Source organism: Photobacterium pectinilyticum (genome assembly GCF_024357955.1).
Taxonomy (GTDB): Bacteria; Pseudomonadota; Gammaproteobacteria; order Enterobacterales; family Vibrionaceae; genus Photobacterium; species Photobacterium pectinilyticum.
In genome coordinates, this window is sequence record NZ_JANEYT010000040.1 from 1 (window position 1) to 45,215 (window position 45,215).

The 45,215-nt window shown below is 46.1% G+C and carries 36 protein-coding genes, 1 tRNA gene and 1 other RNA gene; 15 read left to right on the forward strand and 23 right to left on the reverse strand.

Going from position 1 to position 45,215, the window contains the following annotated elements; translation table 11 throughout:
• The first annotated feature begins 194 nt into the window (after positions 1 to 194).
• A complete protein-coding gene (locus NHN17_RS16105; protein ID WP_255043630.1) occupies positions 195 to 2,540 on the forward strand; it encodes a TOTE conflict system archaeo-eukaryotic primase domain-containing protein in 2,346 nt (781 codons plus the stop codon).
• Positions 2,541 to 2,709: 169 nt separating this feature from the next.
• On the opposite strand, the gene NHN17_RS16110 is transcribed toward NHN17_RS16105, so the two are convergent.
• The 12 genes from NHN17_RS16110 to NHN17_RS16165 form a co-directional block, all read right to left on the reverse strand.
• On the reverse strand, positions 2,710 to 3,240 hold the full coding sequence (locus NHN17_RS16110) for a 3'-5' exonuclease (RefSeq protein WP_255043631.1): 531 nt from the start codon (positions 3,238 to 3,240) through the stop codon (positions 2,710 to 2,712).
• Positions 3,241 to 3,384: 144 nt separating this feature from the next.
• Complete coding sequence (locus NHN17_RS16115; protein ID WP_255043632.1) at positions 3,385 to 3,891, reverse strand: type I-F CRISPR-associated protein Cas7f/Csy3; 507 nt, start codon at positions 3,889 to 3,891, stop codon at positions 3,385 to 3,387.
• A gap of 10 nt (positions 3,892 to 3,901) precedes the next feature.
• Positions 3,902 to 5,968: a type I-F CRISPR-associated protein Csy2 gene (locus NHN17_RS16120; protein ID WP_255043633.1), complete on the reverse strand. Its 2,067-nt coding sequence runs from the start codon at positions 5,966 to 5,968 to the stop codon at positions 3,902 to 3,904.
• Positions 5,969 to 5,972: 4 nt separating this feature from the next.
• Positions 5,973 to 7,190 (reverse strand): TniQ family protein, encoded by a 1,218-nt coding sequence (locus NHN17_RS16125; RefSeq protein WP_255043634.1) that lies wholly within the window; start codon positions 7,188 to 7,190, stop codon positions 5,973 to 5,975.
• A gap of 925 nt (positions 7,191 to 8,115) precedes the next feature.
• On the reverse strand, positions 8,116 to 10,071 hold the full coding sequence (locus NHN17_RS16130; protein WP_255043636.1) for an LTA synthase family protein: 1,956 nt from the start codon (positions 10,069 to 10,071) through the stop codon (positions 8,116 to 8,118).
• Positions 10,072 to 10,102: 31 nt separating this feature from the next.
• Positions 10,103 to 10,474, reverse strand: coding sequence for a diacylglycerol kinase (locus NHN17_RS16135; protein WP_064602824.1), 372 nt, complete (start codon positions 10,472 to 10,474; stop codon positions 10,103 to 10,105).
• Positions 10,475 to 10,921: 447 nt separating this feature from the next.
• Positions 10,922 to 11,233, reverse strand: coding sequence for a helix-turn-helix domain-containing protein (locus tag NHN17_RS16140; protein WP_255043638.1), 312 nt, complete (start codon positions 11,231 to 11,233; stop codon positions 10,922 to 10,924).
• Positions 11,234 to 11,303: 70 nt separating this feature from the next.
• A complete protein-coding gene (locus tag NHN17_RS16145; RefSeq protein WP_255043639.1) occupies positions 11,304 to 12,320 on the reverse strand; it encodes a TniB family NTP-binding protein in 1,017 nt (338 codons plus the stop codon).
• The gene (locus NHN17_RS16150; RefSeq protein ID WP_255043640.1) at positions 12,320 to 14,197 is read right to left on the reverse strand and encodes a TnsB C-terminal domain-containing protein; all 1,878 of its coding nucleotides are present in this window, start codon (positions 14,195 to 14,197) and stop codon (positions 12,320 to 12,322) included. The genes NHN17_RS16145 and NHN17_RS16150 overlap by 1 nt, the downstream gene beginning before the upstream one ends.
• 1 nt (position 14,198) lies before the next feature.
• On the reverse strand, positions 14,199 to 14,756 hold the full coding sequence (locus NHN17_RS16155; protein WP_255043642.1) for a TnsA endonuclease N-terminal domain-containing protein: 558 nt from the start codon (positions 14,754 to 14,756) through the stop codon (positions 14,199 to 14,201).
• Between the two features lie 198 nt (positions 14,757 to 14,954).
• Positions 14,955 to 15,051, reverse strand: an RNA gene (ffs, locus tag NHN17_RS16160) — signal recognition particle sRNA small type.
• A 147-nt stretch (positions 15,052 to 15,198) separates the two neighbouring features.
• Positions 15,199 to 15,933: a VP0952 family biofilm-associated protein gene (locus NHN17_RS16165; protein WP_255043644.1), complete on the reverse strand. Its 735-nt coding sequence runs from the start codon at positions 15,931 to 15,933 to the stop codon at positions 15,199 to 15,201.
• 76 nt (positions 15,934 to 16,009) lie between these two features.
• Between NHN17_RS16165 and NHN17_RS16170 the strand changes: the two genes are divergently transcribed.
• Positions 16,010 to 16,315: an MGMT family protein gene (locus NHN17_RS16170; RefSeq protein ID WP_255043646.1), complete on the forward strand. Its 306-nt coding sequence runs from the start codon at positions 16,010 to 16,012 to the stop codon at positions 16,313 to 16,315.
• A gap of 33 nt (positions 16,316 to 16,348) precedes the next feature.
• On the opposite strand, the gene NHN17_RS16175 is transcribed toward NHN17_RS16170, so the two are convergent.
• Positions 16,349 to 16,768 (reverse strand): YbaY family lipoprotein, encoded by a 420-nt coding sequence (locus NHN17_RS16175; RefSeq protein WP_255043647.1) that lies wholly within the window; start codon positions 16,766 to 16,768, stop codon positions 16,349 to 16,351.
• A gap of 141 nt (positions 16,769 to 16,909) precedes the next feature.
• Between NHN17_RS16175 and tesB the strand changes: the two genes are divergently transcribed.
• The gene (gene tesB / locus NHN17_RS16180) at positions 16,910 to 17,776 is read left to right on the forward strand and encodes an acyl-CoA thioesterase II (RefSeq protein ID WP_255043648.1); all 867 of its coding nucleotides are present in this window, start codon (positions 16,910 to 16,912) and stop codon (positions 17,774 to 17,776) included.
• 157 nt (positions 17,777 to 17,933) lie between these two features.
• Here the strand turns inward: tesB and NHN17_RS16185 are convergent, their stop codons facing one another.
• Positions 17,934 to 18,395 (reverse strand): Lrp/AsnC family transcriptional regulator, encoded by a 462-nt coding sequence (locus NHN17_RS16185; RefSeq protein WP_255043649.1) that lies wholly within the window; start codon positions 18,393 to 18,395, stop codon positions 17,934 to 17,936.
• A gap of 144 nt (positions 18,396 to 18,539) precedes the next feature.
• On the opposite strand from NHN17_RS16185, the gene NHN17_RS16190 reads away from it, so the two are divergent.
• From NHN17_RS16190 to NHN17_RS16200, 3 genes are all read left to right on the forward strand, one after another.
• Positions 18,540 to 19,607, forward strand: a complete 1,068-nt coding sequence (locus NHN17_RS16190) for a PLP-dependent cysteine synthase family protein (protein WP_255043651.1) — start codon at positions 18,540 to 18,542, stop codon at positions 19,605 to 19,607.
• 198 nt (positions 19,608 to 19,805) lie between these two features.
• Positions 19,806 to 20,504 carry a 7-cyano-7-deazaguanine synthase QueC gene (gene queC, locus NHN17_RS16195; RefSeq protein ID WP_255043652.1) on the forward strand — a complete coding sequence of 233 codons (699 nt, stop codon included), beginning with the start codon at positions 19,806 to 19,808 and terminating at the stop codon, positions 20,502 to 20,504.
• A 304-nt stretch (positions 20,505 to 20,808) separates the two neighbouring features.
• Positions 20,809 to 21,984, forward strand: coding sequence for an acyltransferase family protein (locus tag NHN17_RS16200; protein ID WP_255043654.1), 1,176 nt, complete (start codon positions 20,809 to 20,811; stop codon positions 21,982 to 21,984).
• 88 nt (positions 21,985 to 22,072) lie between these two features.
• Here the strand turns inward: NHN17_RS16200 and prmB are convergent, their stop codons facing one another.
• Positions 22,073 to 23,005: a 50S ribosomal protein L3 N(5)-glutamine methyltransferase gene (gene prmB, locus NHN17_RS16205; RefSeq protein WP_255043655.1), complete on the reverse strand. Its 933-nt coding sequence runs from the start codon at positions 23,003 to 23,005 to the stop codon at positions 22,073 to 22,075.
• Positions 23,006 to 23,058: 53 nt separating this feature from the next.
• Between prmB and smrB the strand changes: the two genes are divergently transcribed.
• Complete coding sequence (smrB, locus tag NHN17_RS16210) at positions 23,059 to 23,589, forward strand: endonuclease SmrB (RefSeq protein WP_255043656.1); 531 nt, start codon at positions 23,059 to 23,061, stop codon at positions 23,587 to 23,589.
• An 85-nt stretch (positions 23,590 to 23,674) separates the two neighbouring features.
• Here smrB and NHN17_RS16215 read toward each other — a convergent pair whose 3' ends face one another.
• Positions 23,675 to 24,037 (reverse strand): hypothetical protein, encoded by a 363-nt coding sequence (locus NHN17_RS16215; protein ID WP_255043658.1) that lies wholly within the window; start codon positions 24,035 to 24,037, stop codon positions 23,675 to 23,677.
• A 104-nt stretch (positions 24,038 to 24,141) separates the two neighbouring features.
• The gene (sixA, locus tag NHN17_RS16220) at positions 24,142 to 24,615 is read right to left on the reverse strand and encodes a phosphohistidine phosphatase SixA (RefSeq protein WP_255043660.1); all 474 of its coding nucleotides are present in this window, start codon (positions 24,613 to 24,615) and stop codon (positions 24,142 to 24,144) included.
• Between the two features lie 326 nt (positions 24,616 to 24,941).
• On the opposite strand from sixA, the gene NHN17_RS16225 reads away from it, so the two are divergent.
• Both NHN17_RS16225 and NHN17_RS16230 read left to right on the forward strand, forming a co-directional pair.
• Positions 24,942 to 27,707 carry an insulinase family protein gene (locus NHN17_RS16225; RefSeq protein WP_255043661.1) on the forward strand — a complete coding sequence of 922 codons (2,766 nt, stop codon included), beginning with the start codon at positions 24,942 to 24,944 and terminating at the stop codon, positions 27,705 to 27,707.
• A gap of 251 nt (positions 27,708 to 27,958) precedes the next feature.
• Positions 27,959 to 28,258: a phage terminase large subunit family protein gene (locus NHN17_RS16230; protein WP_255043662.1), complete on the forward strand. Its 300-nt coding sequence runs from the start codon at positions 27,959 to 27,961 to the stop codon at positions 28,256 to 28,258.
• A 139-nt stretch (positions 28,259 to 28,397) separates the two neighbouring features.
• Here the strand turns inward: NHN17_RS16230 and fadJ are convergent, their stop codons facing one another.
• The gene (gene fadJ / locus NHN17_RS16235) at positions 28,398 to 30,512 is read right to left on the reverse strand and encodes a fatty acid oxidation complex subunit alpha FadJ (protein WP_255043663.1); all 2,115 of its coding nucleotides are present in this window, start codon (positions 30,510 to 30,512) and stop codon (positions 28,398 to 28,400) included.
• A complete protein-coding gene (gene fadI / locus NHN17_RS16240) occupies positions 30,512 to 31,822 on the reverse strand; it encodes an acetyl-CoA C-acyltransferase FadI (protein ID WP_255043664.1) in 1,311 nt (436 codons plus the stop codon). The genes fadJ and fadI overlap by 1 nt, the downstream gene beginning before the upstream one ends.
• Before the next feature lie 619 nt (positions 31,823 to 32,441).
• On the opposite strand from fadI, the gene NHN17_RS16245 reads away from it, so the two are divergent.
• The 5 genes from NHN17_RS16245 to NHN17_RS16265 all read left to right on the forward strand — a co-directional run bounded on the left by NHN17_RS16245 (position 32,442) and on the right by NHN17_RS16265 (position 37,755).
• Positions 32,442 to 33,008: a sigma-70 family RNA polymerase sigma factor gene (locus NHN17_RS16245; RefSeq protein WP_255043665.1), complete on the forward strand. Its 567-nt coding sequence runs from the start codon at positions 32,442 to 32,444 to the stop codon at positions 33,006 to 33,008.
• On the forward strand, positions 33,001 to 33,714 hold the full coding sequence (locus NHN17_RS16250) for a DUF3379 domain-containing protein (RefSeq protein ID WP_255043666.1): 714 nt from the start codon (positions 33,001 to 33,003) through the stop codon (positions 33,712 to 33,714). Before NHN17_RS16245 ends, NHN17_RS16250 begins: the two co-directional genes overlap by 8 nt.
• 306 nt (positions 33,715 to 34,020) lie before the next feature.
• Entirely contained in the window at positions 34,021 to 35,286 is a 1,266-nt protein-coding gene (locus tag NHN17_RS16255; protein WP_255043667.1) for an outer membrane protein transport protein, read from the forward strand.
• Between the two features lie 355 nt (positions 35,287 to 35,641).
• Positions 35,642 to 36,886: an outer membrane protein transport protein gene (locus NHN17_RS16260; RefSeq protein ID WP_255043668.1), complete on the forward strand. Its 1,245-nt coding sequence runs from the start codon at positions 35,642 to 35,644 to the stop codon at positions 36,884 to 36,886.
• Positions 36,887 to 37,107: 221 nt separating this feature from the next.
• Positions 37,108 to 37,755, forward strand: coding sequence for a trimeric intracellular cation channel family protein (locus NHN17_RS16265; RefSeq protein ID WP_255043669.1), 648 nt, complete (start codon positions 37,108 to 37,110; stop codon positions 37,753 to 37,755).
• 122 nt (positions 37,756 to 37,877) lie between these two features.
• Here the strand turns inward: NHN17_RS16265 and aroC are convergent, their stop codons facing one another.
• From aroC to NHN17_RS16285, 4 genes are all read right to left on the reverse strand, one after another.
• Positions 37,878 to 38,963 carry a chorismate synthase gene (gene aroC / locus NHN17_RS16270; RefSeq protein WP_255043671.1) on the reverse strand — a complete coding sequence of 362 codons (1,086 nt, stop codon included), beginning with the start codon at positions 38,961 to 38,963 and terminating at the stop codon, positions 37,878 to 37,880.
• A gap of 239 nt (positions 38,964 to 39,202) precedes the next feature.
• A complete protein-coding gene (gene rluF, locus NHN17_RS16275) occupies positions 39,203 to 40,372 on the reverse strand; it encodes a 23S rRNA pseudouridine(2604) synthase RluF (protein WP_255043673.1) in 1,170 nt (389 codons plus the stop codon).
• A gap of 141 nt (positions 40,373 to 40,513) precedes the next feature.
• A complete protein-coding gene (locus NHN17_RS16280; protein ID WP_255043675.1) occupies positions 40,514 to 43,645 on the reverse strand; it encodes a multidrug efflux RND transporter permease subunit in 3,132 nt (1,043 codons plus the stop codon).
• On the reverse strand, positions 43,645 to 44,748 hold the full coding sequence (locus tag NHN17_RS16285) for an efflux RND transporter periplasmic adaptor subunit (RefSeq protein WP_274132853.1): 1,104 nt from the start codon (positions 44,746 to 44,748) through the stop codon (positions 43,645 to 43,647). Before NHN17_RS16285 ends, NHN17_RS16280 begins: the two co-directional genes overlap by 1 nt.
• Before the next feature lie 225 nt (positions 44,749 to 44,973).
• On the opposite strand from NHN17_RS16285, the gene NHN17_RS16290 reads away from it, so the two are divergent.
• A tRNA-Tyr gene (locus tag NHN17_RS16290) sits at positions 44,974 to 45,058 on the forward strand.
• The last annotated feature ends 157 nt before the right edge of the window (positions 45,059 to 45,215 follow it).

Below are 45,215 nucleotides of genomic sequence, written 5' to 3' on the forward strand. Positions count from 1 at the left end.
TCATTGTGTCACCTGTTAGCTTTCTGAGGTGATGATATCACCTCTAATCAGGTGGCCAAATTCACCGTACCACTACACACCCTACAGCATTGATTATTAATAAAAAAGCAGCTTAAGCCTTGTACTAGCCTATATTTAATTTGTAATGTCTTTATTATCGTCTCCGCTGGGGAGTCCTTTCTTAGGTTGGTTACATGGATGAACTAATTACTATAAATCAAGAGATTGCAGCCCTAAAAGCAAAACTAGCACGATTAGAGGAGAAGAAGCTTACCCTCCTGAATGCTAAAGATGCCGAACAACCTACATTCAACAACCAGATGTCTCCTGAGAAAAAAGTGGAGCTCTTTCAGCACTACTTTCGCGGCAACCACAACTGTTACGCAACTCGCTGGCAAAACAAGCAAGGCCGTTCAGGCTACTCAATAGCGTGTAACAACGAGTGGCAACCAGACCTATGTAATAAACCTAAAGTAAAATGCCTTGAGTGCCCTAATCAAGCCTTTAAACCATTAGATACTCAAGCCATATATGACCACCTTTCGGGTAATTCCATTATTGGCATTTATCCCATGGATAGTGATAGTCATTGTTGGTTCTTAGCGATTGATTTTGACAAGTCAGATTGGAAAGAAGCTGCACTCGCTTACGCAGAAGCATGTCGAGTCAATGAAATTGACTATTTGCTCGAACGTTCTCGCTCAGGGAATGGAGCACACATATGGATTTTCTTTGAAGATAAAGTGCATGCAGCAAGTGCAAGAAAACTCGGATTTAAGCTACTTGATCAAGCCATGCAGATTCATGGCAACTTGTCCTTTGAGTCATATGATCGATTGTTTCCAAACCAAGATACTCTGCCAATAGCAGGCATAGGCAACTTAATAGCCCTTCCCTTACAAAAAGCCGCTAGAAAAGACAGTAACTCAGAGTTCATAGACGCAACTTTCACGCCTTATCAAGATCAGTGGCAAGTGTTAGGTTCAACGAAAAAAATCAGTACAGAAGCAATGGTAAAGTTAATAGCTTCTGATGAAGTAGCCCAACAAGGTGAATCCGGGTCAGCTTCACAGCCTTGGGACCGTAATTTACCTTCACCCATAGCAGTGATCTCCGGGTGTCCTGAGAGTATCAACATCGTTCTAGCTAATAAGGTTTACATACCTATGGAGCGATTACCAAATGCTCTCATTGCTAAATTAAAGAAACTTGCTTCATTTTCAAACCCTAAGTTTTTCAAAGCTCAGGGACTAAGGCTATCGACAAACGGTATATCAAGATATATCTCGTTAGCTGAAGTAGACAGCGGCTACCTTGCTCTACCAAGGGGATGCATTGATGATGCCTTCGAATTACTTGAGCAAACTGGCATACGTATCAACTTAGAAGATAAAAGACGAGTTGGGACAAGGTTAAGAAACATCAAGTTCAATGGTGAACTCAGAAATGATCAGAAGAAAGCCATAGAAGCAATCTCGAAGTTTGATATTGGTGTACTGCATGCCCCTACTGCATTTGGTAAGACCGTCACCGCTATAGGATTGGTATGTAGAAGAAAAATAAACACACTGATCTTGGTTCACAACAAACAACTGGTCGAGCAATGGCAAGAAAGGCTCAAAGCTTTCATGACTGGATCAGAAGTCGGTACTTTGAGCGGGACTAAGAAAAAACCAACAAAACTTGTCGATGTTGCTACCTACCAAAGTCTGTTAAATCGGGGGGATAACACGGTTAACCCTGTTTTGCATGAATACGGCCAGATTATTATTGATGAGTGCCATCACCTTTCTGCTCCACAATATGAAAGGTTACTAAGTGAGGTTCACTCAAAATACATACTAGGCATAAGTGCCACATTGGAACGAAGAGATGGACATCAACCTATTATTTTCATGCAAGCTGGTAAGGTCAGACACACGATAAAACCGGACAGCTCAGCAAAATTCATACAATCGCTTCAAAAGAAAGAAGTCATACTTGAGGCTCCTTTAAAGCTAACAACTCAAGACCCTCGACCGCATATTGCTGATGTTTACAGGTGGCTCATTGAAAGTGAAGCAAGAAATCATCTAATCATTAACGATATCATTGCAGAAATTCGATCAAATCGAGTACCTATTGTGCTTACTGAGCGCCGAGAGCATGCAAAAGCTCTTGGTCAATTACTCACTAATAACAACATACAAAATGAAGTACTAGTCGGTGCAATGAATAAGCGCGACAGGGATGAGGTTAATAGAAAATTGGCAACAACTCAGGTGTTGGTCGCAACTGGCCGATTTATAGGAGAAGGCTTTGACCTACCTCGTCTTGATACGTTAGTCCTAGCTTTGCCTATGTCTTGGAAAGGTGCCCTCGTTCAGTATGTTGGCCGGATACAAAGAGAGTTCGATGGTAAAGATGAAATCCGAGTCATCGATTATGTGGATGTAAACATCCCAATGCTTGTTAAGATGTATGCCAAGCGAAGCCGTGGTTATAAAGCATTAGGGTTTGATGAAAATACGAGTATGCAAAGTCACCTCTTCACATCATGACCCTATCTACTATTTACGCAGCTATATTAATTTTCATAATTTGTGAATATAAAACAAAAACATACAACGAATTTCCCCACCGAACTAAGATTGGCCTTCCAGGTAGTATATGCGTGTTAAAGATAACATGATTTATCGATAGACAGGGTGATAAATTATTATTAGCTCTTCAAGTACACTGTTTAATATCGCCAGCATTGAGCTTTAGCAGTAGCCGTCTAGTTATCTCACAGTCAGATACTGCTCTATGTGCTGTCAGATCATTAATTTCAATATTCTGTTGATGGGCCGCATTAGTTAGTTTCTGCCAAGCATAATTACCTCTAAAAGCGTTCCATTCGTTGTATTCTTTGGCATAACGTAGCATCACACATTCAGCGGTATATTTAGGTTCACTCAATCCATACCGCCTAATAGTTTGATTAATTATTCGAACATCAAATTGAGCATTATAAATATGGACAATTGCGTTATCGAGTAGAGAGCAGACTTGATTATGCACTTCTGGCCAAATAGGTGAAGTAGCCACATCGGCATTAGTTATACCGTGAATACCAGTTGCTTCTGATGGGATTGATGATTGCGGCTTAATCAAGCTATCAAATATAACGTTACCGCTCATATCTATAATACCAATCTCGACTATCTCAGCACTACCATCAAGCCCTGTGGTTTCGGTATCCAAAATAAGTATTTTCAATGTGCCACACCGCATATCGAATGAATATGCAATAGTTCACACACGCAAGTTGTCTTGTCAACTTTAAATTGAGTACATACTTAGCTTCGTTAAATGCCCATTATGTTAAATAACAGATTTAACTACCAAAAATAATCATTTGACTCATATGTACAGCCTTATCTCATAACTACTCCCGGTTGATGTAATGACATCAATCTGAGTACCTAATGTTTGATAGTTTCGCCATAGCCAACTTCCCAGTAGGATATTCTTGCAATAACGGCTTGCTAACTCTTGGTATCCTCCCAACTGTGCATACAAAAATGCTAGCTGTGTCAGATAACGCCTCACTTTCTCATCTTCGCAGCATTCAGGCTGTAATGAGTTAGCTTCTACTCTCAAAGAAAACCGGCAATGTATCTCTGGTATATTTGGCGGGACATAGCAAGAATCTATGCATTGAGGGTTACTGTAAGCTAAATCTTGAGGAGCTAAATTTTTGATATTTTGCTTGTTATCGTAAGCTTCTGTATAGCCACTTTTCGCAGCCCTAATCTTGTTGCTTTCGACTTGAATAGGCACAAAGTCTGAATCAGGTGTTTGATAATAAAATACGGCCTTACTCGGAGAAAGAGAGCGTACGTAGCTTAAGTGGCGGCAAATCTTCATACTTCTTGCCTCAAAATGCCTTTTTCATAAGCATAGCTTGATTTGAAATATCAAAGCGCCAAAAGGCTGAGGTGTAGAACTGCTTAGCACCAGCTAACCTCATCTCAATCGGGTTCTTACACTGAACAACGCCTATACAAGGTTCAACAAAACAGTGCTTATGGGCAATACTTCCAACTCGGCTTTGCGGCTCTTCTAGAGGTATATAGCCCAGACCAACAGGCTTTAAATCACCATCTATCTTAAGTCGCTGAACCAGTTCATCGAAAGAGTTTACTCCCTTATCATCAGGGTAGATCCAACAGCCGCTACGGGGTAGACGAGCTAAAGCTGAAAATAATTCACTGGAATTAGTGTAAGCTTGCAACCATTCACTAAGTTCAAACAATGATGGGGGAAGTAATGTTCCTCCTGCAAACCGTGATGGGAAAGCGGCTTGTAGCAACGAAATCTCAGGAATAGGATGAGAGTCGGGTAACTTAAGCTCCAGTACTAAGTCCATGGTTAAGTCAGCGTATTTACCATCTAAAATACCTGGACGCTGTACATCTGATAACTTCTTCTGATACCTCACTTTATCTGGCTCTGGTAGTTTCTTAGAGACCTGTTGATTAAACTGACCAATGTACCAAGCCCCACGTTTAATCTCACACCGGCACTCTAACAGCCCACTCAGTTTCCTTTGGTAGTTGTGCATTAACCCACCTAATGCTGTTATGGAAGGAATACCTGATATATAAGGGTTCGACAACATTGACCCGTCATGGACCACGAGTTGTTTTAAGTGCAAGTACACAGAGTTTGTCTGAGATGAAAATTCATTAACCTCCTGATTTGCAATATAACTAAGTAACCAGTTGAGCTGGTGCTTTATCGGCATAATAAGCTCAGGGTGATACGCATAACGTGTTCCACGCCAATGATACTGCAGTGCTTGGTGAAATCGCGTGTTTAGTGCGTTAAGCACTTCCGGTAGATTTTCAGGAGGAAGATATACTAATTGCTCCTCTACAGGCTCAGTAAATGATTCAGACTCGGTAGATATTTCAAGGCTATCTCGGAAATCCATTGTGGGAGCTATCCACAAAGCAAACTGCTTGCGTACAAAGCGAAGTGCCGATACTCGCAACTGCCGCCTCTGCCTCAATGTTATTGCTGGGTTTTCTCCAACAATTTGGCTAAGAGCATTCAAAAAGCGATCATCTTTTATTGCTGAATTATCAAGAAGCTTGTGGCCACGCATCCCTTCACCTAAGCAAAACCCAGTGGAAGCTCTACTTCGAACATTTGGGGGGTAGTTAAGTACTCTGATATTGCCACCTAGTGATGCAACTAAACTACCGACGCTTGCAGGGTGGCTATGTTCAATTTTTGTGGCTATTACACGGCGACCAAAAACCATTTTCTGCAATTGTGACTGAACACTATTACTTACAACTGGTGTTAGTGCGCAATAATCGCCTTCATATGGAACACGGATTTGTTTGGAATAGTCACTAACCTCTTCCGGAATGAGGTTTAAACTATGGCTTTCAATTAATGTTGCCCTCATATCTATCAGACGATTTATCGAAAGTCCCATCCCCCTAAGAGCTGTTTTCCACTGTGGTTCAGTTTCAATAAAAACATCAAGTAATGATGTTGCTACACCTTCCCAGATAAACTTTGTCGCAAAGAACTTGGCCGGATTAACCTGTGAACTGTTGTGCGACCAACTGAGGCAAACAGGAAGGTTGGCACTACTAAGCACTCCCTCAACCTTCATTGGGCTTTGGGCAATGATTCTTTGTCCTTTTACGCGAGAATCGGGATACTTCAGATTGTGGGTGTGAAACCACTGAACTTCATCGATACAGCGTTGAAAATGCTCGTTGTTTTTATAGAGTTCTTTGGCTAGTTTTTTGTCCAATAAGTCTTCGACATCCTTTCTTGGCACCGTCTGGTTTATAGCAATAACAAGCAACTCAACCTCGCAGCCAGTTACATCGATTAAGTCAGTATAGGAAGCAAGTATTCTTCTTAGTTGCTGATTACGTTCAGCGGTATCTTGAACATCAAGTAAATCTGATAGATGCATAGGCCTACCATGATGGGAGATAGACTTCATTAGTACTGTAGTCTGATGCCATTCCTGAGGCCCGAAGCTCAATAACATGGCGTAAAAAGAATACAGCATCGTTTGGGGATAACTTTGAGTGAAGCTTAAAACGTATTGAGGATTGTAAATAGCCCTCTTCGTAAAGACGGTAAACTTGCTCAGTTGAAGTCGTTAGCAACGCGGCAGTTTCCGGCACGGTTAATTTTAAATCACCAATATTGGCTACCTTCGATTTAGGATTATCATGAACCAGCTCATGAAGAAATTCGATGATAGCTTTGAGAATAAAGTTTTGCCGAAGATCGCTTGAAGGTAGCTTTCGAGCAGAAGACACCAAATCACCAAAGACCTCTGAAAAATCACTATGATTAAAGGCTTTAACCAGCTTCAACTCCGCACCATCAGCAACCTCCTTCAACTCCTTCTCCAGAGAATGCGGCCAACTAGCGAAATACTCAACAGCCCTTGAAAAATCAGGCTCACCACATTCGCTTTCTGCAATCATGCCTTTGTAATTTCGGGTGAACCACAATAAAGCCCCAAGCCAACTAGTAATAGACTGTACATCCAGTTTTTCTCCCTCAGCTACGAGCCTACTCAACGCAATATTGTCCGCAGATGCTTCTCTAGGAGAAGCATCGCGTAAATCAAAACCACATACACAATGGGTTATCTGTTCTGACTTCTGATAGTCAAGTGCTACTTGGCACGAAGGGCAATTGAAAAGTAAGTCGATGCCATGTGAGTGACATGCTTGATAAGGCTGGAATTGCCAGTACTGACGAATATAAGGACTTTCTTGTAAACACTTTGAGCATACGGGTGTATAACCATCTCGAGCAAAGCATAGAGGGACATGGATACCATTTCGAAATACTGAAGATAGATTAGGAGAGAAGGTCACAGCAGATCGTAGCAAAGCTTGTTTCACCAATGGCCTGGCATCACTATCAAATAACGAGTCCAAAAGCTCGAAAGCCCGCATCCTAAAGCCACTAGAATGCTTTGCATGATATAGATTTATCTGACAGAGCTCACGAGGTAATGCTCCAGCAGCTTGATGGTCAGTATCAATTAAGTAATCCCGCATCGCACCACTAAGTAATTGAAATGATTCAAATCCATTGACTTCACAGAGCCGAATCAGAAAGCTCTCTAGTGCTTCATCGGAGTATAGCTTGGCTGGTGTAATTAGAAACATGGACAACCCAAACTAAGGATTACTTAGTTTAGGTTAGCAGACGTTTAGATACTTCGCTAAGAAGGTATTGGACAAAACTGAGTCAGTGATTTGACTAATTTAGGAAGTGATGAATAACAATAGGTAATGCAAAACCACCATGCGTGATATTTAAGTCAATTCAGCTCTACAACATCGTACAAGCTATCTAAATAGAAAGGTGGCTTTTTACTGTTACATCCATTGAACATTAACTGTCGTATCAGCCAAATCTCAATTTTTTAATGCATTCACTAAGTTGGTTTTATTTAACTTCTTTGGTGGTATTTTTTTCTCGTGACATTTTTTCTTTGACTACAAAGCCATGCATTATTGCAAGCAAAAAATTAGTCACAATCCAAACTAACAAGCTCTGAAAAAAAATGTGATGAGACACTTCAGAAAAAAACATCATGGCAATCACAATTAGACCAGCAGCAGGAATCCCCAAGAATAATTTTTTTCATGTTTTATAAAAGTATTGTAACTCATATTTCATTTCAACTTACTAATATCCAGACTTCTTTGGCAATTTATCAGCTGTCAGTATTTCTATTCAAGGAATAGATACTAGTGTATGTCACGCTTCAAAAGTTAAATTTGTCGAAATGATAGGTTAGATATACAAAGATTCATATCTAACCTAACTTCATATCAAGCTCTAGCCAGATACCAGCGTTCTAATCGAGTTTAAGGATCGTAATGTACATCAGGTTCGAAAATGACTCTGCGTACGCCAATGCTCGCAAACAGGAAAGAACGAGCTTCCGTAAGCAAACACTTATCCAACCTTAGTTAAAATTGAAATGGCGGCTTAATTATTTAAAGCCGCCATTATTGATTTCAACGTACAATATAATAACGGGCACTTTGCCCTTAACATCTCTTACGAATAATCTTAATCGGATTAGTAACCCCCTGGTGAATGATAAAAATTATTTTGATAAGCAAGGCTACCCCACTGAGCATTAGCCTTTGCCATTTTTACCATTGCCTCTGGCACCTTACGAGCAAGTAATTCGGTTGTTTCTTCATCGTAATGGAAGCCTTTAGCAGGCTTATCTGGCTGGAAAATGACAACGTCATTATTATTGTCCATCCAGGCAAAGTTCTTATAAAACTGCATCATAGCCCTCAGCTTTGATTCGTCAATGTCCTTGGTCATATCGTGTCCAATCATTGGGTTAACGCTATTAATTCCAATAAGAGACAGTAGCGTAGGAGCAAGATCGATCTGACTCACTAGACGAGGATCCTGTTTTGACGGAATGCCTTCTCCTACAATCACCGCCGGAATATGAAAATGGTCAATGGGAACCAACTGATTTCCGTAAGCGCGAGAATCATGATCAGCAACTACAACAAAAATAGTGTTGTCCCAGTAAGAAGATGATTTTGCCTGCTTAAAAAACTCCCCTAAAGCATAATCTGAATACTTTGCCGCATTTTCCCGTGTTTGCTTTGGTGCATTATATGGCGTGATTCGGCCATCAGGATAATCAAACGGGCTATGGTTTGAAGAGGTAAAGACCAGACTGAAAAAAGGCTGATTATCAGCGTTTAGGTGAGAAAATTGCTCATGGGCCTTTTGGTATAAGTCCTCATCTGATGCTCCCCATGATCCAACAAACGCTGGATCTTTAAAGGTCGGGAAGTCTTGCATATCAACAAAGCCATTACCTAAAAAAAAGCTCTTCATATTATCAAAGTGACTTTCTCCGCCATAAATAAACTGAGTATGATATCCCTTGCTTTTCAATAGGTCAGCAATAGTGAAGAAACCTGTTTGGCTTTTACCGAGCTTAACGACTGAACGGGCAGGTGTCGGCGAGAAGCCAGTAACCACCGCCTCAATTCCTCGGACTGATCGGGTACCCGTTGAATACATACGGGTAAAGTTCCAGCCCTCTGTCATTAATCCATCGAGGTTTGGTGTTAATGGTAAGCCACCCAAAGCACCCACATACCTCGCACCTAGACTTTCTTGCAAAAGAATAACCAGGTTTTTAGGTTTACCTTGATAAGTTGCGGCATGATAAGCCATTGTAGGGGCTGAATCAGAGACAAAGTTCTGACCACCTTTCCCAGTTGCCTCACGCACTAATTCAATGATTTCATTACTGTCCATCTTGCCATAATATTTGAAAGCACTATCTTCTGCCTCCATCTGTTTGGCCGCAAAAGCAAGGGAGTAAGAAGAATTAAGAACAAGATCATTAACTAACGGGTCGGTAGAGAAAGCTACCATCGCCGGATTGAGTGGCCTGTGACCAAATGTAGAACGCGCCCCCATGACTCCAAGTACCACCACAAGGGCAGCAAGCACTGGCCGCCAATACCAACGTGGAAATGTCAGGCCTGTCACCAAATGGCGAGTGAATTTCCATCCCCAATATAACGTTGCCGTGCTAACAAGTGTGCCAATGAACAGTTCAGGCTTGTAGCCGCTCCATAACATCCCAAAAACTTCTTTAGGGTAAATCAGGTACTCAATAAATAGTCGATTAGGACGTACATCATATTCCAGGATAAACGAAGGTGTCGCGAGCTCCATGTACACCAGTAACCATAACCCGAAAACGATCCAAATTCTCAGAATAAATAACCAGCCTTTCCCTAACTTACCATTACTAGCCAGCACGCATGTCAACAGCGAGGGAAGCACCAACAGATAGCTCAAAGTAGAAATATCAACACGCAGGCCGTTAAGCAAAATGGCTGTCCACCCGTCAGCCTCATTAACACGATCGCCATGCCAGACACTTAATCCTATCCTGGATAACATGAGAATAAATAGGCAGACAAAAAGCGTTATAGCTAAAGGGAAAAGGAGCCCCAAACGTTTTTTTACAATATCTATCATTTATTAACTCCTGTCTTATAAAGACTATTTATCACATGGTTAAAATGGAGAACACGACATACCCCCAGGTAGATATCGCCATTAAAAGAGTTAGTAGAACAGCAGCAGATCCCATATCTTTTGCCTGACCTGATAACTCATGTCTTTCATGTCCAATCCGATCGACCACAGCCTCTATGGCCGAATTAAGTAATTCGACAACGATAACCGCGACCAATGAACCTATGAGCAATAACTTCTCCAAGCCGCCAACGGGAAAAGCAAGTGCCATAGGTGTTAATACACAAAAACACACCAATTCCTGTCTGAATGCGGCTTCGGAACGCCAGGCTGCTCGCAAACCAAACCATGAATACCTTGTGGCATAGATAAGCCGAACAAATCCTTTTTGATTAGGTTTCAATCTAAACCTTGCTTTCCTTAGTAGACCAGAATTGAATATTAATCATATTCAGAGTGAATAAAAAATGAAAATTCCTCAATGTTCGTTATTCGTTAGATATTAATCATGAAAAATGACAGTCACGAACTCTTTACTTATTAACAAAATCAACCACTTACAAGCAAAGTTATCCGCGCGATTATTTGTTAGTAATGTACAAATTTTGGTAGGCCACTTCGATTTTGTATGCAGACCTTTGAAGCGAATTCCGACAGAGTAATACATGAGGTAATAAATGATTAGTGCATAGAGCTCAATGCTCATTATGAGTAAAGAGAGCTATATTGATTCTTCGGAAACAATCGGTCTACATTAGTTCAGGTATTAAAAAATCAGGTAAACAGAATATGTATGAGTATTTACTCTATCAAGAAAAGGGGCAAAAGTGTTTTATTACCTAGGATCTTACTAAGACTTTTCCTTCAGTGCCTTAATCTCATCCAAAAGCTCCTGCTTCTTCTGCGCATCGACTTTCCCCAAAGCACATATCAACTCAGCCAACAAATCATCATCACAGTAAAAGTACGCGACCGGCACACCCAGTTCATCAGCGATTCGCTTCATGGTCTGATAATCTGGGGTATGCTTCCCCTTCTCGTACTGATTCATCCTCGCACTCGCTGTATTTGGTTCCATACCCAAGGCCATACCTAATTGTTGCTGAGTGTATCCTGCTGCTTTTCTTGCAGATTTCAGGCGAACAGGAATTGGGTTTGTCATAGCAAGCTCTTAGCAAAATGATGATTTAGCTAAGATTGTCTTAGTATAAACACTTTAAATGTACTAAGGATTACTTAGTTTTTCTAGTTTGACGCAACAATTGCGATAGCGGAAGGAGATCTGTGTACTTAGTAGGGATTACTGCGTCAAATTCGTTATCAGCACCGCTGTCATAATGTGACGTTACGCTGACTTCTTGCCCCTCAATCTGCTCGATAGATTGGTGAAATGGATTTGGTAAGTCAGGAAACATCAAATGATATGTTTTAGCGAGTTGTTGATTTGATAGCGTTGGGAAATTTTGTTCTAAGGCAATTTTTACCGCTTCATTCATAAAGTGCTTGAGGGTTCTAATTTGCCCTTTTGATGTGGCAAACAAGCTTAAAATAGTATGTTTGTCGTCCAGCTTAGGAGGCTCATCAAAAGGCATTCTGATTGCAAGCCCTTTAATGAATCTAATGAACTCTTCTGGCTCTTTGGATAGTGTAAAGTACGATAACCTCCTTCGGATCAATAGTCTCGATGCCCATTGTGGCTCTTTCGCAATCTTCACTGACCAAGGCATTCCAACAAGCACAATAGGGACTGCTGCTTCTTCACTGATATATTTCAATCTAGTTGCTATTTCACTTAAAGCTTTCCCTGATTTAAACTCAACAAGCTCTTGAAATTCGTTAATAATTATCAGTTCGACTTCAGTTGATTTTAAGCATTTGATCAGTGATTCTGTTAAAGCTTGGTCACCGCTTTTACCTTTTCGATATGTTGCAAATGAATGTCCAATATCTTTTAATAACTCAATAATTGTACTATCCAATGTTGGTTTACTTGGGATACGGCTGGAGAGAATTAAGAGTGTATCCAAAGCAGTCTTAAGGTTCACTCGCCGACAGTACTCATGAATAAGAAAAGACTTACCACATCCTGTATCTCCAGTTAGTAACATGCATTGCTGGTCACCACCAAATTTCCGGTTGTATCTCAGTCTATCAAAATCCGCCATGATAGTTGTGGCTATAGGCATTTCGACAAAAGCATCAACAAACTTCTGATAATTAACTTCATTCTCCGGAGACAACAAGGCCATCAGTAAGGATCCAAGTCTGATGTAAAATCATCCCAATCGTCTGAATTGGGCAAAGATTTAGGAGCTGATTTTGTATTAATTAAAGATAGCTCAGGTAAAACTTCAGGTTCGCAATTTGCTTGACTATCGCTGGCAACACCGTTGTGCTTGGCTAGCCGTGCCATCCCTTTTGTCTTCCGCTTGGTTGTTCCTCGGCTCAAGTTGTTTATCTCTTCAGCTTCTTGCTCTATGCGGTCATGGATATACAACCTCACACGAGCTAACGCATCTAAGTCTAACTTGTCACTGATAAAGTCCCGACACAAGCGTTTATTAATATTATGTTGAGTTAAGGATAGCTTCTGGGTATATCCAACAGGGTCGATGCAGGGTACTTTCAAGTATCTCTGTTCTCGCTCCAGGTAAACGTAAATGCTTGATATGTCGTCAGGATCTGTCTTGGTTAGAACTTCAATATCACTTGGGTTCATCCGACGATAGTCAGCTAACTCTTCACTGTCATAACGCAAACTATGAATATGAATACCACCTCGGCGGTGCTTACGGTTTTCTTTCAAGCCTAAAATCACTGAGAGCTTTTCTAATTCATCATGGCTATAAGTGATCGGTGGCATTACAGAAACACCTTCTTGCCATTTTAGATACGGAATTGCTCGCTTCTTAGAGTCTGAGTCATAGTGGTAAACATCAATAATCCATTTATGAAATAGCTCATTGAACGTAGAGAAATGCATAACGGCATCTTTGCGTGAATCATACTCTTCACGCTCTAAAATGTTGGAGAAGGTCTTACCGGGAATAGAGACTAACAACTTACTGCTGATTGTCCGGAATAGCCGCTCGACTAAAGGCTTAAGCCAAGGCTTTCTAACTGGGTTATATTGAATATGTATCCCAACTTCCAAGCAAGATTGTTCGAGGCTCTTACTCCAAAACTCAGCACCATTATCGACAACCAAAGACTCCATCTTTCCTTGGCAATACCATTCATTTTCAATGCTGGGGAAGCGCTCATGGATATACTTTTTAGGCTTTATCGCATTTAATATCCCTTTCATAACTGAGTAATAGCTTGGGTCTTTAAAACCAAGATGAAACCCAACAATACTTTTACTGTATTGATCAATAAGCAAAGTAAGATACGGCCGCCCCAACGGTATATCAAGCTCATCATCAAGTAGAATGAGGTCCAAAGGAGAGTGATCTATTTCAACTTTCTCTAGCACACGGCTTGACGGCAAATGAGCATCAATCTTATTGAATTCAATATCAGCGAGATATTTTCCATGCCTGGCGACAGCGACTTCATAGGCTGGAAGTTTTTTTATTCGATTATAGAAGCCTTTATAAGAGAGAGCTTGAATCTTCTCTCCAACAAGTTGCTGGTTCTCACGACGGATAAGATCAGAATAGTATTCATAAACTGCAGCAATAGAGGGACGCTCAGGTACTAAGTAACGTTCCACAGCACGGTCAAAGAAAACGGTATCATTCTCAACTTTTTGCTTTCGATTTCCCTTTAGATGCACCTTTGGTACTAGAGACGTTATCTTTTTTCCGGATGAAGAGTATAAACTCCACCACTTCGCTACTGTCCTCCACTTGGGAGGTAGAAACTCTATCTCATTGGCAGCCTCAACAAGCAATGGCTCTAAATTATTTTGCGTCCAGCCACCAGCAAGATGCTTTTCTATCCAAGTTAGATATTCATATCGGCGTCGAACTTCAACTTGAACATCATCAAGATATGTCGCTAAATCTCTTTCAAATAATTCTGGCTCAGTTGACTTACGATCAAGATCATTAGTTTTATTATGACTATCTACTTCGCCATGCATCTCATTCCAAAAAGTTTGTTGCGGCTTGTTCATACTCATATCATTTACTCCATATGAGCGAAGAAATGCTAAGTTCTTCATTTACTAAATTAGTCTGCAACACCCCTTGCGATACCAAACTAAACGCCACTTTAATCATCAAACCTAAATCGATGTTCAAATAGCTAGCGGCATCAAATATGCTTATTTTCCCATTTAACTTTACTAGCGACAGTAGCTTGATATGTATATCAGTGAAGTCCTGAAAGCCTGAGTAGCGGTGCAAGATCTTCAAATTATTTAGAACAGGATTAACTCTTATCTGCTTCTCTGTCACAAGCAGTAAAGGAATGCCAATTTGTTGAGCTTTGGCCTGCTTAGCTCTGAACATTTCTAAAAATTCTGGATTCTGAGTCTTTCTAAATGGCTTTACTTCCATCCACTTACGTTCTTTATTTTCAACAATATAGAAATCAGGCGTGTAAGAATGTTCGCGCCCTTCGAAGCGATAGGTAAAGCCTTCAGGTTGAGCAATAAATGAAGATATAGATGCGGAATATTCGAGGTGAAAGCAGGTATCAAACTCAAGGTATGATTCGACTGTTAATACTTGGTTCATCTTTGCACTGACGAACTTAAAAAGATTCTTTACTCGGGAATGTTTTAGCTTACGGCGGTACATATTAAGACCAGCCCGTTTTGTTGTTTAACTACAACAAAAATAGCTTATGCACGCTTATTGTGCCAATTATGCAGGGTATCAAGGAAGATATGCAAGGGATATGGTGCAGATTACATCGCGACAGATGGGTGGAAGCCCCACCAGCCACATCTCGGCACACACGTCGCTCGCTGCGGCTGCTCCCTTCCAGGCCTGACCGGGTTCACGAGGTAGTGTTGCGAGAGGACCAGCAGGGCCTCCATAGATTCTTTGTCTCTGTAAGAGAACGAGGAGGATTATCCGCTATGACTGAGGCTATTGCAATAGCCCACTAGCAGATTCCCAACCGACTGCCGCTTTATTGGTCAAACATTCCCATTTTCACACAGTTAGCATAGCCTTATAGCTCTTCTTCCGGATCTTCCAACAGATATTCCCCCAGTAATGCGCCACCCAAAACTAGCAACCAAGCAACCAATATCGGATTCGGCACGTCGAACCACGGCACCAGGACCAAGGTGGCAAAGCCGACAGCAGGGAGAATCCACATCATCCGGGGTACCCATTCACTGAGTTTACTTTTTGCCATTCCCTGCAGGGAGGCAATCAAACCGGTGACACAGAGGGCAACCAGAGCGGCATGGGCTAAACCACCGACCCAAAGCGGAACCACCAAAAATAGCGGCCACCAGGTATTACCTTCTACCGAGCGCCAACTACGTGCAGCTATCCAAATCACGCCGACAGCAAGGATCTGAATGATGGTATAGATAGGGCTCCCCTCTAGCTTGCCTTCGGCTTGCAGGGCCATCAGACCAACATCCATAGCAAGGACGATGGAGATCAACAATACAGCCAACTGCCAGGAACTCTTTGCAGAGAAACTCACAGCAAAAACCGGCAGCATCATAAAGACACTTACCGCTAAGGCAACAGGCTGTTCAGGGAGAACAAAACCGAAAGTGCCCAGGCCAATCAACAATAGCCAGGCCGACACACCACCTTGTGGTAATAACCATAAAGCGGGTATAGCAAGGGCCAGTGCAGGCAGCTCTCCTTGGCTTTGCCCCAATGCACTAACTCCGACGATGGTCAACGTTATGCTGACCATAACAAGTAACGCGGCATACAACATGGCAGCACCTCCTTGCGTTCTCTGATAACCGTAATACCATGATCAGCCATCAGGTTTTTTTGGTACAGGTATAAATATGGATGATTTTTCGGCGCAAATCTACACCCAAGTTCACCAAATTCCACATGGAAAAGTCACAACTTATGGCGATATCGCCAAATTTGCAGGTTTTCCGGGCTATGCACGCCAAGTTGGCCGCCTGATGGCGACGTTGCCAGAAGGTTCAACCCTGCCATGGCACCGGGTAGTGAACGCAAAAGGGGAGATTTCCCTGACGGGACATGATTTACAACGCCAACGCCGTAAATTAATTGATGAAGGAGTCGAGGTAAGCGAAGCCGGACGGCTTAAATTGAAGCAATATCGATGGGATGGGCTCTAATGCCGCCAAGAACGGCGGCATCTACAAGACATTTTAGTTCACCTTCACCAATACCAAGTCTTTGTAAGTAGACTCGGACTGATCGGTCAGTACATGGTTAGCCGTATCGGTGATAAACAGCAGTTTACCATCAACTTCAATACGAGCACTAACAGCATAAGTATGGTTGGGAACAATTTCCTGGCGAGAAAAGTTCAGCTGGTACTCAAATGGCACCTGCTTGCCATCGGCCAAAAATGCCTGGCGACTCAGCACTTCTGCAGCGACATCCATTTTTGACACATCCGCCAGCGTCACAGTAATACGGGCATTATCGGGCAATGCTATACGCTCTTTGTAGGTTAAGGTACCCTTCACCACTTCCAAGTCTGCATCTTGTTCGATCAAACTGGTACACGCCGATACGACCAACGCTACAATCAATGCCGAAATCAGTGCAAAAACCCTTTTCATTGTCTCTCCTAAAGCAAAACTGTCATTTTGATGTGTGACAAGCACTTGAACTCATGTTTAAACTGAATGATCATCAATCATTATAGGAAGGTTATTCCACTCCCCACGGCGCGTAATGATAACATTATTTATGGAGATCCGATGAGCAAAGAACTGAATGAACTTCTCACTCTGCTACATTTAGAGCAGCTTGAACAAGGATTATTCCGCGGACAAAGTGAACATTTGGGGTTACCGCAAGTCTATGGTGGCCAAGTGCTTGGCCAAGCTTTGTCTGCAGCGAAGGAAACCGTCGATGAAGATCGTCAGGTTCACTCATTTCATAGCTATTTCTTGCGACCTGGAGATCCACACAAACCCATTATTTATGATGTCGAAACCCTGCGTGACGGTGCCAGTTTTAGCACCCGGCGGGTAAAAGCGATTCAATTTGGCCGCCCAATTTTCTATATCACGGCGTCTTATCAAGCAGAAGAAAAAGGCTTCGAACACCAATCTCGGATGCCACAGGTCCCCTCGCATGAAGGCCTGATGTCGGAGCAAGAGTTGGTGATGTCGCTCGCCGACAAACTCCCTAAAAGCGCTGTGAAGCATTTTGGTTGCGATCGCCCGATCGAGGTCCGTCCGGTCAATGTGATTAACCCACTCGCCCCGAAACCCGCCGACGCCAAGCAGTACCTATGGATCAAGGCTAATGGCGAGATGCCGGACGACCCACGCATCCATCAGTACCTGTTGGCCTATGCCTCTGACTGGGGGTTCTTGGTGACGGCATTGCAGCCCCATGGCGTTAGCTTGTTCAATCCCCAGATGAAGGTCGCAACCATTGACCACTCAATGTGGTTCCACCGCCCATTCCGTATGGATGAGTGGCTGCTCTACGCCATCGATAGCCCGTCAGCAAGCAATGCTCGTGGTTTGGTACGTGGTGAAATCTACAACCAAAAAGGGGAGCTGGTGGCCTCAGCTGTACAGGAAGGGTTGATGCGCCATACCGGGAGTAAGTAACGCCCCCCGCCTGAGGTTAATGAAAAAGTTCAGGAGGCGGCCTATCCCGCCTCTTGTTCAGTGCCCGCTGAATATCGCGCTCAGTACCGGAATCAATATTGGCAGTGGCTTCATCGAGGATCAGAATTCTCGGCTTGCTAAACCATACCCTCGCCAACTACACAGGCAAAGCGGTTGTGTACTTCAGTGGTTCCATGGCAAATGTCGACGTCACATTGGTCAGCCCCTCGATGCTATTAACCAGCTTCTTGTAGAACAGATCGAAAGCGGACATATCGGCTACTTGTACCTTCATCATATAGTCATACTCACCGGCCATGCGGTAGAACTCCATCACTTCGGGGAAGTCGGCGACGGTATCGACAAGCTTGTGGTACCACTCCTTGGAGTGGTTACTGGTTTTGATTTGTACAAAAGCCGTAAACGATAAGCCGAGCTTTACCGGGTCGAGCAAGGCAACCCGCTTGCGTAAAATACCACTCTCTTCCAGTCGTTTGAGCCGCTTCCAGCACGGCGTAGTCGTCAGGTTCACCGCTTCAGCCAGCTCTGCTAAGGCCAATGTGCCATCTTGTTGTAGTAAACGAAGTAGTGTTCTATCTGTTTTGTCTAGATTAGCCAATATGTTTCACCTGATAATTAAAAACCAGAATAATTTTCTCTATTTTAAGTGATAAGGAGTAAATTTAATAAAGTTTTTTTCTGCTCCTCGTCATACATTATCACCATAATATAAATAGTCAGACACAGCGTAAAAGGACCCCCTATGAGCCACGACCCACAATGGATCCACACCGCGATCCGCAAAATTGAAGCCGACTTCCAACGCTCAGCCGATACACACCTGATCAAGTTGGATCTTGCTTCTCTGGAGGGGGTTGATATCTACCTAAAAGATGAGAGCACCCACCCAACCGGAAGCCTCAAGCACCGCTTAGCTCGTTCTCTGTTCCTGTTTGCCCTGTGTAATGGCTGGATTAGTAAAGATACACCAGTCATCGAGTCCTCTTCTGGCAGTACCGCGGTATCAGAAGCCTATTTTGCCCGTTTGCTTGGCTTGCCGTTTATTGCCGTCGTACCACGTAAAACCGCGCGCAAGAAAATCGAACAAATCGAGTTCTACGGTGGCCGCGCGCACTTCGTCGATAGCCCAAGCGAGATCTATGAAGAATCCCGCCGCTTGGCGAAAGCGCTCAATGGCCACTACATGGATCAGTTTACCTATGCTGAGCGGGCCACCGACTGGCGAGGCAACAACAACATCGCCAACAGTATTTTCGACCAGATGAGACTCGAAGAGCACCCGATCCCAAGCTGGGTAGTGATGAGCCCGGGAACTGGCGGCACCTCTGCAACCATTGGCCGCTATATCCGCTACCAAATGCACTCGACCAAGCTTTGTGTGGTTGACCCAGAAAACTCAGTGTTCCATCAGTACTACAAAACCCGTGATACCTCCCTGACTAGTGATTGCGGCAGCCGTATCGAGGGGATTGGCCGCCCACGGGTCGAGCCTAGCTTCATACCTGACATAATCGATGAGATGCGCACCATTCCTGATGCTGCAAGTATTGCCACAGTGCACTGGCTGGAAAAATTGCTTGGCCGCAAGGCTGGCGCATCGACCGGTACCAATCTTTACGGGGTACTGCAGCTAGCTTGTGAAATGAAAGCCCGTGGCGAGAATGGCTCGATTGTCACCTTGCTGTGTGACAGTGGTGAACGATATCTCGATACCTACTTCAATAATGCGTGGGTTGAGAGCAACATTGGCGATATCAGTGGCTACCTTGCCCAGCTCGAGACTTTTGAGCAAACCGGAAAGCTGAGCTAACACCTTCGTTTTCATCTAGCCGCGGCAACGCCCCCAACAAGAGCTGCGGCTTTTCATCACAGAGCTTTTTTCTTTGTCACTGCTGCGGTAGCATGAGCCTGCCAATAGAGAACCTGCTGTTGGCCTATCCTTAATTTCAATAAGGGGTAGTCCCTACCGACTGTTTTTCGGTACGACAACAACATAGGAAAATTTTTCATGCGCAAAGCCGTAGTTGTATTTAGTGGCGGCCAAGACTCCACGACCTGCCTGATCCAAGCCATGGCCCATTATGATGAAGTGCACTGCATTACATTCGATTATGGCCAGCGTCATAAGCTGGAAATTGAAGTGGCTGAATCTGTCTGTAAAGCATTGGGCGTTACAGCGCACAAAGTAATGGATGTGGGCCTGCTCAATGAACTCGCGATCAGCTCCCTGACCCGCGACAATATCCCTGTCTCACACGAATTGCAGGAAAATGGCCTACCAAACTCATTTGTTCCTGGCCGTAACATTCTGTTCCTGACCCTTGCCGGCATTTATGCCTACCAGATCGGTGCCGAAGCGGTGATCACCGGTGTATGTGAAACCGATTTTTCCGGCTACCCGGATTGCCGTGACGAATTCGTCAAGTCGCTGAACCAATCACTGGTATTGGGTATGGACCGTGCACTGAAGATTGAAACCCCGTTGATGTGGCTCAACAAGGCCGAGACCTGGGCGCTAGCCGACCAATACGGTAAGCTCAACTTCGTCCGAGAGAAAACCCTGACCTGCTACAACGGTATCATTGGTGATGGCTGCGGTGACTGCCCGTCATGTGATCTGCGCAAAGCCGGTCTTGATGACTATCAAGCCAACCAAACCGATATCATGGCAGAGCTAAAATCCAAACAGCAGGCGGGTACGGCTTAAACCCCAAAAAAAACAAAGGGAGAGCACAACGTGCTTTCCCTTTTTTACCTCTATACCCAAGTGACTTCACACCCCCAACACGTCATCCCCCCATTGTTATTTTAAATTTGCTGTAAAATTTAAATTTGCGAGGCAAGAAACATTTATTTAGTCCTTATTACAGATAATAAATATTGAGTGGAAGATAGTTCAAAATAACATAATAAAAACGCATCCAAACTCTGATATCCCTATTCAATCGGTTGTTATTTTATTTTTTATCCAGAAAATAAATATATTTCCCATCAATAATGCGTAGGTATTTATGAAAAGCGCTATTCCAATACTCACCCCACTTCGTGGTATTGCTGCTTTATGTGTCGTATTCTTCCATGCCAGGATAATTATATTCCCACAATGGATGACACCTCTAACAGAATATACCCACTTTGTAGAAAATGGATATTTATGGGTTGATCTCTTTTTTATCCTTAGTGGCTTTGTCATGATGCACGTCTATCAATCAACGTTTGTTCGAGGCGTAACACCATCGAAATGGAAGCATTTCATATGGCTAAGATTCTCCAGAATTTACCCCTTATTCTTTATCACCCTCATCGTTTTGATTACCTGGGAGACCTTTAAAGCGAGTAATGGAATAGGTTTTTATGGCGGTGCACTATTCGAGAAATGGGGTATGAGCGGGATCCCCGCCTTCGAAGGGCCATTCAACCGCTCGGAAGCCTTACTTCCTAATGCATTAATGCTACATGGTTTTCTCGTCACAGATTTATCTTGGAATATATCTTCATGGTCATTGAGTGTCGAATGGCTGAGTTATATGATTTTTCCTTTCTTGGTGTCTCTTCTATTAAAGAGGAAACTCTCTTTCCTTTTCCCTGTTATATTCATACTTGGGTTACTTTATATCAATCATACAAAAGGTTCATTGGATGTAACTGGCGGACTGTTAGCCTTTATAAGGGCAATTACGAGTTTTACTCTGGGTGCTTGGATGTACACCGTCTCAATTACAGAAAAACAACAACGCATAATGAACAATGATTTTGCGCTGTGGACAATATTTGCTATTTGTATTGGCCTGCTTCACTTACAAAAAACAAGCTACCATAATGTTTTGGTTGTCTCGAGCTTTGCTGCTTTAGTTTTAATTTCAGCTCAACAGTCCGAAAGAAATACTCCCGTATTTAAACTGTTGGACAACCGCTTTACCCGCTTCCTTGGCGATATTTCCTATTCCCTGTATCTTTGGCATGCAGTGTTGTTACTTGCGGGTATTGAAATCGCTCATCTATTATTCCCAGAACAACTGACAACGTGGCAGAACCAGACAAGCTGGGGCACGGCTTGCATTGGCGCTGGTGTATTTATATCTATCGCCATCAGTATTTCAACACTGAGCTATTACTATTTAGAAAAGCCTGCAATAAAAATTCTGAGGGCTCGTCGGCAACGTAATATCAAAGCAAACTCAATCTAGATTGCTAAACACAGGTGTTATTAATACAAAAAAATGCCGCCAACCTTTCGGTTGGCGGCATTTTTGTAACTGTGCAGACTGTATCTAATTAGTCGCGGTACAACGCAAACTCATCGGCACACTCGAGCAACTGCTCGCGGGTCATCATGAATACGCCGTGGCCGCCGTTTTCAAATTCAATCCAGGTAAATGGAATATGCGGGTATTGCTCTTCCATGTGGATCATCGAGTTACCCACTTCGCAGATCAGTACACCGTCTTCTTTCAGGTAATCCGGCGCGTTGGCCAAGATGCGGCGAACCAGCTTCAGGCCATCAGTACCCGCAGCAAGGCCCAGCTCAGGCTCATGACGGAACTCATCCGGTAGGCTGTCCATATCTTCCTGATCAACATACGGCGGGTTGGTCACGATCAAGTCGTATTGATCTTTGGGTACATCGCGCAGCAAATCAGAGCGCAGTGGGATCACCTGCTGCTCCAGACCATGGTCCTGGATATTCTGCTCGGCAACGGCTAGCGCATCGACCGAGATGTCAACGACATCGACTTCGGCTTCCGGGAATGCATGGGCCGCAGCAATACCGATACAACCAGAACCGGTACACAAGTCCATAATGCGGGTCGGGCGTTCTTTGAGGAACGGTTCGAAGAAGTTTTCGATCAACTCACCGATTGGCGAACGTGGCACAAGCACGCGCTCATCGACAAAGAATTCCAAACCACAGAAGTACGCTTTGTTGGTCAAATAAGCAACAGGAGTACGTTCGTTGATTCGACGGATCACTCGCTCAACAATACGGTGACGCTCGCTGCTGGTCAGGCGTGAATGACGCACTTCCGAAGGAACGTCAAGTGGTAGGTATACGGTTGGCAGAACAAGCTGAACGGCTTCGTCCCACGCATTATCTGTACCGTGACCATAAAATAGACCGGCAGCATTGAAACGGCTAACCGTCCAACGTAGCATGTCCTGCAATGTATGAAGTTCGTTGACAGCTTCGTCGACAAAAATCTTATCCAAAATAGACTCCGAATGGCGCTACAATACCGCTATAAAGTTGTTGGAATTTCACTATGAGCAAAAAAGATACTAACCTGGACGATGATCTGATGCTCTTCCAGGAAGCGGTTAAGGGCGTAAAAAAGATCACCAATGATACCATAATCACGCCCCGCCGACAGGGCCCAAAGAGTGATAAGCCGAAACTCTCGGCAAAAGAGACACAAAATCACGAGTTTTACTTCTCTGACGAGTTTGAACCTCACCTCAACGAGAATGGCCCAACCCAATATGCCCGTACTGGTGTCTCTAAGTATGAGGTAAAAAAATTACGCCGTGGGGTGTATGTGCCGGATATGTATCTGGACATGCATGGAATGACCCAGAAAGAAGCCAAACGTGAACTGGCTGCCATGATAGCCGCTTGCATCAAGGAAAAGGTATCCTGCTGCTGCGTTATGCATGGCATCGGCAAGCATATTCTCAAGCAAAAAGCGCCGATGTGGTTAGCACAGCACCCTGACGTGATGGCTTTCCATCAGGCGCCATTAGAGTTTGGCGGTAATGGTGCCCTACTGGTGCTGCTGGATATTCCGGAAAGGTAATGTCTGAGCAATAGTTCTCGGGGAGAGCTCTCGCCAATTTCTGGCAACACTCTCCCCCCTTCTTACAACACTCAATACGCCACGCTTATCCGTAATTGAACCTCGCCAGTGCACCGACGTTGATCACCTGACCTTCCGCTATCAGGGTAACTTCCCCACTGCCACAAATGTTCAGTCGTGTCTTGACTGCCTGTTCACTGTAATAGTGTTCGCAGCTACCGTTACGGGCACTGTCTATCCGCGAGAAGATGGTTATCCCGCCGGGATTGAATAGGCTTTGTGGTGCTGCGAATGTCAGGGTACTGCCTGACGCTGAAATGTGCATTTCTTCGGTGATACCATTGGCCCATTTAATGGCTCCATTGGCATTAATGCTAGGGGCTGGCGGCATTTGCACACATCCAGCAAGCAGTGCGACACCCATCGCAAGGGATAATTTTGCTTTCATCAGAAGGTCTACGGCTACAGAATACAACGTTCTCTTGTATCGGCGGCGCCCGGAAAAACCTTAGGGGTTTTCCGCAAAGAATTCCGGGGGCATATCAGACTACTTTACCCTTCAGGATTGGCATGCCACAGCAGCTCACCGTTGCCACTGTCAGGCTGGTAATCAATGGCGGCAATGGAAGAAGTAATGAACATTGGAGGCTGCAAACCAGGGACCATTTCCGACGTCAAATACCCTACCAAAGGAAGGTGTGAAACGATAAGTAGGTTCTCCGGCTGCTCAATGCTGACCACGGCTTTAATGTAGGATGCGACATCTTCGGCATCACCGTAAGGGGTGATCTCGTCAACCGTCATGACCTTCTTCGGCGCCGGCAAATGCGAGGCCATGGCCTGCCATGTCTGCTGTGCACGCAAATAAGGGCTCACCCAGACCATGTCCAAATCATTGTCAAACTGGCCTGCCAGTTGAGTTGCCATTTGTTCGGATAGGGCGGCTCCCCTGTCGGTCAGCGGGCGTTCTGCATCACTGGCTGCAAAGTGCTGGGCTTCCCCATGACGCATAATATAAATTCGCATAATTTTTCCAATATCACAGTCTGGTACCCGATATCACACCTAATTATCATTACTAGTAATGGCAGGAGATCGATCAAACTCAAGGCTTACTTATCCGACTATTTGGCAACCAATCTGCAACCAAATAGACGTACGTCGAGCTATGCTATCAAGTAACGGATAGGGAAAACAGCGATCCCGCTCACCCTGTGAATGTTCCGTGACCAACGTAGAAAATCTGTCAGCTAACCTTTTGTTTCTTGGCAAATAAAGACGGGTTAAATTTGCCACCCTTTCTAATGAGCGTCATAATTAGTTTACTTTCCTTTGAAAAATAGGCTTTTCCTGTGCATACAAGTCCTAATGACCTGAAGCAGTACCGATACATCAATCTTGCCAATGGGTTGAGAGTATTGCTGGTCCATGATGCTGAAGCACCGCGCTCAGCGGCTGCATTGTCGGTGAAAGTCGGCCACTTTGACGACCCGCTAGAGCGTCAGGGGATGGCGCATTTCCTTGAGCACATGTTGTTCCTCGGTACCGAAAAATATCCACGCGTGGGCGAGTTCCAAACGTTCATCAACCAAAGCGGTGGCAGTAACAACGCGTGGACAGGCACCGAAAATACTACCTATTTCTTCGAAGTTAGCCCCCACACATTCAGTGAAGGCCTTGACCGTTTTGGCCAATTTTTCACCGCCCCATTGTTCAACGAAGAAGCCGTCGACAAAGAGCGTAATGCCGTAGACTCGGAGTATAAGCTAAAGCTGAAAGACGATGTACGCCGCTTGTATCAGGTTCACAAGGAAACCATCAATCCCGATCACCCGTTCGCCAAATTCTCGGTCGGCGATCTGACCACATTGGCAGACCGCAACGACCAACCGGTCCGCGACGAGCTCATTGCCTTCTACCAGACTCATTACTGTGCCAGCCTGATGGGACTGGTACTATTGGGGCCGCAATCACTGGATGAGCTGGATGCCTATGCCCAGACTTTTTTCCGCGACATTCCAAATACAGGCATAGCCAAAGCAGGCATTACCGTACCTTTGGTGTCTGACAACGAGAAAGCCAAGTTCATCACTATCGACCCGATCAAGGAAGTACGAAAGCTTACCCTGTCGTTTACCCTTCCGCCGGTCGATCAATACTACCGTGAGAAGCCACTTTCCTACATCGCCCACCTACTGGGTAACGAAGGCAGTGGCAGCCTGATGTCACTATTAAAATCACGGGGCTTTATCAATACTCTTGCCGCCGGCGGCGGTGTCAGTGGCAGTAACTTCCGTGAGTTCACTATTGGCCTCAACCTCACGCCAAAAGGGCTTGAGAATGTTGATGAGATTGTCACAACCGTTTTCCAGTACATAGCGTTGATCCGCCAACAAGGGTTGGATGAGTGGCGTTTTGCCGAGAAAAAAACCGTGCTGGATATGGCATTCCGCTACCAGGAAAAAAACCGACCGCTCGACACTGTCAGCTATTTGGTCATGAACCTGCTCCATTACTCACCTGACGATATTATCTATGGTGATTATATGATGGCGACCTATGACGAAGCGCTAATTGCGTCCTTCCTCGACCAGCTGACACCGAAGAACATGCGTCTGGTACTGGTTGCCCAAGGCCAAGACAATGACAAAATCGCCCAATGGTACCACACGCCATATAGCGTAAAGCCGTTCACCGACAAGCAATTAACCAACTGGCTAGCGCCTGGCAGTGAGCCGGAATTACAGCTACCAGAGCAAAACCCTTACCTGTGCGAAAAGCCCGATCCTCATCCACTCGCCGATGATGCAGCCGAACCTCCACAGCTACTGCAGGACTTACCGGGGTTTCGCCTGTGGTACAAACAAGAACATGAATTCCGAGTGCCGAAAGGTATTGTCTACGTGGCCATCGATAGCCCTCATGCGGTCAATTCACCACGTAATATCGTCAAAACACGGTTATGTGTCGAAATGCTGCTCGATGCCACCAATGAATCGACCTACCCGGCGGAAATTGCTGGTATGTCCTATAACCTCTATGCCCACCAGGGCGGGGTGACTCTTCAGCTATCTGGTTTCAGTGAGAAACAGCCACTGCTGCTTAAGCTTCTGCTCGATCGCTTTGCCAACCGTGACTTCGATCCCGAACGGTTCAAAAATATCAAAGCTCAGATGTTGCGTAACTGGCGCAATGCTGCGCAGGATAAGCCTATCTCACAGTTGTTCAATGCCTTGACCGGGGTATTGCAGCCCAACAATCCACCCTATCCTGTTTTGCTAGAAGCCCTTGAAAGTATCGAGGTAGACGAACTGCCGGCCTTTGTCGAGGCGATGTTTGCCGAGCTTCACATCGATACGTTTGTCTATGGCAACTGGCTCAAAGAAGATGCGATTGCTCTGGCCGAAACCCTCAAGAATGCCTTCCGTGTCACCGACCAGTTATACGGCGAATCCCAGAGGCCCTTGGTCAGACTCGGTGATTCTGGCACTCTCTGCCATGCAGTCAGCTGCGATCATGCCGACTCAGCCTTGTTGATGTATTACCAATCACGTGAAACAACACCAAGAAAGATAGCGATTTACACCTTGGCCAATCACCTGATGTCGACGACGTTTTTCCATGAACTCCGCACTCGCCAGCAGCTGGGCTATATGGTGGGTACCGCCAATTTGCCACTTAACCGTCATCCGGGATTAATCTTATATATCCAGTCGCCAGTCGCCGCACCGGCTCAATTACTTGAGGCCATCGATGAATTTACCAATGCCTTTGCACTGGTCCTGCTTGAGCTCAACGAAGCCCAGTGGCAAGCCAGCAAACAAGGGTTAATTGCGCAAATTTCGGAGCCGGACACTAACCTGCGTTCCCGTGCTCAGCGTTTCTGGGTCAGCATTGGTAACAAAGATGTCGAGTTCAACCAGCGCCAAAAAGTGATTGATGCCTTATCTGACATCAGCCGAGTCGACATGGTGAAGTTCATTGTCGATGTGGTGAAACCACGAACATCTAACCGCATTGTTATGCACAGCCAAGGACAAGCCCACAGTAATTTGGAGCCACTGGAAATCGGTAACCCTATTGGTTCAATCGATGAGTTCCAGCAGGGCGCTTACTGACGACTATTCACTGTACTTTCAACAACCACTCAAAACCCGCCGTGCCGGGTTTTGTCGTATTTCAAACAGTTAAAAGCACACAACATTGCAGAATTGATAATTTCCCACCACACAAGACATACTCAGCTATGTTTTATCAAAGCTATTTAGTCGCTGTTTGTGACAAAAAACTGAATCATCCTACTAATCGGTCGTCTTATCCATGTATCAGTAATCACCTTAAACGAGATAAGTGAAGGAGTTTCACCACAATGAGCCAGCACTGCCCACATTGCCAACAGTCAATTTCGAGTCCTTTATTGAGTCGCTATGAAGACTTTTTTGCCTGCCCGCATTGCCATTGTGCTCTAGCTCACCATGAGGCTGATATTATGCTTTATGCGCTGGCGTTTATTATCACCATCACAACACCACTCGTCGTATTTGGTGAAGTTAACAGCCTTATCGCTATGGCTTTATCCATGCTGGCCTACCACTTCTTGCGCCCTAAATTTTTCGAGTCCCGCTTTCGTTTGCGTATCGTGAAATTCTTTCCCATAGAAAATATCTAATACCCATCTGGATAAGTAGTTGATCAAGTATTTATTTATGTAGGTTGGTATAACAGCAAAGACGAAAAAGCCAGCTGCAAATACAGCTGGCTTTAATAACGGTTTTACATTTCTACACTTTTACAGACTAGCTGGCTGTTTACGAAGAGTAATAGCTCTGTCCTGCTTCAGCCATATCGACCAGAGCCTGACACGGTTTGAAACGCTCGCCATATTTATCTGCATGATCAATCAACAGCTCGACGACCTGCTTGATACCAAGCTGATCCATATAGCGGAATGGGCCACCCAAGAATGGTGGGAAACCAATACCGAAAATCGCCCCGATATCGCCATCGCGTGCTGAACGAACAACACCTTCATCCAAACAACGGGCTGCTTCATTGAGCATCATCAGGGTACAACGTATGGCAATCGCCTCGGCATCTGTTTTCTTTTCAGGGTTAAGCCCCAACAGCTTGTAAACACTCTTATCGACCGCTTTCTTCTTGCTATCGTACAAGTAGAAACCTTTACCTGTCTTACGCCCTTTACGACCATCATTGAGCAGTTTGTCGAACACATCTGGCCCCTGGAAACGATCGCCCAGTTCGCCGACCAATACTGGCATAATTTTCGCGCCAATATCGACGCCCACTTCATCAAGCAAGGTGATAGGACCAACCGGGAAACCAAAATCAAGCAGTGCGGTGTCTAGGTGCTCAATCGGCTCACCGGCCAACAACACCTGTGCTGCTTCATTCATGTACGGTGCCAAAATCCGATTAACGTAAAAGCCCGCTTTGTCACCAACGACTATCGGTGTCTTACCTTGTTTCTTCGCCAGAGCAACGACAGTGGCCACCGTTTCATCTGATGTCCCATCATGTGGGATCACTTCGACCAGCGGCATTTTTTCTACCGGGCTGAAGAAATGCAGACCAACTACATTTTCAGGGCGCTCTGCCGCTTCGGCGATCTGGTGGATCGGAAGCGATGAAGTATTGGTAGCAAAAATCGTCTCGGGCTTGGTGTTGGCTTCAATTTCTTTAACCATCTGATGCTTAAGACCAAGATCTTCAAACACCGCTTCAATGATCACATCCATACGGTCGAACGCGGTGTAGTCAATCCCGCCCGCGATACTTAACATCTGCTTTTGCAGCGCCGCCTTGCTGATGATCCGGCGCTTGCGCTTTTTATCCAGTAACTTGTAGTTATACGACAAGGCATTGAGAATACCGTCGTTGTTAATGTCTTTGATCCGTACCGGATAGCCCGCCTTAGAAGCCGTGACATGGCTGATCCCGCCGCCCATAAGTCCACCGCCAAGCACACCGACATGCCCGATCGAACGTGGCTTGGCATCCGAACCTGACTCTTTCTTCATCGCCGTTGTGGCAAAAAAGATGCTGCGCAGTGCGGCTGATTCCGATGTCATCACCAGATCACCGAACAATTTGGCCTCACGGGCCAAACCTTTGGTCATGCCGTTTTGCAGGCCATATTTGATAACATCCAAAATGGCATCAGCAGCCGGATAATTACCCCGGGTTTTCTCGTGGGTTTTCTTGGCTGCCTGCTCGAACACCAAAGAACGCCCCAGCGCATTACCGCCCATAGCACGGTCTTGCAGTGACAATTGGCGCTTTGGCTTGGGTTTAAGCGCTTGTTTCTCGGCAATATCCAACAAGATACTCTGCGGAACAACTTCATCTACAACCCCGACCTTCTTGGCTTTTTTTGCCCGAAGCTGTTTACCGGTCAGGATCATATCCAGCGCCCCCGCAACACCAATCAAACGAGGTAAGCGCTGGGTACCGCCAGAGCCTGGCAGCAAGCCGAGCTGGACTTCAGGCAAACCTAGTCGGGTCTTGTCATCATCTGAACAAACGCGGCTATGACACGCCAAAGCAAGCTCAAGCCCCCCTCCCAAACAAGGTCCGTGAATCGCCGCCACGGTATGGAAAGGTAGGTTTTCCAGTTCGGCAAACAGCTTTTGACCTTGCTCAGCTAACGATGCAGCCTCTTCAGCAGTGGTACAAGCCGCTAGCATGCGGATATCCGCACCGGCGACAAAATTATCAGGTTTGCCCGAATAAACCACCATCCCCTTGAGATCATTTTTGCTTTTCAGCTCTTCCAGTACCTTGCTGACTTGCTCACCAAACTGTGCTTGCAGGGTGTTCATTTTCTCATTGGGCACATCAATTTTGAGCCAAGCAATGCCATTGTCGGCATAAGTCAAAGTGAATGCAGATTGTTGTTCAGTCATTATTCGGCCTCCAAGATCATTGCGGCACCAAGGCCACCAGCAGCACAGGCAGTATTCAAAGCTAAGCCACCACCACGGCGCTGAAGCTCCCTTAAGGTCTGGGTGATCATCCGCGCGCCAGTTGCGGCAAACGGGTGACCGTAGGCAATTGAACCACCGAGGACATTGAATTTATCCATATCAATTTCACCAATGGCTTCACTTCGACCCAGTTTTTCTTTGGCAAACTGCGTCGAACCAAACATCTTGACGTTGGCCAACGCTTGGGCAGCAAAGGCTTCATGCATATCTATCAAAGTAAGATCACGCAAGGTCACACCGGCGCGTTCTAACGCCATCGGTGTCGCATAAGATGGGCCCATCAACATGTCTTGCTCAACACCAATCGCCGAAAACGCATAAGAGCGGATATAGCCCAGCGGCTTGAGGCCTAGCTCTTTAGCCCTGCCCTCTCGCATTAGCAACAGCGCGGCGGCACCATCGGTCAACGGTGTTGCATTAGCAGCGGTGACTGAACCGAATTTACGGTCAAAAGCCGGACGTAATTTGGCATACGACTCAAGGCTGGAATCTTCGCGAATATTGTTATCCTTGTTGATCCACTGACGGTAAGGTTCTGGGAAAGCGGTGATCACTTCGTCTTGGATCAAACCATCGCGCCAAGCTTGTGCGGCAAGCGTATGCGAGCGATGCGCAAGGGCATCTTGCTCTTGACGGGTAATGCCATGGCTCTTTGCCATCTGCTCAGCAGTTTGCCCCATACTCAAGCCCGTTGAGTATTCGGCTACCGCTGGCGGTACCGGCATCAAGTCTTTAACACTGAGCTTGCTGAGCAGTTTTAAACGCTTGCTAATCGTTTTGGCTTTGCTCAGCGCCAATAATGTTGCTGCCAAATGCTTGGACACACCGATTGGCAGTACCGACGATGAATCAGCGCCACCAGCAATGCCGATATCGATGGTGCCCGACAAGATACTCTCTGTCACATTGGCTGCAGCTTGAAAGCTGGTTGCACAAGCTCGGGTCACACTGTAGGCATCAGTACCGATGTCCATGCCCGTTCCCAGCACAATCTCACGGGCAATGTTGGGGGCTGCTGGCATCTGGATCACTTGGCCAAATACCACCTGCTCAATTAGCTTGGGATCAATATCCACCTGCTGGAGCATTTCACTAACAACCATTTTTCCCATATCCAATGCCGATACACCGTCAAACGCGGTCGACTGGCGAGCAAAGGGGGTACGTAATCCACTTACAACGGCGATGCGCTCACCCTGTGAGGTTGTGAGCTTTTGGAGACGTGTCATCGCTACTCCTTATTAATATGTCGGGTACGGGGAACCATGCCCCAGGATCTACTTTAGAGGTCTGACCACGACAATTGTAACGCAGTTGTTACCAGAATCAAACAAATGTTTAAAAAGTGCGATCTCTATGGCACCTGATGCATTATAGGTATATCACTATCATAACAATGTGCGCAGAAAGAGGTAATTTGATGACAAGTGAAAAACTTAGCTATCAATTAAGACATAAAGGGAGTAGGTGGGATTCATTTTGCTAAGATAAAAAAAAACCATACCGAAGTGGTATGGTTGTAATTCACACGGAAAGCAATCCATGTAAGATAGTAAGTCAATTAACATAAAGCCAATTGCAAATCAGGCAAGCCTGATAGGAGAAAGTAAAGTCAGCCTTCAAAAGGAAGTTGTCATCTTGCTCAACAGATACTGTTCTTTATTAACGTACAAAATCCACTGTACGAATCACAAAGCTCAATATCAGATGACGTGACTACTATAACTTTCTCACCAAGTCACAATTTGAACCAGATCAATTTTAATGCGGATTATTGGATGAATCAGCGGATAATTGCAGAAATACCCCCCTTTTAACGGCAGTTTTCCGCATGAAATGGACACTTTTATGATTAAGTCATTTTTTCGAAAGAAAAAGCCTGATGCCTCGGTCTCTGTGGATATGAATAAGCAAAGACGATACGAAGCCCTTGTAAGGGCCTGGCATCGGGATCTCTACCGTTACGCCTACTGGTTGTGCCATGACCCCCATATTGCGGAGGACTTGGTTCAGGAAACCTGTTTGCGAGCATGGCGCTCCCTCGATAGCCTTCAAGACGATAACGCCGCCAAATCATGGTTGATTACAATCCTGCGCAGGGAGAATGCCCGACGCTTCGAACGCAAGCAGCTCGATTTGGTTGATATCGATGACTATGCCATTGCAGATACCCAGCAAAATGGCAGTGAAAGTGATTTGGAGCAACAAATGCTACGCAAGCAGATAATGAAACTGGCTCCGGAATACAGGGAACCGTTAGTATTGCAGGTAATGGCGGGCTTTAGCGGGGATGAAATTGCCGATATCCTTGGTCTGAACCGCAATACCGTGATGACGCGCTTGTTCCGCGCCAGAAACCAACTCAAAGAGCAATTAGAAAAACACACCGAGCGAAGGGGGCAGCAAAATGGATGATCTAGAATTCCGACGCCGACTCTTGGCGGATCCATTTGATAACAGCCAAGACTTGGCAGAGGCACGCAACGAGTCAATCGCCAACCGGAAGCTATCTGACGAACTACAACAACTCGACAATAAGCTGGAACAGGCGATGAAAGTTGATGTACCGGACGATCTCGCCGATCGTATCCTGTTCCATCAATCCGGCCAACCAAGCTCGAACAGCTTTAAACCGCGCACCTTGGTCGCCATGGCCGCCTCCGTCGCGTTTGTCTTTGGCCTATTTATCGGTCAGTACAATCAGGGGATCAGTGCCAGTAACCCACAACTGGAAATTGCCCAGATCGCGATGGAGCATGTGAAGGCAGAAGCCCCATTCATTGACGGTATTGATGAGTCGGTCACCCTGAGCCAGGTTAATGCCAAGTTAACACCCTTTGGTTCAACTTTTAACGACATCCCTGGCCATGTTTACTACGTCAACCACTGTGGGTTTGGAAATAAAAATGCACTGCACATGGTTATGGATACACCACAAGGCAAAGTGACTGTGTTTGTGGTGCCCGAGCAATCACCCGACATAACACCGTTTAACGACCAGTCAATGAAAGGGGTTGTAGTACCAGTAAGAAATGCCAGCCTGATTGTGGTGGGTGAGAATGGGCAAGATGTTTCACCTGTCGCGACAACACTTCGCAATGAGTTAAACTGGGAAATTTAACATTTCATTACACATAACAACCTAAAGCCATAAAAGCATAAATGTTCTCGATGCTTTTATGGCTTTTTATTCACTGCAAGCATATAAATTATAAAATGTTAACCTCATTGCATATTTTAACTTTTTTGCTCCCTTCTCCTACCATTTTTACCATACACTCGTTAGCTGATTGTTAACCCCGCACTAACAATCAACAGGTTGCTAACTGGTCTGCTTTGATCAAATGCCAACCAACCATACAATCTTGCGCAATCTGCACAAAGAGGCAGATAAAAAAATGCTATATAATTAGGAATAACTATAAATATGAACAAGAAGCGTCTGTTTACAAAGTCACTGGTTGCGGTAGCAATCACGATGGCTTCTCAACAAGCAATGGCAGCTGGTTTCCAGCTAAACGCACAATCTGCAACCGGCCTTGGCCGTGCATTCGCCGGTGATGCGGTTATCGCCGATAACGCATCGGTAATGTCTCGTAATGCTGCGGCTATGTCGCTATTTAGCTCACCAGAGCTATCACTGGGTCTAAATGCAATTACATCTGATATTGATGTAAAAGATGGTGAATACACCAATATGCTTGGCCAGACTAGTAGCCTTGATGATCAGTCTGTTGGTGATACATCGTTAGTACCAAATCTTTACTACATCCACCCAATTAATGACCAATGGACGGTTGGTGCATCAATTTACTCTAACTTTGGTACCAAAACCGAATTTAGCAATGACTACGCTGCAAATGAGTATGGCGGCCTAACTGACGTTAAGAGTGTGAACTTTGGCTTAAGCGCCGCTTACCGAATCAATACTCAATGGAGTATTGGTGCTGGTCTAGACATCATCTATGGTTCAGGTGAACTAAAGCGTTCTAACGAAAGTCTAGGAGGTACTCTTTTAGATGTTGATGCTGACGGTGTTGGCTTTGGCTTTAATCTAGGTACCATTTACGAGCTGAACGAGAACCACCGCTTCGGCCTGTCTTACCGTTACAGCCCAGAGCTAGAAGTTGATGGCGATATGTTCTACGCGGGGGCGGCAGGTGGCAACCCTGATATCAGTGGTGACAAACTGAACATTGCCCTACCGGATATGGCGGAATTTTCTGGTTACCACCGTTTGAACAAGCAGTTTGCGGTTCACTACAGCGTACAGTGGATTGGTTGGAGTACGTTCGAAGACCTAAATACTACAGGCGGCGACGTACTTAACTCTTACGAGTGGCAAGACGGTTGGCACTATGCAATTGGTGGTACTTACTACCTGAACAACGACTGGACCCTACGTGCCGGTTACATGCACGATACTAGCGCACAAGACAAGGTTACATCTATTTCAGTACCAGATTCCGATCGTAACTGGTTCTCTGCTGGTTTCACTTACCACCTAGACAGCAAGTCTAATATCGATGTGGGTGTGACTTACCTTGTCGGTTCAGACGTTACAGCCACTGAAAATACTATGGTTGATAGCCCATTCCCTATTGGACCAGATGAAATTCAAGCATCTGCTGTTACAGCCACTACCCGTGCTAACGCATGGCTATACGGTATCCAGTACAGCCGTTCGTTCTAATTCAGCGAACATAAGTGATAAAGCATAATAAAAGGAGCCGAATGGCTCCTTTTTTGTTACTAGTCTAACTAGCTGTTCTACCGTCATCGACTTCTTCCATCAACCGATAAACTCATAAACCTCGCTTAACTGAGCGAACACCCCGTCGCTGAAATACGCTTATTCAGATACAACTGTACGCCGAAAAGTCATCCGACCAGAATGTATTGAACAAGCATTACCATATTTAATTCTATCTTTACGTAAAATAACGATACTTTAACCCTATTGAGTAAATGAACATAAGAATTACTTAACGCTTTTACTCTAAGGCGTATGATTCGCTCCATTGAATTTCAGCGAACATATTAGACTGATGAACAAAAATAAAATTACTCTTTCGCTAGCATCAGCGTTAACACTAGGCATTAGCACTAATACCATGGCAGCAGGCTTCCAGCTTGCCGAATATTCTGCAACGGGCCTTGGTCGCGCGTTTGCCGGTGAAGCCGCTATGGCTGACAACGCCAGTGCCCAATTCCGCAACCCAGCGATGATGACTTACCTTGAAGGAACTCAGGTTTCTGTTGGTGCGATCTATGTTGATCCAAACATCGATGTTAATGGCGATGTCAGCTTACTTGGTCAGCAAGTGGCGACAACCAAAGCCAGTGATATTGCACACTCTGCGGTGATCCCAAACTTTTACATTTCACACCGTGTCAATGAGCAGTGGGCGGTTGGTCTTGCACTAGCGACCAACTACGGCATGGAAACGGAGCTTGGCGGCGATTTCCTTGGCACGATCTTTGGCAACCAAGCCAATATTATGTCAGTGGAAATCAACCCGAATATTGCCTACAAGATTAACGATCAATTCAGCGTTGGTGCGGGTATTCGCTATGTCATGGGCGAAGGTCACTTTGGTGCAGCTTTACCAATGGGCGGACCAGATCTTAAATATATGGAAGGTGATGATGCGGCATGGGGTTGGCAACTAGGTGGTGCTTGGCAAATTAACGAAGCCAACCGCATTGGCTTTAACTACCGCTCAGCTGTAGATCTTAAGCTCAAAGGTGAAGCTTCTGGCCTGCTATATGGCGGTGTTCACTCTGGCAGCATGGCACTGACCCTGCCAGCAACTGCTGAAATTGCCAGCTACCACCAGCTAACCGATAAACTTGCCATGCACGCCAGCTTCAACTGGACCGACTGGAGCAGCTTCGACAAGCTCGAAGCGAGCATTCCATCAATCAGTGCGACACCAGATCTAATCAAAGAAGAGAACTGGGAAGATAATTACCGTATCGCACTAGGCGCAACGTACCAGTACACCAACAAACTAGCAGTGCGTACCGGTGTGGCTTACGACACATCAGCAGTAAGTGATGAACACCGTACCCAGACCATTCCTGAAACCGACCGCCTATGGCTAAGCCTAGGTGCTGGTTACCAATGGTCTGACGCACTGAGCTTCGATGCAGGCTTCACTTACATCTTCGCCAAAGATGCATCAATGGATGAAAGCCTAGATGTTAACGGTACTCCTATCGCAAGCTTCTCAGGCGAAACCACCGGCAACGTTTGGCTTGCAGGTATCCAGGCTAACTACCGCTTCTAATATTGGCTATTGGCTAAATTATCAAAGAGTGCCCGTATGGCACTCTTTTTTGTTTATCCCCTCATATAGGAACTAGGATCGCTCTTCCTCCTGCTCTACCCCGCCCCTTAATACATGAGTTGAATTCATGTATTACAAAATTCATTTCATTCGACGTCAGTAAAAACGCGGCATAAAATCGCAACCACTTTCAGGTACTCTTATTTTCATCGATTATTCTCATGCTATTAACAACTCTCTACATCATCGGGATCACAGCTGAAGCCATGACTGGGGCATTGGCTGCTGGTAAACGTCACATGGACTGGTTTGGTGTCATGCTCGTTGCCAGTGCCACGGCTATCGGTGGCGGTACGGTGCGTGATGTATTACTGGGCCATTACCCACTGGGCTGGGTAGCTAATCCGCAATACCTCGCGATCACTTGCCTTGCCGGGCTATTCACGACCATGGTTGCACCGCAAGTGGTTCGCTTCCATAAAGTGTTCGTGTTACTGGATTCGCTAGGCTTGATTGTCTTTAGCATCATCGGCTGTCGTGTGGCAATGGATATGGGCTTATCACCATTGATCTGCCTCGTAGCAGCTGTCGTCACCGGTGTTTTTGGTGGCCTGCTGAGGGATATGATCACCCGCCGCCCACCACTGGTACTGCAAAAAGAGTTCTACGCATCAGTGGCCTTCATCGCAGGAGGCATGTACTACGGGTTACTTTACTTGGGTGTGGAAGAAACGATTGTCACTATCAGTACATTAGTGGTGGGTTTCAGTATTCGAGTGGCCGCCGTACAGTTTGGTTGGAGCTTACCCGTCTTTCGATTGGAAGAGATCGAGCCTGCCGCAGAGAAGCTAGAAGCACCAAAAGGTTAGTTCAAAGTGATACCAACCTACATAAATATTTGATCAACGACTTATCCAGGTTGGTATAAAACGAAACATAAAAAAGCGAGGACATGCCCTCGCTTTTTACATCTCGATAAAAGGCGTATCGATTAAATCTTTGGCGTCTCTGTTAGCACATCGGCATTCTGGCCACGGTGGCGCAACAGATGATCCATCAGGGTGATAGCCAGCATCGCCTCGGCAATCGGCACTGCACGGATCCCCACGCATGGGTCATGGCGACCTTTAGTGATCACCTCAGCGGTTTCACCTTGGCTTGTAATCGTCTCGCCCGGTACCGTAATACTTGAAGTTGGCTTCAACGCAATGTGAGCAACGATATCTTGACCTGACGAAATGCCGCCAAGAATGCCACCGGCATGGTTAGACTTAAAGCCCTCTGGCGTCATGGCATCACGGTGCTCGCTGCCACGCTGCTCGACAACCTCAAAGCCGTCACCAATTTCCACGCCTTTCACTGCGTTAATGCTCATCAGTGAGTGGGCAACATCCGCATCAAGACGGTCAAAAACCGGCTCGCCGAGGCCAACGGGCACATTGTTCGCAACGACGGTCAGCTTAGCTCCGATGGAATCACCGTCTTTCTTCAGCTTGCGGATCAGCTCGTCGAACGCATCGACTTTATCCGCATCCGGGCAGAAAAAGGCATTCTGCCCCACCTGCTCCCAATCAACTTTGTCAATTTTGACATCGCCCATTTGCGATAGGTAAGCACGTACTTCAATACCATGCACCTGCTTGAGGTATTTCTTGGCAACGGCACCGGCAGCAACACGCATTGCGGTTTCACGGGCAGACGAACGGCCTCCACCACGGTAATCACGGATACCGTATTTTTGGTGATAGGTGTAATCGGCATGGCCAGGGCGGAACAAGTCTTTAATGTTCGAGTAGTCCTTAGAGCGCTGATCTGTGTTTTCAATCAGCAAGCCGATAGACGTACCTGTTGTCTGGCCTTCGAACACGCCAGAGAGAATTTTGACTTCATCAGGCTCACGGCGCTGAGTGGTATATTTAGAGGTCCCCGGACGTCGACGGTCCAAGTCATGTTGCATATCCGCTTCAGTCAGTTCGAGTCCCGGAGGGCAACCGTCAATAATGCAGCCCAGCGCCAAACCATGACTCTCACCAAAGGTGGTGACGCGAAATTGTTGTCCAATAGTATTGCCTGCCATTACATCCTCTGTGAATTCGTACCGCTTTTCGCCCCGCAGGACGTGTAACCGACATTGTTGGCAAGGCCGGCCAAGTGATAACTCGGTTATCAGGTGTTTTCGTCAATGAGTACAATATTGCAAATTCGTTGACGGGATTGCAAGCGCGAATATGGCAGAAATTATTCCACCGCTGAAATACAAAAAAAGCGGACAACCTATGTCCGCTTTTTTTGATGTTCATTCAGGCGAGTAAAAAGTTACTCACCCTTCGGCGATTTCCACTTCTGGATTTTGCTTGAACCGCCGTTGCTATTGCGAGAGCCTGAACCGTTACGAGAGCCTGAGGCTTCGTCATCACGCTGAGTGCGACGGTGACCAGGCTGTACGCCACGGCCCGGACGCGGACTTCTGCGCTCATCCTGACGGTCCTGATCTTGCCCCTGACCACGGTTCGGGCCTTGGCCGCGACCTTGACCGCCACGTCGATCATCACGGCGGTCGCCACGATCACTGCGCTCACCGCTATGGCGGCGGCGATTCGGCTCACCCTTACCTTGGTAAGTCTTGTACTTGATCTTACCCTCGCCTTCTTGTTGGCGGCTATCAAACAGCTTAGCATCTGTTGCTTTCTTGATGTTTTTGCCTTCGCCATCCACTTTAGACGCTTCTTCGGTCTTGCTCGAATCGGCAATCAGGCTGTTGATCTCGCCAATTTCTGCATCCGTCAGATAACGCCACTTACCGTTTGGCAGGCCATCAATGCTGATGTTCATGATACGCACACGGCGCAGCTTGAATACATCGTAGCCCAACGCTTCACACATACGGCGGATCTGACGGTTCAGGCCCTGAGTCAGCACAATACGGAATGAATAGTTGGTTTCCTTTGTCACCTTACACGGCAAGGTCACGGTATCGAGAATTTCAACCCCAGACGCCATTTTATCAATGAACTCTTGGGTAATTGGCTTATCGACACGTACTACATATTCTTTCTCATGCGAGTTACCGGCACGCAGAATTTTATTCACGATATCACCGTCATTGGTCAGGAATATCAAACCATCAGACGGCTTATCCAGGCGACCAATTGGGAAAATACGCTTACGGTGGCCGATGAAGTCAACAATGTTATCCGGGATATGGCGCTCAGTGGTACAAGTGATACCTGCTGGCTTGTTCAACGCGATATAAATAGGTGCTTCCTTAGCGCGCAACGGCTTATCATCAACCAGTACATCATCGCCAGGCATGACTTTAACGCCCATCTCTGGCTCTTGACCGTTTACCGTCACCCTTCCTTGATCTATAAGCTTGTCCGCCTCGCGGCGTGAGCAATAGCCTGTATCACTAATAAATTTATTAAGTCGCACTGCTTGGCTCTGTTCGCCATTTGCAGCACCCTTGTTAGGCTGATTTTGAGACATAGTTTTCTTCTATACTGTGCGTTTCACAACGCGATCAAGGGATAATTATGGCCGAGTATTCTAGCAATAGCCCAGCATCATGGGAAAGGAAATAAAAAAAATGCCACCGACCGGTGGCATTTTTGATTATCAGGTAATCATTTAATCCGCTAGTGGCTCACCTGTTGGCCCTACTTTCACACTGTTATCTTGATCCAGTGCCTTGTCCAACTGCTCGGCCACATAACCCGGCGACTTGGTATTGGCTGCCATCAGACGGTACATCGCCGGAATGACAATCAGGGTAACAAAGGTGGCGAATGCCATACCGAAGAACACCACGACACCCACCGCAATGCGCCCTTCCGAGCCTGCACCAGTAGATAGAATCAATGGTACCGAACCAAACAAGGTGGTAAACGCGGTCATCAGAATTGGCCGCAAACGACGCTCAGAGGCATCAATGATCGCCTTCTCGAACGGTACGCCTTTATCGCGCAGCTGGTTGGCAAATTCCACAATCAAGATACCGTTCTTGGTCACCATACCTATCAGCATGATCATACCGATCTGGCTGAAGATATTGAGGCTCTGCTCCATTACCATCAACCCGGCTAAGCCTCCGAAAATCCCCATAGGAACGGTTAGCATGACCACCATCGGGTTAATAAAGCTTTCAAATTGCGCCGCCAGCACCAGGTAAGCAACCAAAAGAGCCAAACCAAACACCATGAGGATACTGCTTTGGTTTTCACGGAAATCTTTCGACTCACCGGCGTAATCAATCACGATATCGCTTGGTAACATCGACAAGGCTTGCTCATCCAAGAAATCCAGCGCCTGGCCCAATGTGAAGCCCGGTACCAAGTTGGCTTTCAGTGTGATCGACTTCTGCTTCTGGTTATGGCTCAACCGCTGTGGTGAGGCCACCTCTTCCACTTTAGCCAGTGATTCCAGCGTGATCAGTTGGCCTGTACGGGTGCGGACATAAATCTGGCTGAGATCCGCGGCATTATTGAAGCTGTTTTCATCACCGCGCAAATACACATCGTATTCCTCGCCCCGGTCAATGAACGTCGTTTCACTGCGACCGCCCAGCATAACTTCCAAGGTTTCGGCAATATCATTGACCGGGATTCCCAGTTCTGCCGCACGCTCGCGGTTCACCGAAACAACCAGCTCTGGCGTCGTTTCAGCATAATCCAGGTCCGTGCCGTCCATCATTGGGCTGCTTTCGGCAAGGTCTTTTAGCTTATTTGCCCAATGGAACAACTCAGTATAATCCGCACCATTCAGCACAAACTGGATAGGCTCAGATGATCCTCGACGAAAACCAGGCATAAACGGCCTCACCCGAATATCGGGGATCCCTTGTAGTGATCGACGCACCATATCCAAGGCATCCGTTGCCGAAACATCACGATCCTCCCAGTTCTCCAGCTGCATAATCACAAAGCCTGTCTGGTCACCGGCACGACCGCCGAATGCGGGGGTCTGGATAGAAACTGATTTAATGACACCTTGGCCAACCATCGGCAGCAAACGGGCTTCCACTTCTTCGACGTTACCGACCATACGGTTGTAGCTGGTCCCTTCTGCACCATTAAGGAAAGCAAAGATAACGCCACGGTCTTCCTGCGGTGCCAACTGCGAAGGCACGCTTTTCATCAACACAACGCTCAGGCCAATAAATGCTAAGACGATGAAAGGTGCACCGTAACGGTAGCGTACCGAAACAGTAACGACCTTACGGTATCCGGCTTCTAAACGGCCAAACATACGATCAACCCAAAGGTTGAATTTACTCGGCTTCACATTATCTTTCAGTAGCTTACTGCCCAATACCGGGCTCAGGGTCAATGCGACAATCGACGAGAAAATGACTGCCATTGCCAACAAAACCGCGAATTCGGTGAACAATGGCCCAACCATACCGTCCATAAAGGAGATCGGTAGGAACACCATAACCAGTACAACCGTGGTTGCAACAACCGCAAAGCCTACTTCCCGGGTTCCCTTGTAGGCTGCCAGTAACGGCGGCTCACCACGTTCAATATGGTGATAGATGTTTTCCACCACCACGATGGCATCATCCACCACCAGGCCGATCGCTAAGATCAATGCCATCAAAGTCAGCAGGTTGATTGAAAAGCCCAAAAAGTACGCCACCATAAAGGCAGAGATCAGCGATACCGGAACAGTAATTGCCGGGATCAAGGTTGCACGGGCCTGACCGATAAAGATGTAAAGCACCAATACGACCAGCAAACCAGTAACAAACAGGGTGCTATATACTTCTTGAATCGAGCGGTCGATAAAGATCGTTGAGTCATAGTCAACAAACAACTCTGTGCCTTCAGGCAGGAAGCGCTGCATGCGCTCCACTTCTTCGTATACCGCTTTGGATACATTGAGTGGATTGGCATCTGTCATGGTGACCATGCCGAGACTTAAGTTCGAAATTCCGTTGTTTTTAAAGGTGGCATTCTCGTTCCGCGCACCAATACCGACTTGAGCAATATCTTTAAGGTAAATTGGCGAGCCGTCTTCGGCAGTACGGACAACAAGATATTCAAAGTCTGATGCATCTTGGTAAAGTCGCGCTGTACGCACTGACATAGTGGTGGTGTCATTTCGTACTTCACCACCAGGTAGTTCAACGTTCTCTTTATTTAGAGCGCTGACAATATCGCTGGTCGTCACGCCACGACCTGCCATTTGATCAGGCATCAACTTAACGTACATGACCCGGTACAATGCACCACTTAGGTTGACCGAGCTGACCCCGTTGATCAGGCTGAAACGGTCCATCAGAACACGCTCGGCATAATCGGTCAGCTGAGTACGATCCATAACACTTGACGTCAGATTGATATAAACAGCAGGCTCACCCGAGCCATTATCTTTCGATACTACAGGATCATTGGATTCATCGGGCAAACGACGCTGGGCGCGTGATACCGCATCTCGCACATCACTGACCCCTTCGGTCAGGTTCCAGCCGAGTTCAAACTCGATGGTGATCCGCGACATACCATTACGGGTGGTGGAAGTGATACTCTCGATACCACTGATCCCCGAAAGCTGATCTTCAAGTACCGAGGTGATCCGGCTTTCCATTATGGTGGCGGAAGCCCCCGAGTAGCTGGTCGACACCGTTACCACAGGGTTTTCAACATCCGGCATTTCTCGTACCGACAGCTTGGTAAAAGACACCAAGCCAAAAACCACCAACAGCAAGCTGAGAACGATAGCGACAACCGGACGCTTTACCGATACATCAGATAACCACATTACGCATCATCTCCAGCTGGACCTTGTTGTTTCGGCGCGCCATTAGCTTTTTGCGCCATGATATCGCTCACCTGCACACCGTCGCGCATATTCACCAGTCCTTGAATCACAATACGATCACCAATACCGATTCCTGACTCGATAACCACTTCACTTTCAATACGGGCTCCAAGCTGTACTTCGGTACGGTGGGCTTTACCGGCTTCATCAACCAAATAAACAAATCGCTTGGTGCCAGAGTATTCCAGTGCCTGCACTGGGATCACGGCAGCATCTTGCGGGGCAAAACCAAGACTGGCAGCCATTAGCATGCCCGGCTTCAGCAAGCCGTCTTGGTTATCAAACTCCACACGAACGCGAATATTGAGAGAGTCGGCCTGAACACGCGAATCAATGGCTTTGATTTCACCGCTAAAAGTTGTACCCAACCATGCCTGACTAGTCGCTTCGACGGTCATCCCTTCGCGCAAGAAAGACAGGTATTGTTCTGGCACCTGGATATCCAAACGCATCAACGACAAGTCATCCAGAGAGAACAGCTCACTACCGACAGTCAGCATGTGGCCTTCGCTGAAATCGACCAAACCCACGGTTCCGCTAAAGGGTGCGCGGATAGCGTGATCATCCAAATCGGCTTTTGCTGCCTGCAAACGGGCATCGGCTATACTGACACTGGCAAGCTGAGCATCCAGCTCAGTTTGGGTGATAGCACCACGGCTCACCAGCTTCTGATATTCGTTGTATTTACGCTTTTCATCATTTGAGTACGCTTTAGCTTCGGCGTAAGCGGCTTTCGCTCTGGCATCATCAAGCTGCACCAACAGATCGCCTTTTTCGACCTTGCTATTTACCCCAATCTCAATTTGCTCGACACGGGCAGCCACTTGAGTAGCAATATTAACCGAACGTTGCGCTTCAAGCTTACCGACCAATGACAGAGATTGTGCAACAGGGTGGGCACTAACTTCACCAAGCGTCACAGGGATCTCTCGCGCCGAGCGGGCAGCGGGCTGCTCTGCTGCCATAGATTGACTTTGGAAGTAAAAATATCCACTACCTGTTAACGCGGCAGTCACCATTGCCGCAACAAGGACCTTTTTCATTATGAAATCCATTATTTTTAAACTGCATGCATGATATCTGAACCAGCCCTTAAGCGAGGTAAAGAAGTGTAAAGAAAAGCAATGTCGCGTTTACCAAAGCGAAGAAAAACATCAATAACGCCAGCTCAATCAACAATATGATGAAAATAACAGCAAGCAGACAAAAATAGTGAGGAAAAGGGTTTACAGTTCATCTCGGTTTGCTAATATGCGCTCCGCACTTGTGGAGGGGTTCCCGAGTGGCCAAAGGGAGCAGACTGTAAATCTGCCGGCTCCGCCTTCGATGGTTCGAATCCATCTCCCTCCACCATTATTCTTGAAAGGTGTTCCTGACTTGTGTAAGGTACGTCTTTCCAAATTGGACTGTTTGGCTAGTTCAATTAAAGCAACACCCCGTGGAGGGGTTCCCGAGTGGCCAAAGGGATCAGACTGTAAATCTGACGGCTCTGCCTTCGATGGTTCGAATC

Excerpts from the sequence above, each read along its gene's own strand:
- NHN17_RS16105 (WP_255043630.1), top strand. The coding sequence starts at position 195 with ATGGATGAACTAATTACTATAAATCAAGAGATTGCAGCCCTAAAAGCA.
- NHN17_RS16115 (WP_255043632.1), bottom strand. The coding sequence starts at position 3,891 with ATGAAGATTTGCCGCCACTTAAGCTACGTACGCTCTCTTTCTCCGAGT.
- NHN17_RS16120 (WP_255043633.1), bottom strand. The coding sequence starts at position 5,968 with ATGCATCTATCAGATTTACTTGATGTTCAAGATACCGCTGAACGTAAT.
- NHN17_RS16125 (WP_255043634.1), bottom strand. The coding sequence starts at position 7,190 with ATGTTTCTAATTACACCAGCCAAGCTATACTCCGATGAAGCACTAGAG.
- NHN17_RS16130 (WP_255043636.1), bottom strand. The coding sequence starts at position 10,071 with ATGATAGATATTGTAAAAAAACGTTTGGGGCTCCTTTTCCCTTTAGCT.
- NHN17_RS16140 (WP_255043638.1), bottom strand. The coding sequence starts at position 11,233 with ATGACAAACCCAATTCCTGTTCGCCTGAAATCTGCAAGAAAAGCAGCA.
- NHN17_RS16145 (WP_255043639.1), bottom strand. The coding sequence starts at position 12,320 with ATGGCCTTGTTGTCTCCGGAGAATGAAGTTAATTATCAGAAGTTTGTT.
- NHN17_RS16150 (WP_255043640.1), bottom strand. The coding sequence starts at position 14,197 with ATGAGTATGAACAAGCCGCAACAAACTTTTTGGAATGAGATGCATGGC.
- NHN17_RS16155 (WP_255043642.1), bottom strand. The coding sequence starts at position 14,756 with ATGAACCAAGTATTAACAGTCGAATCATACCTTGAGTTTGATACCTGC.
- NHN17_RS16165 (WP_255043644.1), bottom strand. The coding sequence starts at position 15,933 with ATGTTGTATGCCGCGTTACTTGTTATGGTCAGCATAACGTTGACCATC.
- NHN17_RS16170 (WP_255043646.1), top strand. The coding sequence starts at position 16,010 with ATGGATGATTTTTCGGCGCAAATCTACACCCAAGTTCACCAAATTCCA.
- NHN17_RS16175 (WP_255043647.1), bottom strand. The coding sequence starts at position 16,768 with ATGAAAAGGGTTTTTGCACTGATTTCGGCATTGATTGTAGCGTTGGTC.
- tesB (WP_255043648.1), top strand. The coding sequence starts at position 16,910 with ATGAGCAAAGAACTGAATGAACTTCTCACTCTGCTACATTTAGAGCAG.
- NHN17_RS16190 (WP_255043651.1), top strand. The coding sequence starts at position 18,540 with ATGAGCCACGACCCACAATGGATCCACACCGCGATCCGCAAAATTGAA.
- queC (WP_255043652.1), top strand. The coding sequence starts at position 19,806 with ATGCGCAAAGCCGTAGTTGTATTTAGTGGCGGCCAAGACTCCACGACC.
- NHN17_RS16200 (WP_255043654.1), top strand. The coding sequence starts at position 20,809 with ATGAAAAGCGCTATTCCAATACTCACCCCACTTCGTGGTATTGCTGCT.
- smrB (WP_255043656.1), top strand. The coding sequence starts at position 23,059 with ATGAGCAAAAAAGATACTAACCTGGACGATGATCTGATGCTCTTCCAG.
- NHN17_RS16215 (WP_255043658.1), bottom strand. The coding sequence starts at position 24,037 with ATGAAAGCAAAATTATCCCTTGCGATGGGTGTCGCACTGCTTGCTGGA.
- sixA (WP_255043660.1), bottom strand. The coding sequence starts at position 24,615 with ATGCGAATTTATATTATGCGTCATGGGGAAGCCCAGCACTTTGCAGCC.
- NHN17_RS16230 (WP_255043662.1), top strand. The coding sequence starts at position 27,959 with ATGAGCCAGCACTGCCCACATTGCCAACAGTCAATTTCGAGTCCTTTA.
- fadJ (WP_255043663.1), bottom strand. The coding sequence starts at position 30,512 with ATGACTGAACAACAATCTGCATTCACTTTGACTTATGCCGACAATGGC.
- fadI (WP_255043664.1), bottom strand. The coding sequence starts at position 31,822 with ATGACACGTCTCCAAAAGCTCACAACCTCACAGGGTGAGCGCATCGCC.
- NHN17_RS16245 (WP_255043665.1), top strand. The coding sequence starts at position 32,442 with ATGATTAAGTCATTTTTTCGAAAGAAAAAGCCTGATGCCTCGGTCTCT.
- NHN17_RS16250 (WP_255043666.1), top strand. The coding sequence starts at position 33,001 with ATGGATGATCTAGAATTCCGACGCCGACTCTTGGCGGATCCATTTGAT.
- NHN17_RS16255 (WP_255043667.1), top strand. The coding sequence starts at position 34,021 with ATGAACAAGAAGCGTCTGTTTACAAAGTCACTGGTTGCGGTAGCAATC.
- NHN17_RS16260 (WP_255043668.1), top strand. The coding sequence starts at position 35,642 with ATGAACAAAAATAAAATTACTCTTTCGCTAGCATCAGCGTTAACACTA.
- NHN17_RS16265 (WP_255043669.1), top strand. The coding sequence starts at position 37,108 with ATGCTATTAACAACTCTCTACATCATCGGGATCACAGCTGAAGCCATG.
- aroC (WP_255043671.1), bottom strand. The coding sequence starts at position 38,963 with ATGGCAGGCAATACTATTGGACAACAATTTCGCGTCACCACCTTTGGT.
- rluF (WP_255043673.1), bottom strand. The coding sequence starts at position 40,372 with ATGTCTCAAAATCAGCCTAACAAGGGTGCTGCAAATGGCGAACAGAGC.
- NHN17_RS16280 (WP_255043675.1), bottom strand. The coding sequence starts at position 43,645 with ATGTGGTTATCTGATGTATCGGTAAAGCGTCCGGTTGTCGCTATCGTT.
- NHN17_RS16285 (WP_274132853.1), bottom strand. The coding sequence starts at position 44,748 with ATGAAAAAGGTCCTTGTTGCGGCAATGGTGACTGCCGCGTTAACAGGT.